This is a genomic window from Microbacterium sp. P2_F9 (genome assembly GCF_056403635.1).
Map to the genome: position 1 here is coordinate 1 of NZ_JBFUFC010000003.1, position 49,728 is coordinate 49,728.

Here is a 49,728-nt window from a genome sequence, read left to right on the forward strand (position 1 = left end):
CCTTTACTCAGTCGGTCATCGTCGACTACCGGAACAACGTCTGGAAATTCAACCCGACGACCCCGTACCTGGCCGGCGGCGGCCCGCCTGCCACCTTCGAAAACGACCGCGCCGCGGCCCCCGCCGAGATCGGCGGCGACCTGCGGGTCGCCTCGTTCAACGTGCTCAACTACTTCACGACGCTCGGCGCCGCCACGACCACCTGCGTGCCGTTCACGGACCGCACCGGCGACGGCGTGACGGTCGAGAAAGGCTGCGACCAGCGCGGGGCGTGGGATCCGGCGGACCTGCAGCGCCAGCAGGACAAGATCGTCGCCGCGATCAATGCACTCGACGCCGACGTGGTCGGACTGCTCGAGATCGAGAACTCGGCTCGGGTCGACGGGACCCCGGACGAGGCACTCGGCGCCCTCGTCGACGCACTCAACGCGGCAGCCGGTGCCGGTACCTGGGCATTCGTCCCGTCGTCCGCAGAGCTGCCCGCGGTTGCGCTGCAGGACACGATCACGAACGCCCTGATCTACCGGACCGCCACCGTGGAGCGGACCGGCGACGCGCGGGCGCTCGGCACAGCCAGCGCAGCGGGCCAGGCGTTCGAGAATGCCCGCGAACCCATCGGCCAGGTCTTCACGCCGGCCGGCGGTCGCGAGCCGATCCTCGTCGTCGTCAACCACTTCAAGTCGAAAGGCTCGGCGGGCCCATGGCCGGGCGACGTCGATGCGGGCGACGGGCAGGGCGCCTCGAACGAGTCCCGGGTCCGGCAGGCGACCGCACTGCGCGACTGGGTGCCCACGATCCAGGGTGACGTCGAATCGGTCGCGCTCGTCGGCGACTTCAACTCCTACACGCAGGAGGACCCGCTGCGGCTGCTCTACGCCGCGGGGTACACCGACGCTGCATCGCACCTCGCGCCGGGGCAGTATTCGTACTCGTTCAGCGGGCTGTCGGGGTCGCTCGACCACGTGCTGCTGAACGGCCCGGCGCTGGAGCGCACGACCGGCGCGGACATCTGGGAGATCAATGCCGAAGAGTCCCTCGCCCTCGAGTACAGCCGGTACAACTACCACGGCACGCTCTTCTACGCTGCGGACGCGTACCGGTCCTCCGACCACGACCCGGTCGTCGTCGGCCTCGAGGCCGGGCTGGCGACATCCACCACCACCCTGACCGCCTCACCGAGCAGCCAGGTGTTCGGCTCGTCTTCACGCGTGACGCTCACGGCGACCGTGGCCGCCGGCTTGGCCGCCTCGGGCTCGGTCGAGTTCGTCGCCGGTGACACCGTGCTCGGCACTGCCACACTGCAGGACGGAACGGCCACATTCCTCCTGCCGTCCACGACGCCCGCCGGCGCCTATGCGATCGTCGCCCGGTACGCGGGCGATGGAGCGGTGTCGAGCTCGCTGTCATCGCCGGTGAACGTCACAGTCAAGAAGGTCACGACCACGACAAGCCTGGCCGTGACACGAAACGCCCGCGGCCCGCTGTCGCTGGCGACCGTCACGGTCATGACGGACAACGGAGGTCTGCCCTCAGGGAAGATCGAGATTCGCGAGGGAACCACGGTAGTCCAGACGTTCGATGTGGTGACCGGCCTCGTCTCGGCGACCCTGCCGAAGGGCAAGCACACGTATACGGCGACGTTCGTCCCGAACGACCCCGCGAACGTATCGCCGAGCACGAGCGCCGCGGTCAGCACCCGCTGACAGGCCAAAGCAGTGTGCGGGCCCGGAAACGATCCCGGACGCGCACACTCGGGGTCAGCGCCCTGTGTCAGTGACGACGGATCGTCGCTTCACGGGTTTCCGCCGAACCCACAGACGATCGCGGGGACGCATCCAGAGTTTCCGGTGACCGTGACGGATGCAATGCCGTTCGGTGCCGCGTCTCCCCATGCCGGTCGAGGAAGAACTTGACCCAGGTGAAGTTGTTGTCCTCGTCCGACTCGCACCCACGTCTCCGATGGCTGCATGCTTCCACTGCACCGATAGCCGCACAAGGGCCGCCCCGAGGCAACCATAGGCTAACCCTATGGTTGGCATCGTGCATATCCGGGTTGTCCTCTACCTCGGGCGATACCTAGGCTCTCGGACATTGGCAACCCGAATGCTGTAGGAGACCACCGCATGACCACCACTGAGAGTGGCGCCCCGACAGCATGAAAGCCATCGTCTTCCGGGATGCCGGTGAGCCCGTCTCCCTCGAGGAGGTCCAGCTGAACCCCCCGCGGCGAGGTGAGGTCGAGGTCGCCATCGCGGCGGCCGGCGTCTGCCACAGCGACCTGCATGTCCGGCGCGGCGAGTGGGAGCTGCCGGTCCCGCTGGTGATGGGACACGAGGGCAGTGGAATCGTGACAGCTCTCGGTGAGGGGGTCTCTCATCTGCAGGTCGGCGATCATGTCGTCCTCTCCTGGGTAGCCCCCTGCGGCGAGTGCCGCAACTGCCTGCTCGGGCGTGAGGTGCGGTGCGAGGTGGCGGCGGGGATCGTCGCGCTCGGCGGCACCCTCAACGACGGTACGACCCGGCTCAGCATCGGTGACGAGCGCCTGCACCACTATCTCGGCACATCGGCCTTCGCCGAGCGGGCCGTGGTGCCGGCATCCGGAGCTATCAAGGTGCGCGATGACGCACCGCTAGAAGCGATCTCGATCATCGGCTGCGCCATCGCCACCGGTGTCGGTGCAGTGCGTAATACGGCCCAGGTGCCTGCCGGCGCCACGGTGGCGGTCGTCGGCTGCGGGGGCGTCGGGCTCTCGATCGTTCAGGGGGCCCGGCTCGCGGGGGCGGAGCGGATCATCGCCGTCGACGTGCGTGACGACAAGACGGAGCTCGCGGTTCGCCTCGGCGCGACCGACGTGATCGTCATCGAGCCTGGACAGGATGTCGCCGACCGTGTGCGTGAGCTCCTCCCGGAGGGGGTGGACTACGCGTTCGACGCGATCGGCAAGGCGCCGGTCACAGACCAGTGCATTCGGATGCTCGCAATCGGTGGAAGCGCCGTTGTCGTCGGCATTCCCGCCGCCGGAACCAAGGTCTCGTTCGAGCCCCAGACGCTCGTCGACCTGGATCAGCGGATCATCGGCTCCAACTACGGTGGCATCCGCCCCTCGCGGGACATTCCCTGGCTGGTCGACGAGTACATGGCCGGGCGGCTCTTCGTGGATGAGCTGATCAGCGCACGTCGGCCGCTCGCAGACGCCGAAGACAGCCTGGACCGGCTGGCATCCGGAGACGCGCTGCGCCAGCTCCTCATCCCCTCGATGCCGTCTTCCTGACTCGGCTCGCGGCTCGCCGCGTCGGTGGCATGGGGCAGGGTAGAGCGATGACCTCGACTACGCCCGTGCGGGCCCAGGCACTCGACATCCTGCGCACGCTCGTCGGCCGTGACGACGCGGACTTCCACGACGGCCAGTTCGAGGCGATCGAGGCGCTGGTCGACGGCCGCCGCCGGGCCCTCGTGGTGCAGCGCACCGGGTGGGGCAAGTCGGCGGTGTACTTCGTCGCGACGCTGCTGCTGCGCCGGCGTGGCGCCGGGCCCACCGTGCTGGTCTCGCCGCTGCTGGCGCTCATGCGCGACCAGATCGCCGCGGCGCAGCGTGCCGGTGTGCGGGCGGTCGCGATCAACTCGACGAACGCGCACGAGTGGAGCGACGTGCTCGCGCAGCTCGACCGCGACGAGGTCGACGTGCTGCTGGTGTCTCCGGAGCGGCTCAACAACCCGTCGTTCCGCGACCAGCAGCTGCCGCAGCTGGTGCCGAGGATCGGACTGCTCGTCGTCGACGAGGCGCACTGCATCAGCGACTGGGGCCACGACTTCCGCCCCGACTATCGCCGGCTGCGCGACCTCATCGCCCGGATCCCCGCCGGGGTTCCCGTGCTCGCGACGACGGCGACTGCCAACAGCCGGGTCGTGGCGGATGTCGCCGAGCAGCTCGGCGCGCTCGACGAGAGCGGCGCGTCACCCGAGGTCCTCGTCATCCGCGGCCCTCTCGCGCGCACCTCGCTGCGGCTGGGCGTGCTCCGGCTGCCCGACGCACCGAGCCGGCTGGCGTGGCTGATCAGCCACCTCGGCGACCTCCCCGGCTCGGGCATCATCTACACGCTCACCGTCGCGGCCGCGAACGACACCGCCCGGCTCCTCCGCGACCGCGGATACGAGGTGCGCGCGTACACGGGCCAGACCGACCCGGACGAGCGCGAGGAATCCGAGTCCCTCCTGAAGAACAACCGGGTCAAGGCGCTCGTCGCGACCAGCGCCCTGGGCATGGGATTCGACAAGCCCGACCTCGGCTTCGTCATCCATCTCGGCGCGCCCTCGTCGCCGGTGTCGTACTACCAGCAGGTCGGCCGCGCCGGCCGCGCCACCGCCTCCGCCGATGTGCTCCTGCTCCCCGGCGTCGAAGACCGCGACATCTGGCACTACTTCGCCACGGCGTCGATGCCCGACCGTGAGCGCGCCGAGCGCGTGCTCTCGGCCCTGTCCGCCTCGGGTGCCCCGGTGTCGACGCCGGCGCTCGAGGCCATGGTCGACATCCGTCGCACTCCGCTCGAACTGCTGCTCAAGGTGCTCGACGTCGACGGAGCGGTCGGCCGCGTGCAGGGCGGCTGGATCGCGACCGGGCGGCCGTGGACGTACGACGACGAGCGCTACGGCCGGATCGCCGCCGAGCGCATCGCCGAGCAGCAGCACATGATCGAGTACGAAGAGACCGGCGCGTGCCGCATGGAGTTCCTGCAGCGCTCCCTCGACGACGACACCGCGACGCCGTGCGGTCGCTGCGACAACTGCGCGGGCGCCTGGTTCGCGACCGCGATCGGCAAGAACGCGACGGATGCCGCATCCGCCGCCCTCGATCGCGTCGGCGTGCCGATCGAACCGCGCCGCCAGTGGCCGACGGGAGCCGACCGCCTCGGCGTGCCCGTGCGGGGCCGCATCGCCGCCGGCGAGCAGTCGGACGAGGGAAGGGCGCTCGCCCGCCTCACCGACCTCGGGTGGGGCGGAACGCTGCGCGAGCTGTTCGCGGCGAGCGCCGCGGACACCCCAGTGCCACCGAACGTGCTCGCCGCGTGCGTCCGGGTGCTGGCCGACTGGGGGTGGCCCGAGCGTCCGGTCGCCGTGGTCGCGATGCCGTCGCGCTCGAAGCCGCAGTTGGTGAGCACCCTGGCGCGCGGCATCGCCGATGTCGGACGCATGCCGCTGCTCGGTACCCTCGAGCTCGTGGATGGCGGCCCTGTGGGTGGGCCCGGCGGCAACAGCGCCTTCCGGCTCGCCGGAGTCTGGCAGCGGTTCAGTGCGGCGCCTCTCGACGTGCCGGCCGGTCCCGTGCTGCTCATCGACGACCTCGTCGACAGCAGGTGGACGATGACCGTGGCCGCGCGCGAGCTGCGAGCCGCCGGAGCGACCGCGGTGCTGCCCTTCGCCCTCGCGCTCCGCGGCTGAGTCGGGCAGACCGACGCTCAACTCGGGCAAAGAAAAAGCCCCGACCGTTACCACGCGGCCGGGGCGAGACGGATGAGAAATCCGCCTATCACCTGAAGGCTACCACGCGCGGTCCGGCGCTGACTGGGAGCTGCCCCCACGGGAGAACGGTCCGAGCGAGGCGTCCTGGTCTCACAAATGGCGCCCAGCAGCCGGCATCGGCCTCATTTCGCAGACCGGCGATCCAAGGGGGCGTCAGGGCGCGGCATCCGTCTTCGCCTCGATGAGCTGGATGAGGTTGCCGCAGGTGTCGTCGAAGACGGCGACTATCGCCATGCCGATGTCGGTCGGAGGCTGGGTGAACACCACGCCCCGCTCAGTCAGCCGGGCGTGCTCGGCGGCGAGATCGTCGACCGCGAATTGAGCGAGCGGGATGCCATCCGCCACGAGCGCGTCGCGATAGGGCCCCACCGCCGGGTGCTTCGACGGCTCGAGCAGCAGCTCCGCCCCGCCCTCGGGCGAGAGCACGGTGAGCCAGAAGTCCTCGCCGAGCGGGACGTCGTGGTGCTTCGTGAAGCCGAGCACCTCGGTGTAGAAGGCGAGCGCGGCTCGCTGATCGTCGACGAACACGCTCGTGAGTTCGATTCTCATGGTCCGGTCCTCTTTCTCTGGGGCCACCGCTCGGTGATCTCGGCGAGCGGTGCGGGGGTGAAGTAGTGGAACTTGGAGCGACCTCGTCGCTCCGTCACGACCAGGCCCGCTTCCTCGAGCACGCCGAGGTGCTGCGAGATGGCCTGCCGCGTGTGGCCGAGACCGTGCCGGGTCAGCAGCACGGTGCAGATCTCGAAGAGGGTCTGCCCGTCCCGCGCCGACAGCTCGTCGAGGATCAGCCGCCTCGTCTCATCGTCGAGCGCTCGGAAGACATCCACCACGAGTCCATGATAGGCAAGTGATTACTTGCATATCAAGGTGGACGCGGGGATTGCCCAGCGCGCCGACAGCGAGCATGGTGGATCGCATGCCTGACCTCCTCGCGGGTGACGTGATCACCGACGCCCTCCGCGAGCTCGTGCGGCAGTTCGACGAGACCGAGCGGGCGATGCTGGCCCGCGAGCCGGAGGGCGTGCACGAGCACCGCAACGTCGTCCGGCGGCTGCGCAGCACGCTCAAGGTGTTCCGCGACCTGTTCGACCCGTTCGCCGTCGACGAGCTGCGCCTCCAGCTCCGCGAGTGGGGCGCGGCCCTCGGCGTCGTCCGCGACCGCGAGGTGGCCGCCGCCCAGGCCGAGTCGCTGCTCGCCGACCTCCCGTCCGCGCGCGACGACCCCCGGCTGCACGAGCGACTCATCGCGACCGAGCGCGCAGCGGCCACGGCCGCGTACCAGCGCCTCCTCGAGATCCACGACCTCGAACGCCTGCGCGCCACTCGTGCCCGCCTGCACGACTTCGCCGCGAATCCGCCGATGACTCCGGATGCCGCGGCCCCGGCATCCTTCCTCAAAACAACCCTGGCCCGAGAAGGCGAGGACACGCTGCGCACGGCGGAGGACATGACCGGCTCGCTCGAGTCCCAGCACGAGTACCGCAAGAGCGCCCGCGGGCTGCGGTACGCCGTCGAGGCCGCGATGATCGACCCGCCGGGGCTGTTCGGGCGGCGCACCCGCCGCGTCGGCACGGCTGCCCATCGCATCCAGAAGCGCCTCGGCGATCACCGCGATGCCCTGCTTCTCGTGCGGCGCATCGAGCGGGCGCGCGTCCGGGCGGGGCGCGCGCAGGAGCAGACCTCGGGCTACGACGATCTGGCCGCGGCCGCACGCGCCCTCGCCGAGGCCGCGCTCGATGGGGTCGACCGCGCCACGCCGAAGCTTGCCCACGCCGTCGAGGCCATCGCCGCCTAGTTCAACTAGACGCCGTACGGCCCGACCTCCGGCGGGACCCTCCGCCGGCCGGAGTGGATGAGGCGAGGGGAGGACCGACTCGCGGCATCCGACCCTCCCCCCGGCCGATCCCCTCCGCTCACCGGAGGAAGGCCCCGGAACCTCGTGCAAAGTCGAGTCCGCGACCTGCTGAGCCACCTCCCGGTTCCACGCGCGAGCCGGGATATCCTCGCGCGGTGAGCCTGTCCGCGCGAGAACGTGCCGCGCGCCGCCGCATGTTCCGGCGCCGCCGCGCCGGCGTGCTGCTCGTCATCGTCCTGATCGTGCTCGCCGCCGTCGTCGTCCCCCGGATCGCGGGCGCCGCGGCCGCCGCGGAAGTGCGCCACACCCTCGCCGACCTCGTCGCCATCGCCGATGCCGCGACCGCCGTATCGTCCTCGGTCGCGCCGGCCGAGGCATCCGCTGCCCTCGCGTCCGCACGCGACGCGGCCGGCGCCGCACAGCCGACCGATGAGCAGACCGCCGCGGCTGCCGACGCCATGAGCACCGCCGTCGCAGCATTCCAGAAGGCGGCCGTCGCGGGCGCCGAGAACGTGCTCGCGGACTGGTCGGATGCCGAGCAGGGCGTCGAAGCCGCCCTCTACGCGCAGATCAAAAAGCTGCGCAAAGCGCAGCCGGAGAAGCTCGCCGCCGCCCTCGAGGCGGCGTCGACCGCCGCGGACGCGGTGCGTGCGGACGCTCAGGCCTACCGCGACACGATCATCGCCGCTGCGAAAGGCTCGAGCGCGCAACCGACCGGCGGCTCCGCAGCCGCCCAGGTGGACTACCTCCTCGCCCACGCGAACGACTACAACACGGCAGTGTGGGGCGACTACAACCCGGCGGGCGGCGACTGCGTCAACTTCGCGAGCCAGGGGCTGCTCGCGCGGGGCTGGGTGATGGATGCCGCATGGAACTCGGGCGGGCCGTGGAAGGCGTCGAAGGCGTGGCGCTCGACGCCCGACCTCGACGCCTACTTGGCCGCGCAGGGCTTCACCTACGCGACTGCCGACAACCTCGACCGCGTGCGCGTGGGCGACGTCGGCATCTTCAACTGGGGCGACACCGGCCCCGGGCTGGATCACACCATGACCGTCTCGCGGGTCGAGTACTCCCCCGACGGCCCGGTGATCTCGTTCGCGAGCCACAACACCGACGGCCAGTACCGCCCGTTCCCGGCGACGCTGCTCGACAAGTCGTCCGGGTCGACGGTGCGGATCTACTCGATCCCCTGAGCGGCGGCGAACTAAAGCAGGCCGCGCCGGCCGAGCTCGGGCCGCACGCCCTCGGCGAACCAGTACGCCTCCTCGAGATGCGGATACCCCGACATCACGAACTCGGTGAAGCCGTACGAGTGGTACTCCTCGATGAGGTCGGCGACCTCCCGGTAGCTGCCGACGAGCGCCGTGCCCGCGCCGCCGCGCACGAGCCCGACGCCTGCCCAGAGGCCGGGGTGGATCTCGAGGTCGGCGCGGGTCGTGCCACCGCCGCCGCTGAGGGCCGCCTGTCGCTGCTGGCCGACGGATCCCGAGGTGGCGAACGCCGTCCGCTTGCGCGCGATCAGCTCGGGGTCGAGGCCCGCGACGAGCGCGTCGGCGATGGCCCACGCCTGGTCGGACTCCGGCCGTGCGATCGCGTGAAGACGGATGCCGAAGCGCAGCGTGCGCCCGCGCGCGGCAGCGGCCTCCCGCACCCGCTCGATCTTCTCCCCCGCCTGCGCGGGCGGTTCGCCCCAAGTCAGATAGACATCGGCGTGCTCCGCCGCGACCTCGATCGCGGCATCCGATGATCCGCCGAGGTAGATCTCGGGAATGGATGCCGGCGAGTTGACGTAGGCGTCTTCCACATGGAAGAACTCGCCCTGGTGAGTCACGCGCTCGCCCGCCCAGAGCCGTTTCAGGATGCCGACATACTCCGCCGCCCGGCGGTATCGCTGGTCGTGGCCGAGGTGGTCGCCGAACCGCTTCTGCTCGAAGTCCTCGCCGCCCACGACGACGTTGATCCGCAGCCGCCCACCGCTGATGGTCTGGAAGGTGGACGCGATCTGCGCTTGCAGGGTCGGCGAGATCAGGCCGGGGCGCACGGCGATGAGGTATTCGAGGGTGCGGGTGTGCTGGGTCAGCGCCGTGGCGATCGTCCAGCTCTCCTCGTTGCCGCTGCCCACCGGCACGAGCACCGACTGAAAGTCGAGCTGCTCCGCGGCGCGGGCGATCTGCGAAAGATAGGCGATGCTCGGCTCGCGCTGCGCGCTCGCGATCCGCTCGTTGCTGGTCGCGCTGCCCATGCTCAGGTCGGTGCGCGAGTCACCCGTGAGCGGGAGGAACCAATCCAGCACGACCTTGTCGTCCGAGGGGGGCGAGGGGGCAGTCGAGGGCGTCACCTCAACAGGCTAGGGAGCACGCCGAGCACCGCGGAGTCGAACGTCACACTTCGACCCGCGGACGACCTGGATCAGACGCCGGCTTCGATCGCCTTGTGCACCGGCGCCCCGATCGCGGCGCGGTCGGCGACGAGCGGGCACGTGAAGACGTCGCGCTCCCCCATCCCCACGCGGTTGATGTAGCGGACCACGATGGCATACGACGTGAACAGTCCCGTCTCGGTGTACGGCACATCGTGCTCGCGGCAGTACTCCGAGATCATCGCGGCGGCCCGGCGCAGGTGCGGCCGGGGCATCGACGGGAACAGGTGGTGCTCGATCTGGTAATTGAGCCCGCCCATCACCACGTCGAGCAGACGAGGACCGCGGATGTCGCGGCTCATCATGACCTGACGGTGCAGGAAGTCGAGCACGACGCCGCGCGGCACGATCGGCATCCCCTTGTGGTTCGGCGCGAACGACATGCCCATATAGAGGCCGAACAGTCCGAGCTGGATGCCGAGGAAGACGAAGGCGATCCCGGGGGAGAGCACGAGGAACACCAGGACGAGGAATCCGCCGATTCGGAAGCTGAGGAAGCCGATCTCCACCCAGCGCCGATCGAGATGTCCGCGCGAGAACACCCGGCGCACGCCGGAGGCGTGCAGCGACAGGCCCTCCAGCATCAGGACGGGGAAGAAGAACAGCCCCTGATGCGCGCGCAACCAGGCGAACGGCGGCGAGCGGTGCACCGTGACCCGATCCGGGGCCACGGCGATCACCGGCACCTCGATGTCGGGGTCCGCCTCGATCTTGTTCGGGTTGGCGTGATGCCGGGTGTGCTTGTGCTGCCACCAGCCGTAGCTCAGACCCACGAGCAGGTCGGCCAGCACCAGGCTGACCCAGTCGTTCCACCGGCCCGACACGAAGATCTGCCGATGCGCGGCATCGTGGCCCAGGAACGCGATCTGCGTGAGCACGACCGCGAGCGCCGCGGCGGTGAACAGCTGCCACCAGGTGTCGCCGATCAAGACGAAGGCCACCAGGCACGCCACCAGCACCAGCGGCAGCGCGATCAGCTTGGTCCAGTAGTAGCCGTATCTGCGACGCAGCAGTCCGCTGTCGCGGACCCGTCGCGCGAGCTCGGAGAATTCGCTGGCCCCCCGGGGGGCTCCTGCGGTCCGCGCTGTCGTCGTGCGAACGAGGCTCATGATGACTCGTCCCTCGGCGGACGCCCGCTAGCGGCGGGTGGAGCCACCTGCCTTGCCGCGGGCGGGAACCAACCCGATCGCAGTCACTTTCGTGTCCATGAACGGGACGCTACGCCCCCTACCTGGACGGCTCACAGGTTGGAGGGAGCTGCTCAGCCGCGTTCGGCGCGGGCCGGATCAGGCCCCGACGTAGGTGGCCAGGTGCTGCCCGGTCAGGGTGGACCGATCCGCGACCACGTCGGCCGGTGTGCCCTCGAAGACGACCCGCCCGCCGTCGTGTCCAGCACCAGGGCCGAGGTCGATGATCCAGTCGGCGTGCGCCATCACGGCCTGGTGGTGCTCGATGACGATCACGGTCTTGCCGGAGTCCACGAGCCGGTCGAGCAGGCCGAGCAGCTGCTCGACATCGGCGAGGTGCAGGCCGGTGGTCGGCTCGTCGAGGACGTACACCCCGCCCTTCTCGCCCATGTGGGTGGCGAGCTTGAGTCGCTGCCGCTCCCCGCCCGACAGGGTGGTGAGCGGCTGGCCGATAGTGAGGTAGCCGAGCCCGACGTCCGCGAGCCGCTTGAGGATCGTGTGCGCGGCCGGCAGCTTGGCCTCGCCGGCCTTGAAGAACTCCTCCGCCTCGGTCACCGACATCCCGAGCACCTCGCTGATGTCGCGCCCGCCGAGGTGGTATTCCAGCACCGACTGGTCGAATCGCTTGCCCTCGCAGACCTCGCACACCGTCGAGACGCTGGCCATCACGCCCAGGTCGGTGTAGATCACCCCGGCGCCGTTGCAGTTCGGGCAGGCGCCCTCGGAGTTCGCGCTGAACAAGGCAGGCTTGACGCCATTCACCTTCGCGAACTGCTTGCGGATGGGCTCGAGCAGGCCCGTGTAGGTCGCCGGATTGCTGCGCCGCGAGCCGCGGATCGCGCCCTGGTCGATGGTCACCACCCCGTCCTGCGGTGCGACCGAGCCGTGGATGAGCGAGCTCTTGCCCGAGCCGGCGACCCCGGTGATGACGCAGAGCACGCCTCGGGGGATGTCGACATCGACGTTCTGCAGGTTGTGGCTGTCGGCGCCGCGCACCTCGAGCACTCCGGAGGGCGTGCGCACCGCCGCCTTCACCGAAGCGCGGTAGTCGAGGTGCCGACCGGTCAGCGTGCCGCTGGCCCGGAGCTCCGCGACCGTCCCCTCGAACACGACTTCGCCGCCGGCCGATCCGGCGCCCGGACCGAGGTCGACGACGTGGTCGGCGATCGCGATCGCCTCGGGCTTGTGCTCGACGACGAGGACGGTGTTGCCCTTGTCGCGCAGCTGGATCAGCAGCTGGTTCATCCGCTGGATATCGTGCGGGTGCAGGCCGATCGTCGGTTCGTCGAAGACATACGTGATGTCGGTGAGCGAGGATCCCAGGTGCCGGATCATCTTGGTGCGCTGCGCCTCGCCGCCCGAGAGCGTGCCCGAAGGCCGGTCGAGCGAGAGGTAGCCGAGGCCGATGTCGACGAAGGAGTCGAGGGCGTCGCGCAGGTTCGCCAGCAGCGGTGCGACCGAGGGCTCATCCAGTCCCCGCACCCACTCGGCGAGGTCGCTGATCTGCATCGCGCAGGCGTCGGCGATGCTGATGCCCTTGATCTTCGACGCCCGTGCGCCTTCGCTGAGGCGCGTGCCGCCGCATTCCGGACACGCGGTGAAGGCGACGGCCCGCTCCACGAACGCGCGGATGTGCGGCTGCATCGCGTTGACGTCCTTCGACAGCATCGACTTCTGCACCTTCGGGACGAGCCCTTCGTAGGTGATGTTGATGCCGTTGATCTTCACCTTGACCGGCTCCTTGTAGAGCAGGTCGTCGCGCTCGGTCTTGCTGTAGTCGCGGATCGGCTTGTCGGCATCGAAGAAGCCCGACTCGGTGAACATCCGCACCGACCAGCCGTCGGCGGTGTAGCCGGGCACCGTGATGGCGCCGCCGGCGAGCGACTTCGACTCATCGACGATCTGCGTGAGGTCGATGTCCGAAACCGACCCCATCCCCTCGCAACGAGGGCACATGCCGCCGGTCTGGGCGAAGCTGCGCCGGATCGTCCCCTTGCCCTCGATCGTGATCGCCCCGCCGCCCTTCACCGAGGGGACGTTGAACGAGAACGCCTGCGGCGACCCGATGTGCGGCATCCCGAGCCTGCTGAACAGGATCCGCAGCATGGCGTTCGCGTCGGTGACCGTGCCGACCGTCGAGCGGGAGTTCGCGCCCATCCGCTCCTGGTCGACGATGATCGCCGTGGTGAGACCGTCGAGCACATCGACGTCTGGGCGTGCGAGCGACGGCATGAACCCCTGCACGAACGAGCTGTAGGTCTCGTTGATCATCCGCTGCGACTCCGCGGCGATCGTCGAGAACACGAGCGAGCTCTTGCCCGATCCTGACACCCCGGTGAACACCGTCAGGCGCCGCTTGGGCAGCTCGACGCTGATGTCCTTGAGGTTGTTCTCGCGCGCGCCCTGCACCCGGATCAGGTCGTGGCTGTCCGCCGGCGCAGTCTTCGGGTCCGTGGTCATGCTCGTCTCCATCCGCGGCGACACCGCTTCGTTCGCCTGTCCGATTCAACCAGAGGGACGGATGCCGCTGCCCGCCGTCGACGGCGACTCAGGCGATGCGGGTACCGGGGGGAAGCCGACGCGCGGGGGTGCGCGTGCGTGCCCATGCCCACCAGAGGAGTCCCGCGGCGAGCACGAGCTGCAGCGCGAGGCCGACGAACCAACTCGGCACCGTGCTGTCGAGGAGCTCTCGCGGCGCCGGCTGGCTGCTCTGCTGGGTCACGCGATCGCAGTCGTCCCAGACGTACTCGAGGTCGGGCGGGAGCTGAGCCAACCGCATGCCTGTCTTGATCTGGCTGAACAGATCCACCGGGTACCCGGATCGGTCGAAGGTTGCGGGGGTGGCGTCGGCGAGGATCACGAAGGGGTTCGGCGTCAGCATCCACCACACGTAGTCGTAGCGTGGCATCTCGTAGGTGTCGGTCTGCCACGGTCCGCAGGTCTGCGGCTCGACGGGATTGCCCTGGCTGTCGAATTCGATGCTGCGGTACGAGCTGGTCGCTTCGGACCGGACGACGGCGCCGCTCAGGCCGAACGCGATGAGGGTGCCGACACAGAGCGCGGCGACGACCAGATAGGTCGATGCGACGGAGAAGAGCGGGCGGGCGAGGATGCCGCTCAGTGCGACGCCGATCGCCGCGACGATCGCGGTCTCGACGATCAGTACGAGCAGGGAGATCGCCATCGTCGCGATGCCCACCCCACCCGCGATGGTGCTCGCGACGATGAACGGCACTGCTACGGCAAGGAACGCGAGCCCCGTGACCCACGCAGCCAGGAACTTGCCCAAGACGATCTCGCCGGTCGTGGCGAGCGTGACCTGCACGGGAGCGAGCGTCGCGGCATCCCGATCCCCATTGATCGCGTTGCCGCTCAGCGTCGGCGAGACGAGCACGACGAGCAGGAGCACGAAATAGACGACGACCGCGTAGACGCTCCCGCCCCTCGTCTCCTGGGATGAGAAGGCGAGGAACGAGAGCACGGTCACCAGCAGGAGCAGGACGGCGAAGACTCCGAGCAGGACGTACCAGGCGACGCTTCGCACACGCTGCGTGAGCTCCAGCCGCACGATCGTGCCGATCCGATCGAGGTTCATGAGGCCTCCCCCTGCGACCCGTCGGCCGGCGCTTCGTCGGCGGGCTCCGCCGGCGGCGGCGGCGCTGCCCGCGAGTCGAGGTCGAGATAGGCGGTCTCGAGCGAGCCCAGCACCGGCCCGTACTCGATGACCGCAACTCCACCCGTCACCAGCGCGCGCAGCCCGGCAGCGGCTGCGTCTTCGGACTCGAACGCGACGAGGGCCGCGCCACGATCGGCTCGCACGTCCGCGGTGCTGATCCCCAGCGCGCGGACGACCGCGTCGAGGTCGAGCTCGCCCGCCACTCGGATCCGCCAGGCCCGCTGCGTTCCCGCTGCCGCCTGCACCGGGTCGACCGTGCGGCCCGCGACGAGGAATACGGCATCGTCGACGAGCTCCTCGAGCTCGATGAGGATGTGGCTCGAGATGAGGATCGTGCGTCCCTCGCCGGCCAGCTGCCGCAGCAGCTCGCGCAGCTGCACGCGCGCCTGCGGGTCGAGCCCCGACGCCGGCTCGTCGAGCAGCAGCACCTGGGGGTCGTGCACCAGGGCACGCGCGAGCCCGAGCTTCTGCTTCTGCCCGCGCGAGAGCACGCGCGCCGGGACGTCGGCGAGGTCGGCGAAAGTCAGCCGGTGCAGCAGCGCGTTGGCCCGCTGCTCGGCGGCGGCGCGCGGCATCCCGTACAGCCGTCCCGTCACCACGAGCGATTCGCGGGCCGTCAGTGAAGGCCATGCGCCCAGCGCGTCGGGCATCCAGCCGACGAGCCGCCTCGCATCCTGCGGATGCGTCACCGGGTCGACTCCGCCGACGCGCAGCTCGCCGTCGTCGGGCGCCAGCAGCGAGGCGAGCATGAGCAGCAGGGTCGTCTTGCCTGCGCCGTTCGGGCCGACCAGGCCGGTGATCCGGCCGGCTTGGGCCTCGAACCCGACGTCTCGGACGGCGTGGACGTCTCCGAAGGAGCGTCGCACACCTCTGGCGGCGATGCCGGGGGCAGTCATCGCCCCACTCTAGGGATGGTTGGACGGCGAACCGAAGAACGCCATGCCGAGGTCGGGGTGGTCGACGAAGACGCCGTCGACTCCGGAATCCCGGATCACCGCCCACTCCGCCTCCCAATCGCCGAATGCGGCGGATCCGCCACGGCCGCGGAACTGCCCCACCAGGAAGGTGTTCTCGGGTCGGCAGGTCCAGGTGAACACCTGGAGGCCACGGGCGTGCGCGTCGGCGACGAGGCTCGACGGCCCGGCGACGCGGCCCAGCCGGTCGGGGCCGAGGATCATCCGCTTGGCGACGCTGATCCCGTCGACCCGTCCGACCAGGCCATCCAGCCCGGCTGGGCTCGCGGTCTGCGCGTAGGTCGGGGCCTTGGCGCCTTGTGCCGCGACCAGGTCGACCGGCTTCCCGGTGGCGTCGAGCAGGTAGATGTAGGTGCCCCGGATGCCGCGTTCCTGCAGCTGCTGCAGCACCGTCGACTCGAACGACTCGAGGATCAGGGGCAGCTCGCCGTCCGCCCAGCCCGCCGCCCGCAGCTCCGCCTCGATCAGGGCGGCCATGTCCCAGCCGCACCCGGCGAAGTAGGTGGCGTGCTTGATCTCGAGGACGACGCCGATCTCGCGGCCCTGCTCCAGCGAACCCACACGCACGAGGTCGAGCACGTCACGGAGCAGCAGCACCGGCTGGCTGTCGTCGAAGGAGGCGCTCGTCGCCCGCACCTTGGGCAGGCGCTCGCGGCAGCGCAGCGAGGTGAGCTCGGCGGCCGTGAAGTCCTCGGTGAACCATCCGGTCAGCTCTACGCCGTCGACCGTCTTCGTCGTACGGCGGTCGGCGAACTCCGGGCGGGTGCCGACATCGGTCGTGGATCCGATCTCGTTCTCGTGCCGCACCACGAGCACGCCGTCGCGGCTGATGACGATGTCGGGCTCGACGGCATCCACTCCCATCGCCAGGGCGAGGTCGTACGAGGACCGGCTGTGCTCAGGCCGGTAACCCGGCGCACCTCGATGCCCGATGACGAGCGGACGGGTGCGCGGCATCCGTCCAGGCTATCCGCGGCGCGCGCGGCCCGCGCCGAGCCGTCGATCCTCATAGCCGTCTCCCAGAACCGCGCCGAACTCGCCCCTCCTCTATCAGTTATCGTTGATCCACACAGCACATCGCTGTGCACCGACTTTGGAGTGTGAACGGGCATGGCAACGTCAAACCCCGCATTCAACAACCCGGCGTTCCAGGATCCCCGCGCCGTCAAGAGCTACCCGGGCGGCCCGCAGGCTGCGAACCTGGGCGCGACCACCCAGTATGCGACGACGTCGCAGGCTGGTTTGGATGCCGCGACGCAGGCACGGCTCGAGGGCGCGTTCGTCGCACCCTCGGCCAACGCCATCGACACCGGCCGGATGACCGTCGAGGACACGGTCCTGAAGACCCTCGCCCTGTTCGTCGTGCTGCTGGCCACCGCGGCCGTCGGCTGGGTGTGGACGATGTCGCCGGTGACCGTGACCAACCCGGAGCCCACGTTCCTGCCGTGGACGATCGGCGCGCTCGGCGGCTTCGTCTTCGCAATGATCGTGGCCTTCGGCTCGCGCAAGGCGATCCGCCCGGCACTGATCTTCGGGTACGCCGCCTTCGAAGGCCTCTTCGTCGGTGGCATCTCGGCCTACTTCGAGTACCTGTGGCCCGGCATCGTCGTGCAGGCCACCGTCGCGACGCTCGCCGTCGTCGGCGTCACCCTCGCCCTGTTCGCCAGCGGCAAGGTGCGCGCCTCCAAGCGTGCGACCAAGGTCTTCATGATCGCGATGATCGGCTACCTGGTGTTCGGCCTGATCAACGTCGTGATGATGATGTTCGGCGCCTTCAGCGGCCCCGACAGCGCCGGCCCGTTCGGCATCTACAGCCAGCAGGTCTTCGGCATCCCGCTCGGCCTCATCATCGGCGTGCTCGTGGTCATCATGGCGGCGTACTCGCTGGTGCTGGACTTCGACTCGATCCAGCAGGGCGTCCGCAACGGCGCTCCCCGCAAGTACGGCTGGCTCGGCGGCTTCGGCATCATGGTGACCGTCGTCTGGCTGTACATCGAGATCCTGCGCATCCTCGCGATCCTCCGAGGCAGCAACTAGCTGCAGTTCTGCCGGAAGGGCCGTCCCATCTGGGACGGCCCTTCCGTCGTCTCCGGCGCCCCTCTCGTCGCTCCCAGAGCCCCTCCCTCCGCTGAGCGGAGGTGACCCGAGGAGCGGAGGACGGATGCCGCGAGTTGGGTCCTCCCCTCGCCCCATCCCCTCCGTCCAGCGGAGGAGAGGCGTACCGGGGCGGGGAGAGATGCCGCCGATCACCCGCATAGGCCTGGCCGCGGCATCCGTCCGCCCTTAGCGTGGAGGGGTGAGCGCGAAGTCGACCGAGACGTTCCTCGAGGTGAACGGCCATGAGGTGCGGGTGTCGAGCCCCGACAAGGTCGTCTTCCCGCAGGCGGGGGTGACCAAGCTCGACCTCGTGCAGTACTACATCGCCGTCGCGGACGGAGCGCTCCGGGGCGCGGGCGGCCGGCCGATGGTGCTCAAGCGCTTCGTCAAGGGGATCAGCGCCGAGCCCTTCTTCCAGAAGCGGGTGCCCGAGAACCACCCCGACTACATCGACACCGCGACGCTGCACTACGCCCGCGGCACCTCGGCCGAGGAGGCGGTGGTGCGGGACGCCGCAGGCCTCGCCTGGGTCGTGAATCTCGGATGCCTCGACCTCAACCCGCACCCGGTCCGCGCCGAAGATCTCGATCATCCCGACGAGCTGCGCGTCGACCTCGACCCGATGCCGGGGGTGCAGTGGCGGCAGATCGTCGATGTGGCCATGGTCGCGCGCGAGGTACTCGACGACTACGGGCTCGTGGGCTGGCCCAAGACGAGCGGATCCCGCGGCCTGCACATCCTGGTGCGGATCGCTCCGGAGTGGGACTTCACCGCGGTGCGGCTCGCCGCCGAGACCCTCGCCCGCGAGGTCGAGAACCGCGCACCCGGACTCGCGACGGCGCGCTGGTGGAAGGAGGAGCGCGGCGAGAGCGTGTTCGTCGACTTCAACCAGAACGCGAAGGATCGCACCGTGGCATCCGCGTATTCGGTGCGCGCGCTCCCCGACGCGCGCGTGTCGATGCCGCTGGACTGGGACGAGGTAGGCATCCGGCTCCCCGAGGAGTTCACGGTGCCGACGGTGCTCGAGCGGTTCGCCGAGCGCGGCGACGCGCACGCGGGCATCGACGACGCGGTCGGCTCGCTCGCGGGGCTGCTCCGGCTCGCCGACGAGCTGGGCCCGGCCGAGAAGCCCCCGCGCGGCACCTCGGCCGATGGCCGGCGCGCCTCGACGATGCCGCTCATCGAGGTCGCCCGCACCAAGACCAAGTCGGAAGCACTCGAAATGCTCCAGACCTGGATCGCGGCGAACGCCGAGGTGGCCGCGCAGCTGCATCCGGCCGATGTGCTGATCGACGGCATGCGCGGGTCGAGCTCGCTCTGGTATCGCGTGCGGATCAACCTGCAGCACGTGCCCGAGCCGGAGCGCCCGGCCCAAGGCGAACTGCTCGCCGACTACGACCCGTGGGCCGGAAAGACCTGGCCAGGACGGCCCTAGCCGCCGCCTGAAAGTGCCGGGCTGCTGAGGAGATCCGGCTGTCTGAGGATGCCGTGCGCCAATCCGCCCTCAGTTGCCGAGATCCCCTCAACTGTCCGACCGGCGAAGGGGTTCAGCGCCGGACGGGGTGCTCGAGGGCGGCGCGCACGGCCGCACCCAGCGCGTGCATCGAGGCAGCGGCATCCATCTCCGCCGCCGCGGCCAGCCCCTCCGCCGACAGCCGCGCGCGCAGGTCGCGGTCGCCGAGCACCGCGATCAGGTCGGCCGCGAGGGCGTCGATGTCGCCGTCGGGCACGAGCACGCCGCCGCCCTGGGCGAGGGTGTCGCGCGGGCCGTACGGCAGGTCGTAGCTCACCACCGGCACCCCGGCGCCGAGCGCCTCGAGCACCACGAGCGGCTGTCCTTCGTTCGTGCTCGCCAGCACGAACGCGTCAGCCTGCGCCCACGCCTGGGTCGTATCCGCCGTGTGACCCCGAAGTTCAATGGCATCGGAGAGACCCAGTTCATCCGCGAGCGCCTCGAGCTCGGCGCGCTGCGCGCCGTCGCCGTAAACGTGCAGCTGCGCGTGCGGCACCGCGGCCCGCACCGCGACCATCGCACGCACCGCGTGGTCGACGCGCTTGCGCGGGATCAGCGAGTTGAGCATCACGATCCGCCCGGCAACCGACGCGGGCTCGACGGCTGCCGGCGCCTGCGCGGGATGCGGGACCACGAACGAGCGGATGCCGCGTCCCACGCGCCGCTCGACATCCCGCTGCTGGCTCGGCGTGAGCCACAGCACGGCGTCGAACCGATCCGCGACGGCGAACCACCGTTCCCAGGCCGGCTCGATGGGCGAATCCCAGGCGAACGGCGCGAGCACGTGACAGGCGTGGGTCGTGTGCAGGATCCGCACGGCGGGGTCGAGGGCGGGCTCGCCCGGGGCCACGAGGGCCTCGCCGACCTGACGCGCCTCGCACAGCAGCACCACGGGCTTGTTCGCCCGCGCCGCGACGGCATTGACCCACGCTCGGTACAGCCCGGCGTAGCCGGGCAGCCACCCCACGATGTCGCCGTCACGCCACACCCGCACCGGCGCGTCGGTGAGGTGCCAGGCCGGGTCGCCGCTGACCACGGGCAGCTCGAGCACGACGGCACCGACCGCATCGGCGATCGGCCGGTACGGCCACTCCGACTCGGGCACCGGCCCGGGCAGCGCCGCCGCGCGCAGCCAGGAGGGGTCGGCCCGGGCGTCATCGAAGAGGTTCCGCAGTGCGGCCGGCTCGGCCAGGAGTCCGCGCCTGACCCACTCGGCGCGGTCGGCGTCGTGGTCGGCGGTCTCGCCCGGATCGATGGTGAGCAGCGTAGGGGCCGCCCCGGCCCCGGCCATGTCGAGGGCGCGGCGCAGCACCGAGATCGTGAACCCGCCGTCGCGGTCGGGCACGAGCCGGCTCGCCAAGACGAGATACTCGGCGTCGGGCAGAGGTCCCGCGGTCGCGAAACCGCTCACGTCGCTCATGCCGACCTCACCGTCTCGATGCGGAACACGGGGAAGTCGGGCGCGAGCTCCGCGAGCTTGGCGTCGGAGGCCGAGGCATCGACACCCTCGAAAAACCTGCCCACCTCCCAGGCCCAGACCCGCAGGTACTCCCGCAGGATGGCCGGCTTGTCGGCATCCGTCACTTCCTCAGCGCGGAACACCTCGACACGGCGCCCGTGCCGCAGTTCACCCTCGCCCGAGACGCGCAGGTTGCGCACCCACTGCGTGTGCCCCCGGGGGGCGATGAGGAATCGCTCGCCGCCGAGGTGCAGCGGGTTGACCGGCGTTGTGCGCCATTCACCGCTGGTGCGGCCGCGCACCGCGAGCACGCGGCTGCCCGCCAACGAAACTCCCATGCGACCGAGCCCGCCCATCATCCCGTTGAAGGCGACATCGATCCGGGAGGGCTTCACGTAGCGCGCCATCACGCCTTACATCTTGCCGTACTCCTCGACGCAGTCGTGGTTCAAAATCAACACTCATTGGTGATTCTTACGCGACTCATGACGCCAGCACAGCCGAGCACCGCCGTAATTCAACAACATTGTTGATATTTGCCCTAGAAATCACCAGAATGAATCAACCGGCGATTGCTGGCTGTTGATTCACGTAAGGAGTCGCCTTCGTGGCGGAACGCCCGCTCTCGATAAAGGACGCCGCCCAACTGGTCGGCCTCTCGGTGAGCCGCGTTCGACAGCTGACAGATCTGGGTGTGCTGAGCGCAGAGATGACCCCCGGGGGGCATCGCAGATTCGATCGCGCGACGCTCATGCGCGAGTGGCAGGCGCATCGAGGCGCCACGTCGACGGCACTGGCCGGGGTGACACGACCCGAGTGGAGCTGGCGCGACGACTTCGTCCTCGAGAACCTGAGCGAGGATGACGTCTGGAGGCGCCTGCGGGACGAGCTCGAGGGCCACATCGGCGCGCTGCCCGTCCGGGCTCGGGCGATCCTCAACTACGCGGTGACGGAGATGGTGAACAACGCCATCGATCACTCCAGAGGCTCCACAGTCGTTGTCGATGCTGCGCTCGCCGACCGCACCGCGCGCATCGCGATCGGCGATGACGGCGTCGGGGTGTTTGAAAACCTCGCGACCCTGGCCGGCCTGTCAGGCCCGGCAGATGCCGTCGTCGAGATCACCAAGGGCAAGAGGACGACCGCGCCGGCACACCACTCCGGCGAAGGGATCTTCTTCACTTCCAAGGCTGTGGACAGCTTCGACATCTCGGCCAACGGCTTTCGGGTCGTCTTCGACAACCTGATCGAAGACGTCGCCTTCGGCGTCTCGAGCGGTGCAGGGACGACCGTGGTACTCATACTCGACCTCGACACGCAGCGCGACTTGGTCGCGGTCTTCGACGCGTACGCCGACGAGGAGTCGGGCTTTCACCGAACGACTCCGCGCATTCAGCTCGTCCCGGTGGCCGGCGACTTCATCAGTCGCAGCGAGGCCAAGCGGTTCGCTGCGGGGCTCGAGCAGTTCACGCGCGTCGAACTCGACTTCACGGGCGTCGAACTGATCGGGCAGGGCTTCGCCGACGAGCTCTTCCGCGTGTGGCGAACTGAGCACCCGGGTACCGCGCTCGAGGTGTTCGGAGCGAATCAGGGAGTGCAGCTCATGATCGACAGGGTGCGCCGCACGGTCGGCTGACCCGTCGGATCACTCCCACTCGATGGTCCCCGGCGGCTTCGACGTGACGTCGAGCACCACGCGGTTGACCTCGCGCACCTCATTGGTGATGCGGTTGGAGATCCGGGCGAGCACGTCGTAGGGCAGGCGCGTCCAGTCCGCGGTCATCGCGTCTTCGGATGAGACCGGCCGCAGCACGATCGGGTGGCCGTAGGTGCGGCCGTCGCCCTGGACTCCTACTGACCGCACGTCGGCGAGCAGCACGACCGGGCACTGCCAGATCTCGTTGTCGAGACCGGCGCGGGTCAGCTCCTCGCGGGCGATCGCGTCGGCATCGCGCAGAATCTCGAGACGGTCAGCGGTGATCTCGCCGACGATCCGGATGCCGAGCCCGGGGCCCGGAAAGGGCTGTCGGCCGACGATCACCTCGGGAAGACCGAGCTCGCGGCCGATCGCGCGCACCTCGTCCTTGAAGAGGGTGCGCAGCGGCTCGACGAGCTCGAACTGCAGGTCCTCAGGGAGCCCGCCGACGTTGTGGTGCGACTTGATGTTCGCGGTCCCCGAGCCCCCGCCGGACTCGACGACGTCGGGGTAGAGGGTGCCCTGCACGAGGAAGCGGATCGGCTCACCGTCGGCCGCGGCCTCGGCGACGAGGTCGGCCTCGGCCTGCTCGAAGCTGCGGATGAACTCGCGCCCGATGATCTTGCGCTTGGTCTCCGGGTCGGAGACCCCGGCGAGCGCGGTGAGGAACTGCTCGCGAGCGTCGATGGTGACCAGCCGAACACCGGTGGAGGCGACATAGTCGTTCTCGACCTGCTCGCGCTCGTCCTTTCGGAGGAGACCGTGGTCGACGAAGATGCAGACCAACTGGTCTCCGACGGCCTTGTGCACGATGGCTGCCGCAACGGCGGAGTCGACGCCGCCGGAGAGTCCGCAGATCACGCGACCCGAGCCGACCTGGGCGCGGATCTTGTCGACCTGCTCGGCGATGACGTTGCCGCTGTTCCAGTCGGCGGGGAGACCGGCGGCCTTGTGCAGGAAGTTCTCCAGCACCTGCTGGCCGTGGTCGGAATGCTTGACCTCCGGATGCCACTGCACGCCGTAGAAACGACGCTCGTCGCTGCCGAACGCGGCCACGGGGGTGGCCGACGTCGAGGCGAGCACGTCGAAGCCTTCGGGTGCGCGGGAGACCTGGTCGCCGTGGCTCATCCACACGTTCTGCTCGATGGGCTGGCCGCCCAGCAGCACGCCGCCGCCACCCGTGACCGCGGCATCCGTCGCTCCGTATTCGCGGAGTCCGGTGTTGGCGACTTCGCCGCCGAGTGCCTGCGCCATGACCTGGAAGCCGTAGCAGATGCCGAGCGTGGGGACCCCGAGGTCGAAGACGCCGGGGTCGAGCGCCGGAGCGCCCGGCTCATACACCGATGACGGTCCGCCGGAGAGGATGATGCCCACCGGGTTCTTGGCCGCGATCTCGGCCGCGGAAGACGTGTGCGGGACGATCTCGCTGTACACGCCGGCCTCGCGGACGCGGCGGGCGATCAGCTGCGCGTACTGCGCGCCGAAGTCGACGACGAGGACGGGTCGCTGGGAAGTCTCGGTCTGCTCGGTCAACGGGTGCTTTCTGTCGCTGGAGCGGGGTGGGCCTCGAGTTCGGCAGCCTCGCGCTGTGCGAGATACTGCCGCACCTCGCGGGCGACGCGCCCCTCGAGGATGAAGGAGAGGAAGGGGATGATGCCGCCGAGGGCGAGCAGCAGGAAGCGCGGGAGCTGCCAGCGCATCAGGCTCCACATGCGGAAGCACGCGAAGAGGTAGACGACGTAGAACCAGCCGTGCGCGACCAGGATGCCGAGCGACAGGTTCACCCCGTCGCCGGTCGACTCGTGACCGGTCGGACCCTCGACGACGGGGGCGAACCAGAGGAAGCCACCCGACCCGCCGAGGAACAGCTCGTACCCGAAGAAGTACTTGACGATCATCTCGGCGCAGAGCAGCAGCAGCATCGTGCCGGTGATGATCGAGGCGACCTGGTAGAACTTCAGCGCACCCCGGATGGCCGGGAAAGTGGCGAGCTTGGGGGCGGCGGGCATGGGTTCAAGTCTAGACGCGGGATGCCGGGGGCCCGGCCCGCGCGAGGCTCCATAGGCACTCCTCGGCCGGAATGCAATCCGGTGACATCGCGAGGTGACACGCATAGCTTCGAGTCATGACGCCCGACTCCGAAGAACCCCCGACCACGGGCGGCGCCGCGCCGCGGCATCCGAGCCCGATTGAGGACTATGCGCTGGTCGGCGACCTGCACACGGCGGCGCTCATCTCGCGGTCGGGGGCGATCGACTGGCTGTGCATGCCCCGTTTCGACTCCGCCAGCATGTTCGGCGCGCTGCTGGATTCGCCTGAGGCCGGGCAGTGGGCGCTCGCGCCGATCGACGAGGTGCTGCAGGTGGAGCGCGAGTACCTGCCCGGAACCTTCGTGCTGCGCACCGTCTGGCGCACCGCCGAGGGCGAAGCGGAGGTGATCGAGTTCATGCCGCTGCACGACCGCCGGGCCAACCTCGTGCGCCGGGTGCGGGGCCTCAAGGGCACCGTGCGCTTCCGCGAACTCGTCCGGTTCCGCTTCGACTACGGCGCGGCGACGCCGTGGGTGCGGCAGGTGCCGTTCGACGGCGGCACCGCTCTCCTCGCGACCGCGGGTCCGGATGCCGTCCTGCTCCGCGGGCCGCGGCGCCAGGCCGAGGACCTGGCGCACTTCTCGGAGTTCGCCGTCGCCGACGGAGACACAGTCGACCTCGCCCTCACCTGGTACCCGTCGTACCGCGAACCGCCGGAGCCGTTCGACATCGACGACGCGCTCGCACAGACCATCGCCTGGTGGAAGGACTGGGCCGCGCGCAGCAAGCCGCCGGCCCCGTTCGACGAGCACGTGCAGCGCTCACTGCTCGTGCTCCGTGCGCTCACCCATGAGGACACCGGGGGCATCGTCGCGGCCGCGACGACCAGTCTTCCCGAGGATGAGGGCGGAGTCCGCAACTGGGACTACCGGTATGTCTGGCTGCGCGATGCCGCTCTCACGATCGAGGTGCTGATCACGCACGGCTACCGTGCCGAGGCGGAGGAGTGGCGCGGGTGGCTCCTTCGTGCGATCGCCGGCGACCCGGCGGACGTGCAGATCATGTACGGCATCGGGGGTGAACGCCGACTGCCGGAGTCCGAGCTCCCGGAGCTGTCGGGCTATGGCGGAGCAGCGCCAGTGCGCATCGGCAATGCCGCCTACCTGCAGCGGCAGTGGGACATCTTCGGCGAGGTGATGATCGCGCTCCACGGCGGGCGCACTGCGGGACTCGAGGAGACCCGGGGGTCGTGGCCGCTGCAGCGTGCGCTGCTCGGCTTCCTCGAGCAGAACTGGGAGATGGCCGACCGAGGGATCTGGGAGATCCGCGGCGACGAGCAGCATTTCACGCACTCGCGCGCGATGGTGTGGGCCGCGTTCGACCGCGGCGTCCGGGGGATCGAGGAGTTCGGCCTTCCCGGCGATCCCTCTCGATGGGCCGCCATCCGGGACAAGGTGCGCGACGAGATCCTCGCCCACGGCTATGACCCGCAGCGCAACACGTTCGTGCAGCACTACGGCACCACGGAGGTGGACGCGGCACTCCTCCAGCTTTCGCAGATCGGCTTCGTCGAGGCGGATGATCCGCGGATGCTCGGCACCGTCGCCGCCATCGAGGAAGACCTCATGCAGGACGGCCTGCTCCTCAGGTACCGGTCCGAGACCGGTGTGGACGGCCTGGCGGGGACGGAGCATCCGTTCCTGGCCTGCTCGTTCTGGCTGGTGGAGCAGTATGCGGCGTCGGGTCTGGTGGCCGAGGCCCGCGAGCTGATGGGACGACTTGTCGCGCTCGTCAATGACGTGGGTCTGCTCAGCGAGGAGTACGACACGCAGCGCGGTCGGCAGATGGGCAATCTCCCGCAGGCGCTGTCGCACCTCACCCTCGTCCGCGCGGCGGATGCGATCGCGGCCGCCGAACGAGGGATGCAGGACCGGCTGCCCTACGTGCGCGGCGAGTCCGAAGGCGAGCAGGCCGCGGTGACGGAGCAGGAGCCGGGAGCGTCACCGTCCTCACCGCAGAAGCCCGACAAGGGCGGCGACGAAGATCTCGGGGCGAAGCCGCGCCAAGCCCGCGAGGATGCCGCCGGCAGCGCTCCGCCTGGAGGTTCCGGCGACTGACCTACCACCCCTCCGGTCCGAGAGACCCCGCGGGGTAATCCTCGAGCGGCACCTTGCCCTCGCGCCACGCCCGAATCACGGGGCGCATGATGCGCCAGCACTCCTCCGCCATGTCCGCGCGCACCGAAAGGAGGGGATCGCCGTCCAGGATGCCGCGCAGCACCTGGCCGTAGGGCAAGAGGTCGCCCGGCTCCTTCTTCGCGACGAGCGTGCTGCGTTCCAGGACGAACGGGTCGCCACTGCCGTTCATCGTCACGCCCAACTCGACCTCGCCGGACTTGAGGTCGAAGACGAGCGAGTCCGCTGCCGGAGACCCCCCGAACCCGGGGATTTCCGGCACCGGGCGCAGGTGCACGCGCACCTGGGTGGTGTACTTTCCGATCGCCTTCCCGGAGCGCAGCACGAACGGAACGCCCCGCCATCTGGCGGTGTCGATCTCGAACGTCACCTGGGCGAGCGTCTCGGTCTCGAGTGCGGGATCGACTCCCGGCTCGTCGGCGTACGACGGCAGCGCGCGATCGCCGACCCGCCCCGCGGTGTAGCGCGCGCGGTGGCTCGAGGCGACCGGATCGTCGTCCCAGACGTGTGTCGCGCGCAGCACCTGAGCCGCGTTGGAGCGGAGCTCCACTTCGTTGAGCCGGGGCGGCTGCTCCATCGCGACGAGCGCGAGCACCTCGAGGAGGTGGCTCTGGATCATGTCCTTCAGGGCGCCGGCGTGGTCGTAGTAGCCGCCGCGCCCCTCGAGTCCGATGAGCTCGTCGTACACGATCTCGACGCGCTCGATCGACTCGCCGTTCCAGACCGACTCGAAGAACCGGTTGGCGAAGCGCAGGCCGAGGATGTTCAGCACCATCGACATTCCGAGGAAGTGATCGATGCGGAACACCTGCTCCTCGGGCACGAGCTGGGCGATCAGGCGATTGAGCGCGCGCGCCGAGGCCAGGTCCGTGCCGAACGGCTTTTCGAGCGCGAGCCGGGCGCCCTCGGGCAGGTCGACCTGCCGGAGGGCCGCGCACACCTTCGCCGTGATCGCCGGCGGCAGCGCGAAGAAGAGGACGGGCGTGTGGTCGCACGCGGCGACCAGCTGTCGAAGCTCGTCGACGTCCGTGATATCCGATGTCACGTACCGAGCCGACTCCAGGTAGCGGTCTGCGTCGTGCGGGTCGCCGATCTGCCCGAAGCTGTCGCGGATCAGCTGCCGCCACTGCTCGTCGGTGCGATCCTCCCGCGCGGCCCCGAGGATCTGCACCTCGTAGTCGTGCTCCGACAGGAGGCTCGCGAGGCCGGGAAGGAGCAGCCGCTTCGTCAGGTCTCCCCCCGCGCCGAGGATCAGGATGCTCACGCTCTGGGTCACAGCACGAGAGTAGGCGTGGCGGTTCGGGCGCGGCGCGCCCTGGCGCGTGGCGACCTTCGGTGCTAGGCGGTCGGTTCGACGCCGGCCGCGGCTTCGCCGAACTCCTCGACCTCGCGCTCCCACGCGTCGCGCGCAAGGCGATACCAGAGGTAGAACGCGAACCCGGCGAACACTGCCCACTCGATCGCGTAGAAGATGTTGAGCCAGTTGACCGCGGATCCTTCGGCAGGCGCCGGGGAGTGGATCGCCACCAGACCGGCAGTCGGCTCCCCCGCCGTCAGGTAGGGGCGATACACGTCGAGGCCCTCGATGTCATGCCACTGCGCGAGCAGCGCGGCCGGCGACATGCGGGTCATGGTCTGCGGGTCCGCGCCGCGCGGGGGCAGATCCGGACCCTCGTCCGAGATGATGCGCCCGGTGAGGTCGATCGCCTGCGGCGAGTCTCCGGATGCCGCGGCCTCGAGCTTCTCGGCGGCTGCGGCTGCGGCATCCGCCGTCCGCGCCCAGCCGATCGCGACCGCGAGCGAGGTGGGCGCGTCGGTGCCGGTCAGGCGAAGCTGGCCGGTGACCCAGTACCCCTCCACCCCGTCGTTGAGCCGCGACTCGACGAGGAGGAAGTCGCCGGGGATCCAGCTGCCCGAGACGGAGACCTGCTGGCCGACGACCGACTCGGGGAGGTACGCCCCCGGGGCGACGACGTCGGCGAGGGGCTGCACCTGCTCGGTCGCGCCTGGTTCGGTCGGACCCTGCTGGACCGCTCGGCCGAGCTGCCACTGGCCGAGCCACGCGAACACGCCCGCGACCACGAGGCAGAGGGCGAGCATGGCCAGCCAGCGCGGCCGCACCATGACCTCGCGCAGGGTCGGCGGGAAGACCTCGGTCCCTGCGCCTGTCGAAGGGCCGGTCCCTGAGCCGCCCACGCCGGTCCCTGAGCTTGTCGAAGGGTCGGTCATCCGCCGCTGTACGGCGCGACGACGACCTCGACGCGCTGGAACTCCTTGAGGTCGGAGTACCCGGTCGTGGCCATCGACTTGCGCAGGGCCCCGATGAGGTTCGCGGTGCCGTCGGCAACCGGGGCGGGGCCGTACAGCACCGACTCGAGGTTCACGAGCTGGTCGATCTTCATGCGCTTGCCGCGCGGGAGCTTGGCGTGGTGCGCCTCCGGACCCCAGTGGAAGCCCAGGCCGGGAGCGTCGGTGGCGCGCGCGAGCGCCACACCGAGCATGACGGCATCCGCCCCCATCGCCAGTGCCTTCACGATGTCGCCGGAGGTTCCGACCCCACCGTCCGCGATGACGTGGACGTAGCGGCCGCCCGACTCGTCGAGGTAGTCGCGGCGCGCGCCGGCGACATCGGCGACCGCGGTCGCCATGGGTGCGTGGACGCCGAGAGTGGCGCGCGTGGTGGACGCGGCTCCCCCGCCGAACCCGACGAGCACGCCGGCCGCACCGGTGCGCATCGGGTGCAGCGCGGCCGTGTAGGTCGAGGCGCCGCCGACGATGACCGGCACATCCAGGTCGTAGATGAACTTCTTGAGGTTCAGCGGCTGCTCGACGGACGAGACGTGCTCGGCCGAGACTGTCGTGCCGCGGATGACGAAGAGGTCGACGCCGGCGGCGACGACGGTCTCGTACAGCTCCTGGGTGCGCTGCGGGGTGAGGGCACCGGCGACGGTGACTCCGCCGGCGCGGATCTCGGCGAGCCGCGCACGGACGAGCTCGGGCTGGATCGGGGCGGCGTAGAGCTCCTGCATGCGCGCGGTCGCCGCCGCATCGGGCAGGCTCGCGATCTCGGCGAGGAGCGGCTCCGGGTCGTCGTAGCGCGTCCACAGCCCCTCGAGGTCGAGCACGCCCACCCCGCCGAGCTGGCCCAGCATGATCGCCGTGCGAGGGCTCATGACCGAGTCCATCGGGGCGCCCAGCACCGGGATGTCGAATTGGAACGCATCGATCGTCCAGGCCGTCGAGACGTCCTCCGGGTTGCGGGTGCGCCGAGAGGGCACGACCGCGATGTCGTCGAACGCATAGGCCCGGCGGGCGCGCTTGGCGCGGCCGAGCTCGATCTCCATGCTCACCCCCTCAGCCTACTCGCGCGCGTTCTCGCGCCCCGCTACGGGCCCTGAGCCTGTCGAAGGGTGCGTTGCAGTGGGCGGATGCCGCGGCCCGGCCGCTTCGACAGGCTCAGCGACCGGGCGCTAGCGCGGCCGGACCACCCGGGCTTCGTCCCATACGGGCTCGCCCGACTCGAAGACACGGCCGTCGGAGCCGAACACGAGGAAGCGGTCGAACGAGCGCGCGAACCAGCGGTCGTGCGTCACCGCGAGCACCGTGCCCTGGAACCGCGTGAGCGCGTCCTCGAGCGCCTCGGCCGAGACGAGGTCGAGGTTGTCGGTCGGCTCGTCGAGCAGCAGCAGCGTCGCGCCGGACAGCTCGAGCATCAGGATCTGGAACCGCGCCTGCTGGCCGCCCGACAGCGTGTCGAACGTCTGCTCGGCCTGGCGGACGAGCCCGTAGCGGTCCAGTGCCGAGCTCGCGGCATCCCTCGGCAATCCGGTGCGACGGTCGTCGCCGCGATGGAGGATGTCGAGCAGTGTCCTACCCCGGAACTCGGGGTGCTGGTGAGTCTGCGCGAACCAGCCGGGCACGACGCGGGCGCCGAGGACGGCGCGACCCGCGTGCTCGACGGGATCCAGGGCCGTGCCGACCGCGGTGACGTGACCCAGGAGCGCGTCCGGGTCGGTGCCGCCACCGGCGAGGAGCCGCAGAAAGTGCGACTTTCCAGAGCCGTTCGACCCGAGCACCGCCACCCGGTCGCCGTACCAGACCTCCAGATCGAAGGCGTCCATGAGCCCGGTCAGCACCAGGCGCTCGGCGACGACCGCGCGGCGGCCGGTGCGCTCGCCGCGCAGCCGCACGTCGAGGTCCTGCGCGGGCGGGCGCTCCTCGGGCGGACCCGCCTCTTCGAACCAGCGCAGCCGGGTCTGGGCTGCGCGATACCTCGACGCGAACCCGTCGTTCGCCGAGGCCTTCACCTTGAGGTCGGCGACCAGGGCCTTGAGCTTGGCGTGCTGCTCGTCCCAGCGGCGGCGCAGCTCGTCGAGGCGCGCCATCCGCTCCTCCCTCGCACGGTGGTAGGTGGCGAAGCCGCCGCCGTGCACCCAGGCGGATGACCCGGCACCGCCGACCTCGAGGGTCACGATGCGGTCGGCGCCGCGTGCGAGCAGCTCCCGGTCGTGCGACACCAGCAGCACCGTCTTGGGCGTCTCGCGCAGGCGCTCCTCGAGCCAGCGCTTGCCGGGCACGTCGAGGTAGTTGTCCGGCTCGTCGAGCAGGAGCACCTCGTCGGGGCCGCGCAGCAGCGCCTCGAGCGCGAGCCGCTTCTGCTCGCCGCCGGAGAGGGTGGAGAGCTCGCGGAATCGGGCCCGGGAGAACGGGATGCCGAGCGCCGCGATCGTGCAGGAGTCCCAGAGCGTCTCCTGCTCGTAGCCGCCGGCTTCGGCGTAGTCGCCGAGCGCCCCGGCGTACTCCATCTGCGTGTCGAGCTCGTCGCGGTCGATGATCGCCGCTTCGGCGTCCTCGAGCCTTCGGGCTGCTCTGCGCACGCGGTCGGGAGCGACCGAGACGAGCAGGTCGTGGACCGTCCGGCCGGGCGCGCCATGCCCGACGAACTGATCCATGACCCCCAGCCCGCCGCCGATCGTCACAGCTCCGGCGTGGGCGGCCTCCTCGCCGCGGATGATACGAAGCAGCGTCGTCTTGCCCGCGCCGTTCGCGCCGATGAGCGCGGTCGTCGATCCCTCGCCGACGCGGAACGCGATGTCGTCGAGCAGCGGCCGCCCGTCGGGCAGCGCGTACGAGACGCCGTTGACGTCGATGTATCCCACGATGTGGCCCCGTCCGCCCCGCGGATGCAGAGCCGATCAGCCTATCGCGACTCGCGGCCGCGGCATCCGGTCGCTCACACGACGCGTGCCCAACGGCGGGGATGCCGGGCGAAACGCCGGGCGCGGGCCCACCGGACCGGCGTGTCGGCCACGATCCCCGCAGTTGGGTACAGGAGCGACGCCGCGCCCGGTCAGGCCGCGGCGTACCGTCCGGAGGCGATCGCGCGGGCGCGCTTCTTCTCGGCCTCTTCCTCGCGGTTCTTCGGCGGTGTCGTCGAGACCAGGTCCTCGAGCAGGTGCCCGGTGATGTGGGCGATCTCGTGCACGGCGCGGTCGAAGGCCTCCTGGTTGGCCTTCGAGGGCTTCGTCGTGCCCGCGATCTTGCGGACGTACTGCAGAGCGGCGGCGTGCACCTCGTCGTTGGTGGCAGCCGGCTCGAAATTGTGGAGGTTATGGATGCTGCGGCACATGGCCTCGACGATACGCCGGGCCGCCGCATCCGTCACCGTCTACCAGGGCTCGTCGCCCCGCGGTGCGATGTCGAGGATGTGCGGCAGCTCGGTCGGGAAGCAGGTGCGGAAGAGCTCGGTGATCCGCGGGTCGGAGCCGTAGTCGTCGACGAGCCGCATGCCGATCATGACGTTGATGAGCATGCCTTCGGCGAGGAACATCCGCGCCTCGTCGGCCTCGAAGCCGGCCTCGTCCCGGAAGAACTCCCACACCTGGGCGAATCCCTTGCGCGCGGCGGGGCCGATCACCGGATGCCCGCCGAGCAGCCATGCGTGCGAGAGCGTCTGGTGCAGTCCGCGCGTGCTCAGCAGTTCGACGTAGGCGTCGCCGATGCGCTTGGCGACCGGGCGCTCAGACGTCGTATCGGCGAGTTCGACGCGGAACACGCGCATCAGCGCGTCGAACGCCGACTGCATGGCCGCGAGGAAGAGGTTCTCCTTCGTGCCGAACAGGCGCACGACGTACGGCTGGCTGATGCCGGCCGTGCGCGCGACGTCGTCGGTCGTTGTGCCCTCGTACCCTTTCGCGCCGAACACCGCGAGCGCCGCGGCGATGATCTGCTCGCGTCGGTCCTCCGAGCTCATCCGGACGGCCGGCACAGGCTTCGACGTCGTCGTCGGTCCCTCATTCGCATTCACGCTTGACATGTTATCAGTCGATTACTACAGTCGACTCAGCCAAGTAATCATTCGATTACAACAACCATGAAGGAGCCTCGCATGAGCGACATCCTCACCTCCGCGCCGGTGCGCAGACGACCCTTCGGGCTCGTCGTAGCCGCGGCATCCGTCCCCATGTTTATGGCGACGCTCGACAACCTCGTCATGACCAACGCCCTCCCCGTGCTGCACCAGGAACTCGGCGCCAGCGTCGAGGAGCTGCAGTGGTTCATGAACGCGTACACGCTGGCGTTCGCAAGTGCGATCCTCGTCGCCTCCGCACTCGGCGACCGGTTCGGCCGCCGCACGGTGTTCGCCATCGGCATCGCGGTCTTCGGCATCGGCTCGGCCCTCGCCGCGCTCAGCACCGATCCGGGTCAGCTCATCGCCGCCCGGGCACTGCAGGGCTTCGGCGGTGCGGGGGTGCTTCCGCTCTCGCTGGCGCTGCTGGCCGGCGGGGTCGCCCCGAATCGCCGTCCGCTCGCGATCGGCATCTGGGGCGGGATCTCGGGCCTCGGGGTCGCGGTCGGCCCGCTCGTGGGCGGAGCGGTCATGGAGGGCTGGAACTGGCAGGCGATCTTCTGGATCAACATCCCGGTCGCGATCGTCGCCATCCCCTTCGCCCTGCTGGCCCTGAACAACGACTTCGGCGCCCGCTCGCGCATCGACGTCGTCGGCGCGCTGCTCGCCGCCGGCGGGGTGCTGGCTCTGGTGCACGCGATCGTCCGAGGCAACGATGACGGCTGGTCGTCGTTCAGCGTCATCGCCGAGATCACCGTGGGGGTCGTGCTGCTGCTCGCCTTCGTCGGCTGGCAGACCCGCGCGAAGGCGCCGCTCGTGCCGTTGCGGCTCTTCCGCGACCGCTCGTTCTCGCTGACCAACATCGTCGGGTTCGCGTTCACCTTCGGCACGTTCGGCGCGGTGTTCATCCTCATCCAGTACATGCAGGTGGTGCAGGGATCGACCCCGCTCGAGGCGGCCGTGCAGACCACGCCGTGGACGCTCGCCCCCATGTTCGTCGCTCCGATCGCCGGCATCATCGCACCGCGGGTCGGCACCCGTGCGCTCATGCTCACGGGCCTGCTGCTGCAGGGCGTCGCCCTCACCTGGATCGGCCTGATGCTCTCGACCGACCTCGACTATCCCGCGCTCATCGCACCCTTCATCATGGCCGGCGTCGGCATGGGGCTCGTCTTCGCCCCGTCCGCGACGGCCCTGCTCGCGACCCTCGGCGTGATCGACCACGCCAAGGCGTCCGGAGTGAACTCGACGGTCCGCGAGATCGGCATCGCCCTCGGCACGGCCGTGATGACCGCGATCTTCGTGAGCGCGGGCGGCGAGCTGCAGCCCGACCTCTACGTCGACGCCGCGCGCCCGGCCGTGCTCACCGGCGCCGCGGTGCTTTTCGCCGCGGCCGTCGCCGCGTTCTGGCTCCCCGCCGGTCGCTCCACGGCTGCGGAGACGGATGCCGCGGCCGAGGCATCCGCCACTCCCGAGCCGGAGCTCGCCGAGGTCTGACCCAGCCACCAACGCCGAAACCACCCATCTCGCGCGAACCCACCGACTCCGGGTCGCCGGGATGGGTGGTTTCGCGCGAACCAGGTGGTTTCGGCGAAAGGCGGGTGCTACCGCTTGTAGTTCGGGGCCTCGACCACGATCTGCACGTCGTGCGGGTGCGACTCCTTGAGCCCGGCGGCCGTGATGCGCACGAACCTGCCCTTGGCCTTGAGCTCGTCGACAGTCCGGGCGCCGACGTAGAACATCGACTGCCGCAGCCCGCCGACCAGCTGGTACGCGACCGCCGAGACGGGGCCGCGGTACGCGACCTGGCCCTCGATGCCCTCGGGGATGAGCTTGTCGTCGCTCGGCACGTCCGCCTGGAAGTAGCGGTCCTTCGAGTACGAGGTCTTCTTGCCGCGGGTCTGCAGGGCGCCGAGCGATCCCATGCCGCGGTACTGCTTGAACTGCTTGCCGCCCTGGAAGACGATCTCGCCCGGCGACTCGTCGGTGCCGGCCAGGAGCGAGCCGAGCATGACGGTGTCCGCTCCGGCCACGAGCGCCTTGGCGATGTCGCCGGAGTACTGCAGCCCACCGTCGGCGATGACCGGAATGCCCGCTTCGCGCGCGGCGAGGGATGCCTCGTACACGGCCGTGACCTGGGGCACGCCTACGCCCGCGACGATGCGCGTCGTGCAGATCGAGCCTGGTCCGACGCCGACCTTGACGGCATCCACGCCCGCGTCGATGAGCGCCTGTGCGCCCTCGCGCGTGGCGACGTTGCCGCCGATGATGTCGATGTGCTCGAAGGAGGAGTCGGCCTTCAGCCGTCGCACGATGTCGATCACGCCGGCGGACTGGCCGTTGGCCGTGTCGACCACGAGGACATCGACGCCGACATCGCGCAGCGCTTCGGCGCGCTCCCAGGCGTCGCCGAAGAAGCCGATGGCGGCGCCGACGCGCAGGCGGCCCTGCTCGTCCTTGGTGGCGAGCGGGTACTTCTCGCTCTTGTCGAAGTCCTTGATGGTGATGAGGCCGGCCAGCTTCCCGTCCTCGTCGATGAGCGGCAGCTTCTCGATGCGGTGCTTCGCGAAGGTGGCGATGACCTCATTGGCGCCGATGCCGACGGGAGCGGTGACGAGCTTCTCGGTGGTCATGACGTCGCGCACGAGGGTCGTCTGACGCTCGAAGCCCGAGACGAACCGCATATCGCGGTTGGTCACGATGCCGACCAGGCGGCCCTCGTCGTCGATCACCGGCAGCCCGGAGATGCGGTAGGTCGCGCACAGGTTGTCGACCTCTTCGATGGTCGCGTCAGGCGTGGTCGTGATCGGGTCGGAGATCATGCCAGACTCGCTGCGCTTCACGCGGTCGACCATCGACGCCTGCTCTTCGATCGACAGATTGCGATGGAGGATGCCGAGGCCACCCTCGCGCGCGATCGAGATCGCCATCCGTGCTTCGGTGACGGTGTCCATCGCGCTCGAGATGAGCGGTGTCGCCACCGTGATGCGCCGCGTCACCCGCGACGACGTGTCGGCTTCACTGGGGATGACGTCGGTGTGCCCTGGCAGCAGCAGCACGTCGTCATAGGTGAGTCCGACGAAGCCGAACGGGTCGTGGCTGTCCATAGATTCTCCTGCGCACACGGCGCGTTGCTCGAGGTAGACGACGCTGGCCGGTGCGCTCGAAGCGCGCCGTACTCGATTCTAAGCGACCGGCACGCGAATTCATTCCCCGCGCGTATACCCCGCACGCGGGCCGGGCGGCGATTCGATCACGTATCAATCGGCGCGTGTCTGAAACACGATCGACACACTACGCTCGTACCGTCGTGATCACGGCCGATGCGACCCGAACCATCGGTGTGCGCTGTGCTGACTGGAGGTTCTGTGGGTCCTACAACTGCTCCCGCGCGGCGAACGATGCCGTGGCTGGCCGCGCTGTTGGGCGTGCTGCTGGCTGCCGCGATGATCTTCCTCGGATCCGGTGCGGCGCATGCCGCGCCCGGTGACGACCAGGAGAAGACCGATTTCTACTTCGCCGGCATCATCACCTTCGAAGACAAGCCCGTGGCCGATGTGACGGTCTCCGTCGAAGGCAACGGCTTCGAGGCCGAGACGGTGACGGATGCCGAGGGCAAGTGGCGCCTGTACGTGCCTGAGAAGGGCGAGTACACCATCACGGTCGACGAGTCGACGCTGCCCGACGGCGTCATCGTCGAGGGCGAGAGCGCTTCGCAGGACGTCGAGTTCGGCCAGACCAACACGAAGATCATCAACCTCTTCCTCGGTGAGGGCGAGCGGGTGACGATTCCGTTCATCGATCAGCTCCTCGATCGCCTGATGAACGGCCTCAACTTCGGCCTGCTGCTCGCGCTCGCCTCGATCGGCGTCTCGCTGATCTACGGCACGACCGGGCTGAGCAACTTCGCCCACGGCGAGATGCTCACCTTCGGCGCCATCGTCGCGCTCGTCTTCGGCGTCTGGCTCGCCTGGCCGATGTGGCTCGTGCTTCCCCTCGTCGTGGTCTTCGGCGCCGGCCTGGGCTGGTCCCTCGACGCCGGACTGTGGAAACCTCTGCGAAGACGGGGCCTCGGCATCGTCCAGGTGATGATCGTGAGCATCGGCCTCTCCCTGGCGCTGCGCTACGTGTACCAGTTCTTCATCGGCGGCGCGACGTACCAGCTGCCCGGCGCCGGCGCCGGTCGCGACATCCACCTCGGCCCGATCTCGCTCTCCTGGATCGACATCATCTCGATGGTGACGAGCATCGTGCTGCTGATCGGCGTCGCGTACTGGCTGCTGCGCACGCGCATCGGCAAGGCGACCCGCGCCATCAGCGACAATCCAGGCCTGGCCGCGGCATCCGGCATCAACGTCGACCGCGTCATCCGGATCGTCTGGATCCTCGCGGCGGTGCTGGCGGCGGTCGCCGGCGTGCTGTGGGCGTACTTCCGCCCCGGCGTGAAGTGGGACATGGGCGGACAGGTGCTGCTGCTGATCTTCGCCGCCGTCACCCTGGGTGGCCTCGGCACCGCGTTCGGCGCCCTGATCGGTTCGCTGATCGTCGGGATGCTGGTCGAGATCTCGACCCTGTGGATCCCGTCGGACATGAAGTACGTCGGCGCCCTCGCCGTGTTGATCATCATTCTGCTCGTCAGACCCCAGGGCATTCTGGGCCGCAAGGAGAGGCTGGGATAGGGCCATGGATTGGGGTCAGATACTCAACAACACGGCCTACTGGGTCTTCAGCCCGGAGACGATCGCCTACGCATTGGCGGCGACGGGTCTCGCGGTGCAGTTCGGTTACGGCGGCCTGCTCAACTTCGGCATGGCGGGCTTCATGGCCCTCGGCGCGTACGGCTACGCCATCTCCATCCTCAGCTTCGGCTGGCCGTGGTGGGTGGGCATCATCGTCGGCTGTCTCGCCGCGACCGTCTTCGCCATCATTCTCGGCATACCGACGCTGCGATTGCGGGCGGACTATCTCGCCATCGTGACGATCGCGGCGGCGGAGATCGTCCGATTGCTGCTCACCACTCAGCTGTTCGACGAGTTCACCAACTCCGCAGACGGGCTCGGCGGGTACCACGCCGGCTTCCGCGGGGCCAATCCCTTCCCTGCCGAGACCGCTGACGGCACGAAGATGATCTATGGCTTCGGTCCGTGGCAATGGACCGCCGACCAGCTGTGGGTGCGCGTCTTCGGCATCATCCTGCTCGCCATCGCGGTGTACCTGGTCTGGGCGCTCATGCGCAGCCCGTGGGGACGCGTGCTCAAGGGCATCCGCGAGGATGAGGACGCCGTCCGGTCGCTGGGCAAGAACGTCTTCTCGTACAAGATGCAGGCGCTCATCATCGGTGGTGTCTTCGGTGCCCTGGGCGGGGTCGTGTTCGCCCTTCCCTCGGCCGTGGTCCCGGCGACCTATACGACGTCGCTGACGTTCTTCATCTGGACGATCCTCCTGCTGGGTGGCGCGGCGACGGTCTTCGGGCCGGTCGTCGGGTCGGTGATCTTCTGGGTCATCATGGGGTTCCTCGACAACGTGCTGCCTGCGCTCGCCCAGTCGGACGTGCTGAATATCTCCAGCCAGCAGGCCGGAACGCTCCGGTTCATCCTGGTGGGCGTCGCGCTGATGCTCATCGTGATCTTCCGCCCGCAGGGCATCTTCGGAAACAAGAGGGAGCTGACCTTTGTCAAATAGCGCCTCAGACGACACGACGTCACAGCCCGTCAACGGGACGGATGCGGCGCCCGCCGCAGCACCCGCCACCGGGTCGGTCCCGACCACGACCGGCAGCCTCCGGCGCCCCAAGAAGACCGGCCTCGCCACGGGCGAGTTCGTGCCCGGGGTGCCCAAGGTCGACCCGATCATGGCGATGGACAACGTCACCCGGCGATTCGGCGGTCTCACCGCGGTCGACGTCGAGCACCTGGAGATTCCCCGCAACGCCATCACGGCGCTGATCGGACCGAACGGCGCCGGCAAGACCACCCTGTTCAACCTGCTCTGCGGATTCGACAAGCCCAATTCGGGCACCTGGTCGTTCGACGGCAAGCAGCTGTCCGGCATCCCGTCGTTCAAGGTGGCGCGGATGGGGCAGGTGCGCACGTTCCAGCTCACCAAGGCCCTCTCGCTGCTGACCGTGCTCGAGAACATGAAGCTCGGCTCGACGGGCCAGAAGGGCGAGAACCTTCTGGCGAGCATCGTCCCGGCGATCTGGCGCAAGCAGGACAGCGACATCGAAGACAAGGCGATGGAGCTGCTCAAGCGGTTCAAGCTCGACGCGAAGGCGGACGACTACGCCGCGTCGCTGTCCGGCGGCCAGCGCAAGCTCCTCGAGATGGCGCGGGCGCTCATGAGCGACCCGCAGCTCGTCATGCTCGACGAGCCGATGGCCGGCGTGAACCCGGCGCTCACCGAGTCGCTGCTCGATCACATCCTCGATCTCAAGGATCTCGGCATGACCGTGCTGTTCGTCGAGCACGACATGCACATGGTGCGCCACATCGCGGACTGGGTCGTCGTCATGGCCGAAGGACGCGTCGTGGCCGAAGGCCCGCCCGAGTCCGTCATGCAGGACAAGGCCGTCATCGACGCCTACCTGGGCAGTCACCAGGACGTCGACCTGGGAGTCGTCACCGGCCGCGTGGCCGGCGAACTCGACACCTCGGCGATCGATCTGCTCGAGGAGATCAAGGTGGCCGAAGAGGCCTCGATCGCTGACGCAGAAGAGGGGAACCGATGACCTACGCGGATGGAGCGCCGCTCACCGAGGATGCCAAGACCGAGCGGGTCGTGGTGCAGATCACCGATCTGTACGCGGGCTACCTGCCCGGCATCAACATCATCAACGGCGCGAACCTGGTCGCCCGCAAGGGCGAGCTGATCGGCATCATCGGCCCGAACGGTGCCGGCAAGTCGACGCTGCTCAAGGCCATCTTCGGCATGGTGAAGATCCGCGGCGGCGAAGTCCTGGTCGACGGCGAGAGTGTCGCGGGCCTGAAGTCCGACAAGCTCGTCTCCAAGGGCGTCGGCTTCGTGCCGCAGACCAACAACGTGTTCCCCTCGCTCACAATCGAAGAGAACCTCCAGATGGGGCTGTACCAGGCCCCGAAGACCTACAACGAGCGCCTCGAGTTCGTGACGGGGATCTTCGCGGAACTGGGCAAGCGCCTCAAGCAGCGGGCCGGCTCGCTCTCCGGTGGCGAGCGCCAGATGGTCGCGATGTCGCGCGCGCTCATGATGAACCCGTCGGTGCTGCTGCTGGACGAGCCGTCCGCGGGTCTCTCACCGGTGCGTCAGGACGACGCGTTCATCCGCGTCTCCGACATCAACAAGGCCGGTGTCACCACGATCATGGTCGAGCAGAACGCGCGGCGCTGCCTGCAGATCTGCGACCGCGGCTACGTCCTCGACCAGGGCCGCGACGCCTACGAGGGCACCGGTCGCGAGCTCCTGAACGACCCCAAGGTCATCGGGCTCTACCTCGGCACCCTCGGGACCGAATAGCGCCATCCGCCCCGTTGCGGGGCGGTGAGACGAGAAGAGCGGAGGCCGAGGCCTACGCTCTTCTCGTCTGTCCGGGGGTGCGCCCGCCTTCGCTGTGCCGCCCGGGACAGCGAAGGGGCCCCGGATTGCTCCGGGGCCCCTGGGCTTGCGTTACGACTTAGAGGTCGATGCGCGTGTAGAGGTTGTCAGCGCCGTACTGGAAGACACCGATGGTGGCCTCGGTCGGGTCGCCGTTCTCGTCGAACGTGATCGGTCCGGAGTAGCCGTCGTAGTCCGCGACGCCGCCGCCGAGGATGATGTCGGCGCACTCCTTGAACTCGGTGCACTTCTCACCGTCGCCCGAACCACCAGAGACCTCCTGGAGCTTGCCGGCGATGTCGGCGGGGTCGGACGAGTTCGCCGCGAGCGCAGCGAGCGCGAGCAGGATCGTCGCGTCGTACGACTCGTTGCCGTACGAGAAGTCGGTCAGCTCGGCGTTGCCTTCGCCGACCCACCACTCGTTGAGGCGACCCTGGAACTCGGTGTCGGGGGCAGGACCGGCAGGCGTGGTGCCCTTGGCGCCCTCGAGGCTGAGACCCGCAGGCCACTTGGCGTCGGAACCGTAGTTCTTCAGGTTGCCGTCGACGAGGTACAGCTGGTCGGCCGGGTAGCCGGCAGCCAGCAGAGCCGGACCGATCGTGTAGAACTCGTCGAACGTGATCAGGGCGATCGCGTCGGGGTTCGACGCGAGTGTCGCGCTGATCTGCGCGTCGAACGTGGTGTCACCCGTGTTGTACGACTGCTCGGAGACGATCTCGCCGCCGCTGGCGGTGAAGTTCGACTTGAACTCCTTGTTCAGGCCGGTGCCGTACGAGTCGTTCTGGTAGATGACCGCGACGCTCTTCTTGCCGTCTTCGGCGACCAGGTTGCCGAGGACCTCGCCCTGCAGGGTGTCCGCGGGCGCGGTGCGCCAGTAGAGGCCGTTGTCGTCCCAGGCCGTGAAGTCGACCGAGGTGTTCGCCGGCGAGAAGGTGATGATGCCCGCGGCGACAGCGTCGTCGAGGAACAGCTTCGTCACACCGGACGATGCGGCGCCGATGGCGGCGGTCACACCCTCGGAGATGAGCTTCTGGATCGTCGTGCTGTAGGCCTTGTTGTCGGTGTCGCCCGAGTCGCCCCAGACGATGTCCGGGATCGTGATCCCGACGTCGGCTGCGTTGATGTCCTCGACGGCGAGTCCGACGCCGGCCTCTTCGGGCGGGCCGAGGTAGGCCAGGCTTCCGGTCTGGGGGAGGATCGTGCCGATCTTGATCGTCAGATCGACATTCTCGGCCGGGGCTTCGCTTGTCGCCTCTCCGCCGCCGCCGGAGCAGCCGGCGAGGACGAGGGCGCTTGCGCCGGCGATCGCGATGCCGCCGAGAATGCTGGCGGTACGCGAGCGGGTGAAGACGCTCATGTTGCTCCTTGCTGTGGGTGAACGCGGGCGCGGCGCAGGAGCCGTCCCAGTTCCCTAAACCTAATCGCGCTTGGGTACCCGGGGTGTTGCCTTTCGTTAACGGTTTGTAACGCAACCCGAATCGTTATGAAGCCGTTTTCGACGGCCACTGCCCCCGTCTGGAATACCTCCAGTGGGTATACGCTTGAAGCAGGTACCCCTCTGGGGTATAAAGAACGCGACGATGAGGGTGAATCCGATGACGACGAATGAGTTCCAGGTGACCGGGATGAACTGCGGCCACTGCGAGTCGGCCGTGCGCGACGAGGTGGCGAAGGTCGCCGGCGTCGAGCAGATCGACGTGAGCGCGGCGAGCGGGCGATTGATCGTCTCCGCGAGCGCCCCGCTCGACGATGCCGCGGTCCTCGCCGCGGTCGCCGAGGCCGGATACGAGGCAGCGCGCGTCTGATGGACACCCACGGCGGCCACGCCCTCTCGCCGTCCATCGGCGGGAAGGTCGTCGGCGCGCACGGCGTCGGCGCCGCGCGGATCGAACTCGAGATCGGCGGGATGACCTGCGCCTCCTGCGCCGCGCGCATCGAGAAGCGGCTGAACCGGCTCGACGGGGTCGAGGCATCCGTCAACTACGCGACGGAGAAGGCGCACGTGCTCGCGCCTGCAGGCTTCGACCCGCACGCGCTGATCGCCGAGGTGGAGAGCACCGGCTACACGGCCGCGCTCCCCCGGCCCCACGAGCACCACGCCGAGCTCGAGCTGGCGCCGCTGCGGCGTCGGCTGATCGGCGCGATCGTGCTCGCAGTGCCGGTGATCCTGCTCGCGATGATCCCTGCGCTGCAGTTCCCGGGGTGGCAGTGGGTGTCGCTCGCGCTGGCGACGCCGGTCGTGACGTGGGCGGCGTGGCCGTTCCACCGCGCGACCTGGCTGAATCTCCGCCACGGCGCGACGACGATGGACACGCTCATCTCGATCGGCATCGGGGCGGCCTATCTCTGGTCGCTGTACGCGCTGTTCTTCGGCGGCGCCGGCATGATCGGCATGACCCACGGCTGGTCGTTCGCGCCGATCGACGGGGCGGGTGCCCTGTACTTCGAGGTCGCCGCGGGCGTGACGATGTTCGTGCTGGCCGGCCGGTACATCGAGGTGCGGTCCAAGCGCGACGCCGGGGCCGCGATGCGGGCGCTGCTCGAGCTCGGGGCGAAGGACGTGGCACTGCTTACGGTGGGCGCGGAGGGCGCGACCGTCGAGACCCGCGTGCCGATCGAGCGGCTGCGCGTCGGTGATCGCTTTGCGGTGCGCCCCGGCGAGAAGATCGCGACCGACGGCATCGTCGTGTCCGGCTCGTCCGCCGTGGACGCCTCCATGGTCACGGGCGAATCCGTGCCGGTCGAGGTCGGCGCAGGCGACGCCGTCGTCGGCGCGACGCTCAACGCGGGCGGCAGCCTGATCGTGCGGGCCACCCGGGTCGGGGGCGACACGCACCTCGCACGCATCGCCGAGCTCGTCGAGCAGGCGCAGGCCGGCAAGGCGCCGGTGCAGCGGCTCGCGGACCGGATCTCCGCGGTCTTCGTGCCGGCCGTGCTGGTGATCGCCGTGCTGACGCTGGTGGTGTGGCTGCTGCTCGGTGCGGCGCCGGAGGCCGCGTTCAGCGCCGCCGTCGCGGTGCTCATCATCGCCTGCCCGTGTGCCCTCGGCCTGGCGACCCCCACCGCCTTGCTCGTCGGAACCGGCCGCGGCGCGCAGCTCGGCATCCTGATCCGCGGGCCGGAGGTGCTCGAATCCACCCGCGCCGTCGACACGGTCGTGTTGGACAAGACCGGCACCGTCACGACGGGACGGATGACGCTGCACGACGTCGTGGCGTTGCCCGGGGGCGAGCGGGCCGAGCTGCTGCGGCTGGCGGGAGCGCTCGAGCACGCCTCCGAGCACCCCATCGCGCAGGCGATCGCACGGGCCGCCGCCCTTGATGTGGGCGCCTTGCCTGCGGTGGAGTCGTTCCAGAGCCTCGCCGGGCTCGGCGTCTCCGGGATCGTCGACGGGCACCTGGTGGTGGCCGGGCGCGCGGCCCTGCTGGCCGAGTGGGGCGTGACTCTGGGTGCTGAGCTGGCGGCCGCGGCCGCTGAGGGCGAGGCATCCGGTCGCACGAGCGTGCTCGTCGCGTGGGACGGCGAGGCCCGCGGGGTGCTCACCGTCGCCGACGCCGTCAAGCCGACCAGCCGCGAGGCGGTCGCCGCGCTGCGCGCGCTCGGGTTGGAGCCCGTGCTGCTCACCGGCGACAACGAGGTGGTCGCGCGGCGCGTGGCGGCCGAGGTCGGGATCGACCGGGTCATCGCCGAAGTGCTGCCCGCCGGCAAGGTCGAGGTCATCCGGACCCTCCAGGCCGAGGGCCGCATCGTCGCGATGGTCGGCGACGGCGTGAACGACGCTGCCGCGCTCGCGCAGGCAGACCTGGGGCTGGCGATGGGAACGGGAACGGATGCCGCGATCGAGGCATCCGACATCACTCTGGTGCGTGGCGACCTGCGGGCCGCCGCCGATGCGATCCGGCTGTCGCGGGCGACGCTGGGCACCATCCGGGGCAACCTCTTCTGGGCGTTCGCGTACAACATCGCCGCGATCCCGCTCGCGGCGCTCGGGCTGCTCGGCCCGATGATCGCCGGCGCGGCGATGGCGTTCTCGAGCGTCTTCGTCGTCGGCAACAGCCTGCGGCTGCGCGGGTTCCGGAGCGCCTCGTCCATTGATTCCGTGAAGGAGCAGCGATGACCACCACCGACGTCCACGAGGCGCACCAGGCCGGCCAGGCCGAGGCTGCTGCCGGGCACATCCACCACGGGTACATCACCGACAAGGACAAGTACCTCAACCGCCTCAGGCGCATCGAGGGTCAGGCCCGCGGCATCCACAAGATGGTGGAGGACGAGAAGTACTGCATCGACATCCTCACCCAGATCAGCGCGCTGACCAGCGCCCTGGAGGCCGTCGCGATCGGGTTGCTCGACGACCACCTGCGCCACTGCGTCGTCGACGCGGCGCGCCTGGGCGGCCCCGAGGCCGACGCGAAGATCACCGAGGCGACCCAGGCGATCGCCCGCCTCGTCCGGTAGCGCGGTTCCAGCGGTCGCTGAGCTTGTCGAAGCGCCGCGGTCGCGGCATCTGTCCCCACTCCCGCGCCAGCCGCGAAACATCACTTCCGCGTCGAGACGCACCGCCCCGCACGGTTTCTCGATGCCGAAGTGGTGTCTCGGCGCCGATGTGGTTTCTCAGCGGTCGACGGGCGGTCCGCAACGCCGGGCACCGGCATCCGTCCCCCGCCGCCGCCGGCCGCGAGACATCACATTCCGGGCGAGACCCACCGCGACGCATGATGTCTCTGCGGCGAAGTGGTTTCTCGGCGCGGAAGTGATGTCTCGGATGCCGCGGCTCGAGCGCGCGGCGCCGGGCTCAGGTGAGTTCGGCGACGTCCGAGACGCCGGCCGGGGCCGACGAAGAGCGGGAGCGGCGGGCTGCGGCAAGCGAGTCCACCGTCAGGAAGATCAGCGCCACCCACACCAGGATGAAGCCGATCCAGCGCTCCGTCGACATCTCCTCGTTCAGGAACCACACCCCGATCACGAACTGCAGGATCGGCGCGACGAACTGCAGCATCCCCATGACGGTGAGCGGCACGCGACGCGAGCCCGCCGCGAAGAGCAGGAGGGGCGTCGCGGTGATGACTCCAGCGAGGCCGAGCATCGCCGCGTGCCACGGACCGTCAGCACCCATGGTCAGGCCGCTCGTGCTGCCCACGACGACCAGCAGCACGAGGGCGACCGGCACGAGCCAGAGGGACTCGAGGGTGAGCCCGCTCACGGCGTCGACCGAGGGTCCGAGCTTCTTCTTCACGAGGCCGTAGAGGCCGAACGAGATCGCGAGGGTGAGCGCGATCCACGGGAACGCGCCGTACCCGACGACGATGACGAGCACCGCGAGCGCGGCCAGTCCCAGCGCGATCCATTGCGTGAGCCGCAGGCGCTCGCGCAGCACGAGCACGCCGAGCAGCACCGTGACGATCGGGTTGATGAAGTAGCCGAGGCTCGCCTCGAGCACGTGACCCGTGAGCGCGGCCAGGATGTACACCTGCCAGTTGACGTAGATCAGCGCGCCGGCGAGCGCCGTGAGCGCCAGCAGCCGGCGCTGCCGCATGATCCCGCCGAGCCGGCGCCACGTGCGCGTGACGGTCAGCAGGATCGCGCAGAACGCGAGCGACAGCAGGATCCGCCAGGCGACGAGCTCCCACGCGCCGGTCGGCGCGAGCGCGATGAAGTACAGGGGCAGAAACCCCCAGAGCAGGTAGGCGCTGAACGCGTAGACCCCGCCGAGCGCGCGCTCGCGCGCGGGCGACCTCCCCGTCCCGAAGGCGACGGCGGACTCGGACACGGCAGGCAGATCGCGACTCACTCCTCCAGCGTAAGGTCGCCCAGACGGGGCCCGTCGCGGTCGCGGGGCTCAGCAGAGCATCGGTCCCTGAGCTTCCGGGCACGCGCCGAGCGACCCGGGCACGCAGAAGGACCCGGATGCCGAGGCATCCGGGTCCTTCGAAAACGCTGGTGCGCGAGCTTAGCGAACAACCACCGCGAGCACGTCGCGAGCCGACAGGACGAGGAGGTCGTCGCCGCCGAACTTGACCTCGGTGCCGCCGTACTTGCTGTAGATCACGCGGTCGCCGACGGACACGTCGATCGGGATGCGGTTGCCGTTGTCGTCGACGCGACCGGGACCCACGGCGATGACCTCGCCCTCCTGGGGCTTCTCCTTGGCGGTGTCGGGGATGACCAGACCGCTGGAAGTGGTCTGCTCGGCCTCGACCTGCTTGATGACAATGCGGTCCTCGAGCGGCTTGATGGAAACCGACACGGTCTACCTCTGCTTTCCTTGAACTTCAAGACTGGTTAGCACCCTCCTAGTGAGAGTGCTAACTCAGTTTAGGCAAGCGCTGGCACTCTCGCAACGTGAGTGCCAAGTCTGTGTCATCTTCGGACGCGGTCGGATGCCGCGGCAGGCGTTTCGCGCGGGCCTGTCGTGCCCCTCCGCCGCCGCGCCGAACCCACATGTCATCGCCTGAACCCCCACTTCGAGGCCGCCCGAACCTGTGGGCTCGGGGCGGAGTGCGCGGGTTGACCCGGCTCCGGCAGTGGTCGGGGCGGGGTCGGTACGGGGGATCGCACACGGGGGCCCCGGGCCGGCGGGCCCAACTGCGGGGCATCTTGACGACACGCCGGGGACGCGGCATCCGTCCCCCGCGTGTCGGTCACGAGGCCCGCAGCTGGGTACAGGAGGTCGCGGCGGCGCGAGCAAGAGGCCGCCGTAGGCTGACCGGATGGACATCGCCGAGCTGACCGCCCTGCTCACGCCCGATGGGCTGCGCCTGCTCGACGCCCTGCCCCCGGTGGAATCGGCCGAGGACGTCACCCGCGCGGTGTCGCGGCTGCGCGCCGCCGGCCACTCCCCCGACCTCGTGTCGGCGGTCGTCACCCAGGCGCGGCTGCGCGTGCGCGCTCGTCCGAAGTTCGGCGAATTCGCCGAGCGGATGCTCTTCACCACGGCCGGGCTCGAGCAGTCGACCCGCCTGTCGATCGCGGCGCGGCACGCGGGCCGGTTCCGCGACGCCGGCATGACCTCGGTCGCCGACCTCGGCTGCGGGATCGGCGGCGACGCGCTCGGCTTCGCGGGACTCGGGCTGCGGGTCGTGGCCGTCGACGCCGACGAGGTCACCGCGGCGATCGCCGCTTACAACCTCGCGCCCTTCTCGGATGCCGTCACCGTGCGCCACGCGACAGCCGAGCAGGTCGCGCCCGCGGCGGGGGGCGGCCGGGTATCGGGTGACGAAGGGGGCGCGGCATCCGACTTTCCGACCGTCGATGCGTATTGGCTCGATCCGGCGCGGCGGACGGCCGGGCACAGCGAGACGTCGCGGACGCGCCCGGAGGACTGGTCGCCGGCGCTGGACTGGGTATTCGACCTCGCGCGGCGCGTGCCGGCCGGGGTGAAGCTGGGGCCGGGCCTGGATCGCGACCTGATTCCCGACGACGTCGAGGCGCAGTGGGTCAGCGCGGACGGCTCGACCATCGAGCTCGTGCTCTGGTCGGGTGCGCTCGCGCGTGCGGGCGTGCGCCGCGCGGCGCTGGTCGTGCGCGGCGACACCGCGGCCGAGCTGACGGCGGAAGCCGATGCCGAGGACGAGCCGGTCCGCGGGCTGGGCGCCTTTGTGCACGAGCCGGATGGTGCAGTCATTCGCGCGCGGCTGATCGGCGACGTCGCCCGGTCGCTGGAGGCGGGCATGCTCGACGAGCGCATCGCCTATCTGACCTCGGATGCCGCGCTCACGAGCCCGTTCGTGCAGTCGTTCCGCGTGCGCGAGGAGCTGCCCGCCGACACCCGCGGGCTCGCCAAGGCGCTGCGCGAGCGCGGCATCGGCCGGCTCGAGATCAAGAAGCGGGGAGTGGATGTCGATCCCGCCGTCCTGCGCAAGGAGCTGAAGCTGCGCGGCGACGGGTCGGCGACGCTCATCGTGACGCGGGTCGGCGCGAAGCGCCTGGCGGTGCTCGCCGACCGGGTCTGAATCGGGCCAGGCGGGTCCCAGCCTGCAGGGTCGCGGCGAAGGTGGCGCGAATGGTGGGATCCACCACATCGATGCGACCACCTGCGCCACCTTCACAGAGAGGCCCCACACAAGGGTGGCGCGAATGGTGGGATCCACCGCATGGATCCGACCACCTGCGCCACCTTCTTGGGCGCGGTCGAAGCGAGGCTTCTGCGCGGCCGAGGCGAGGCGGGGACGCGACATCCGTCCCGCCTTGAGAAATCACATTCGGGCCGAGACATCACTCCGGGGCCCAGACATCACGGGCTGCGTGATGTCTCAGTCGCCGCGTGGTTTCTCGACGACCTGGCGAGCCCGTCGGCCCGCATTTCTCGGCGGGAGGCCGTGTGAGCACGAAGTTCAATGAGGTTTGAGCAGAGGCATCCGTCTTCGAGATCGACGATCGCGCGAGCCGCGCCGCGGCGCACGGATGCCGCTGCTCGCGGTCGCGGCCCGCGCGGGCCTGCTCGTCACGGGTGCTGCGACACGTACCAGGTCGCGGGGTGGGGGTGGAGCGGGGCGGCGGTGGGGACGGCGGAGCCAGCGCGGGGTTCAGCTGAAGAGCGCGGCCTGGGACGCGGCGTAAAGCAGCCAGCCGGCGCTGTAGAGGATCGAGACGGCGCCGAGCACCAAGGCCCACACGGCGACGGCGCGGCTCTCGAGCGGGCGGCGCAGCGCGAGGATCGCGGCCACAATGCCGACCACCCCGATTGGGAACCCCCAGCCGACGAACAGCGAGAAGACCAGCCCGACGATCGAGAACCCAAGCGCCCACGCTCCGAGACCGCGGCGGGGCGGGGGCTGGGCCATGTCCCACTGCTCGCTCGCGAGTCCGTCCTCACCGGGAAGGGCGGGCGCCCGCTCGGTGGTGATCGCGACCGGCGCCGTGGGGAGGCGCAGGAAGCCCCCGCGGTGCGCGCCCGGCAGGGCCGACTCGGCGTCCGGCCTCACGACGTCGGCCGAGGGCTCCTCGACGGCAGGCACGGGGACACGCGGGGCCACGGGTTCAGCCGCGGCCGGATGTCCCGCACCGGCACCGGGTCCAACCGCACCCAGAGCCGAAGCTGAAGCGCCGGGCCGAGCCGCAGCCGAAGCCGCCGCCGGCTCAGCCGCAGCCGAAGCCGCAGCCGAAGCGCCGGGCTGAGCCGCCGCCGGCGAAGCCGCCGCGGCGGCCGACGCAGAAGCCGCCGACGCGGCACCGGGCTCAGCCGAGCCGGCC

41 protein-coding genes are annotated in these 49,728 nt (G+C 69.8%); 18 read left to right on the forward strand and 23 right to left on the reverse strand.

Features of this window, described 5'->3' with window-relative positions:
- From AC1DVT_RS00550 to AC1DVT_RS00560, 3 genes are all read left to right on the forward strand, one after another.
- Positions 1-1,703: ExeM/NucH family extracellular endonuclease (locus AC1DVT_RS00550; RefSeq protein WP_477385611.1), on the forward strand; the 1,703-nt coding region annotated here is incomplete at its 5' end.
- Between the two features lie 452 nt (positions 1,704-2,155).
- On the forward strand, positions 2,156-3,271 hold the full coding sequence (locus tag AC1DVT_RS00555; RefSeq protein ID WP_477385613.1) for a Zn-dependent alcohol dehydrogenase: 1,116 nt from the start codon (positions 2,156-2,158) through the stop codon (positions 3,269-3,271).
- A gap of 47 nt (positions 3,272-3,318) precedes the next feature.
- Positions 3,319-5,436, forward strand: coding sequence for a RecQ family ATP-dependent DNA helicase (locus AC1DVT_RS00560; protein WP_477385615.1), 2,118 nt, complete (start codon positions 3,319-3,321; stop codon positions 5,434-5,436).
- Positions 5,437-5,670: 234 nt separating this feature from the next.
- Here AC1DVT_RS00560 and AC1DVT_RS00565 read toward each other — a convergent pair whose 3' ends face one another.
- Together AC1DVT_RS00565 and AC1DVT_RS00570 are read right to left on the reverse strand one after the other, a co-directional pair.
- Positions 5,671-6,066, reverse strand: a complete 396-nt coding sequence (locus tag AC1DVT_RS00565) for a VOC family protein (protein ID WP_477385617.1) — start codon at positions 6,064-6,066, stop codon at positions 5,671-5,673.
- Positions 6,063-6,347 (reverse strand): ArsR/SmtB family transcription factor, encoded by a 285-nt coding sequence (locus tag AC1DVT_RS00570; RefSeq protein ID WP_457100116.1) that lies wholly within the window; start codon positions 6,345-6,347, stop codon positions 6,063-6,065. The genes AC1DVT_RS00565 and AC1DVT_RS00570 overlap by 4 nt, the downstream gene beginning before the upstream one ends.
- 86 nt (positions 6,348-6,433) lie before the next feature.
- Here AC1DVT_RS00570 and AC1DVT_RS00575 point away from each other — a divergent pair, with 86 nt between their 5' ends.
- Positions 6,434-7,312: a CHAD domain-containing protein gene (locus AC1DVT_RS00575; protein ID WP_477385619.1), complete on the forward strand. Its 879-nt coding sequence runs from the start codon at positions 6,434-6,436 to the stop codon at positions 7,310-7,312.
- A gap of 215 nt (positions 7,313-7,527) precedes the next feature.
- Positions 7,528-8,565 carry an amidase domain-containing protein gene (locus tag AC1DVT_RS00580; RefSeq protein WP_477385620.1) on the forward strand — a complete coding sequence of 346 codons (1,038 nt, stop codon included), beginning with the start codon at positions 7,528-7,530 and terminating at the stop codon, positions 8,563-8,565.
- An 11-nt stretch (positions 8,566-8,576) separates the two neighbouring features.
- On the opposite strand, the gene AC1DVT_RS00585 is transcribed toward AC1DVT_RS00580, so the two are convergent.
- The 6 genes from AC1DVT_RS00585 to AC1DVT_RS00610 form a co-directional block, all read right to left on the reverse strand.
- Positions 8,577-9,710 carry an LLM class flavin-dependent oxidoreductase gene (locus AC1DVT_RS00585; RefSeq protein WP_477385622.1) on the reverse strand — a complete coding sequence of 378 codons (1,134 nt, stop codon included), beginning with the start codon at positions 9,708-9,710 and terminating at the stop codon, positions 8,577-8,579.
- Between the two features lie 71 nt (positions 9,711-9,781).
- The gene (locus AC1DVT_RS00590; RefSeq protein WP_477385624.1) at positions 9,782-10,900 is read right to left on the reverse strand and encodes a fatty acid desaturase family protein; all 1,119 of its coding nucleotides are present in this window, start codon (positions 10,898-10,900) and stop codon (positions 9,782-9,784) included.
- Positions 10,901-11,077: 177 nt separating this feature from the next.
- Entirely contained in the window at positions 11,078-13,438 is a 2,361-nt protein-coding gene (locus AC1DVT_RS00595; RefSeq protein ID WP_477385626.1) for an ATP-binding cassette domain-containing protein, read from the reverse strand.
- An 88-nt stretch (positions 13,439-13,526) separates the two neighbouring features.
- Positions 13,527-14,573 carry an ABC transporter permease gene (locus tag AC1DVT_RS00600; RefSeq protein ID WP_477385628.1) on the reverse strand — a complete coding sequence of 349 codons (1,047 nt, stop codon included), beginning with the start codon at positions 14,571-14,573 and terminating at the stop codon, positions 13,527-13,529.
- On the reverse strand, positions 14,570-15,550 hold the full coding sequence (locus AC1DVT_RS00605; RefSeq protein WP_477385630.1) for an ABC transporter ATP-binding protein: 981 nt from the start codon (positions 15,548-15,550) through the stop codon (positions 14,570-14,572). The genes AC1DVT_RS00600 and AC1DVT_RS00605 overlap by 4 nt, the downstream gene beginning before the upstream one ends.
- A gap of 9 nt (positions 15,551-15,559) precedes the next feature.
- Positions 15,560-16,585 carry a glycerophosphodiester phosphodiesterase family protein gene (locus AC1DVT_RS00610; protein WP_477385632.1) on the reverse strand — a complete coding sequence of 342 codons (1,026 nt, stop codon included), beginning with the start codon at positions 16,583-16,585 and terminating at the stop codon, positions 15,560-15,562.
- A gap of 153 nt (positions 16,586-16,738) precedes the next feature.
- Here AC1DVT_RS00610 and AC1DVT_RS00615 point away from each other — a divergent pair, with 153 nt between their 5' ends.
- Together AC1DVT_RS00615 and ligD are read left to right on the forward strand one after the other, a co-directional pair.
- Positions 16,739-17,665 carry a Bax inhibitor-1/YccA family protein gene (locus AC1DVT_RS00615; RefSeq protein WP_457100125.1) on the forward strand — a complete coding sequence of 309 codons (927 nt, stop codon included), beginning with the start codon at positions 16,739-16,741 and terminating at the stop codon, positions 17,663-17,665.
- Positions 17,666-17,924: 259 nt separating this feature from the next.
- Positions 17,925-19,160: a non-homologous end-joining DNA ligase gene (gene ligD / locus AC1DVT_RS00620; RefSeq protein WP_477385634.1), complete on the forward strand. Its 1,236-nt coding sequence runs from the start codon at positions 17,925-17,927 to the stop codon at positions 19,158-19,160.
- Positions 19,161-19,272: 112 nt separating this feature from the next.
- Here the strand turns inward: ligD and AC1DVT_RS00625 are convergent, their stop codons facing one another.
- Both AC1DVT_RS00625 and AC1DVT_RS00630 read right to left on the reverse strand, forming a co-directional pair.
- On the reverse strand, positions 19,273-20,658 hold the full coding sequence (locus AC1DVT_RS00625; RefSeq protein WP_477385636.1) for a glycosyltransferase: 1,386 nt from the start codon (positions 20,656-20,658) through the stop codon (positions 19,273-19,275).
- Positions 20,655-21,104, reverse strand: coding sequence for a nitroreductase/quinone reductase family protein (locus AC1DVT_RS00630; protein ID WP_477385638.1), 450 nt, complete (start codon positions 21,102-21,104; stop codon positions 20,655-20,657). Before AC1DVT_RS00630 ends, AC1DVT_RS00625 begins: the two co-directional genes overlap by 4 nt.
- A 200-nt stretch (positions 21,105-21,304) precedes the next feature.
- Here AC1DVT_RS00630 and AC1DVT_RS00635 point away from each other — a divergent pair, with 200 nt between their 5' ends.
- Positions 21,305-22,333 carry an STAS-like domain-containing protein gene (locus tag AC1DVT_RS00635; RefSeq protein ID WP_477385640.1) on the forward strand — a complete coding sequence of 343 codons (1,029 nt, stop codon included), beginning with the start codon at positions 21,305-21,307 and terminating at the stop codon, positions 22,331-22,333.
- 9 nt (positions 22,334-22,342) lie between these two features.
- Here AC1DVT_RS00635 and guaA read toward each other — a convergent pair whose 3' ends face one another.
- Together guaA and AC1DVT_RS00645 are read right to left on the reverse strand one after the other, a co-directional pair.
- A complete protein-coding gene (gene guaA / locus AC1DVT_RS00640) occupies positions 22,343-23,926 on the reverse strand; it encodes a glutamine-hydrolyzing GMP synthase (protein ID WP_477385642.1) in 1,584 nt (527 codons plus the stop codon).
- Positions 23,923-24,402 carry a DUF3817 domain-containing protein gene (locus AC1DVT_RS00645; RefSeq protein ID WP_457100131.1) on the reverse strand — a complete coding sequence of 160 codons (480 nt, stop codon included), beginning with the start codon at positions 24,400-24,402 and terminating at the stop codon, positions 23,923-23,925. The genes guaA and AC1DVT_RS00645 overlap by 4 nt, the downstream gene beginning before the upstream one ends.
- Positions 24,403-24,518: 116 nt before the next feature.
- Between AC1DVT_RS00645 and AC1DVT_RS00650 the strand changes: the two genes are divergently transcribed.
- Positions 24,519-26,540: a glycoside hydrolase family 15 protein gene (locus AC1DVT_RS00650; protein WP_477385644.1), complete on the forward strand. Its 2,022-nt coding sequence runs from the start codon at positions 24,519-24,521 to the stop codon at positions 26,538-26,540.
- A gap of 1 nt (position 26,541) precedes the next feature.
- Here the strand turns inward: AC1DVT_RS00650 and AC1DVT_RS00655 are convergent, their stop codons facing one another.
- From AC1DVT_RS00655 to AC1DVT_RS00680, 6 genes are all read right to left on the reverse strand, one after another.
- Positions 26,542-27,894, reverse strand: a complete 1,353-nt coding sequence (locus tag AC1DVT_RS00655) for a glucose-6-phosphate dehydrogenase (RefSeq protein ID WP_477385646.1) — start codon at positions 27,892-27,894, stop codon at positions 26,542-26,544.
- Between the two features lie 62 nt (positions 27,895-27,956).
- On the reverse strand, positions 27,957-28,742 hold the full coding sequence (locus AC1DVT_RS00660; protein WP_477385666.1) for an SURF1 family protein: 786 nt from the start codon (positions 28,740-28,742) through the stop codon (positions 27,957-27,959).
- Positions 28,743-28,843: 101 nt separating this feature from the next.
- Positions 28,844-29,962 carry a GuaB3 family IMP dehydrogenase-related protein gene (locus AC1DVT_RS00665; RefSeq protein ID WP_477385668.1) on the reverse strand — a complete coding sequence of 373 codons (1,119 nt, stop codon included), beginning with the start codon at positions 29,960-29,962 and terminating at the stop codon, positions 28,844-28,846.
- Between the two features lie 126 nt (positions 29,963-30,088).
- Entirely contained in the window at positions 30,089-31,777 is a 1,689-nt protein-coding gene (locus AC1DVT_RS00670; protein WP_477385648.1) for an ABC-F family ATP-binding cassette domain-containing protein, read from the reverse strand.
- Positions 31,778-31,968: 191 nt separating this feature from the next.
- Complete coding sequence (locus AC1DVT_RS00675; protein ID WP_457100135.1) at positions 31,969-32,247, reverse strand: DUF2277 domain-containing protein; 279 nt, start codon at positions 32,245-32,247, stop codon at positions 31,969-31,971.
- A 39-nt stretch (positions 32,248-32,286) separates the two neighbouring features.
- On the reverse strand, positions 32,287-32,925 hold the full coding sequence (locus AC1DVT_RS00680) for a TetR/AcrR family transcriptional regulator (RefSeq protein ID WP_457100136.1): 639 nt from the start codon (positions 32,923-32,925) through the stop codon (positions 32,287-32,289).
- 81 nt (positions 32,926-33,006) lie between these two features.
- Between AC1DVT_RS00680 and AC1DVT_RS00685 the strand changes: the two genes are divergently transcribed.
- Positions 33,007-34,464: a DHA2 family efflux MFS transporter permease subunit gene (locus AC1DVT_RS00685; RefSeq protein WP_477385650.1), complete on the forward strand. Its 1,458-nt coding sequence runs from the start codon at positions 33,007-33,009 to the stop codon at positions 34,462-34,464.
- A 107-nt stretch (positions 34,465-34,571) separates the two neighbouring features.
- Here the strand turns inward: AC1DVT_RS00685 and guaB are convergent, their stop codons facing one another.
- Complete coding sequence (guaB, locus tag AC1DVT_RS00690) at positions 34,572-36,074, reverse strand: IMP dehydrogenase (RefSeq protein ID WP_457100138.1); 1,503 nt, start codon at positions 36,072-36,074, stop codon at positions 34,572-34,574.
- 294 nt (positions 36,075-36,368) lie between these two features.
- Here guaB and AC1DVT_RS00695 point away from each other — a divergent pair, with 294 nt between their 5' ends.
- The 4 genes from AC1DVT_RS00695 to AC1DVT_RS00710 are packed head-to-tail and all read left to right on the forward strand — an operon-like array spanning position 36,369 to position 40,458.
- Complete coding sequence (locus AC1DVT_RS00695) at positions 36,369-37,646, forward strand: ABC transporter permease subunit (protein ID WP_477385652.1); 1,278 nt, start codon at positions 36,369-36,371, stop codon at positions 37,644-37,646.
- Between the two features lie 4 nt (positions 37,647-37,650).
- Positions 37,651-38,649, forward strand: a complete 999-nt coding sequence (locus AC1DVT_RS00700; RefSeq protein ID WP_457100140.1) for a branched-chain amino acid ABC transporter permease — start codon at positions 37,651-37,653, stop codon at positions 38,647-38,649.
- Positions 38,639-39,694: an ABC transporter ATP-binding protein gene (locus AC1DVT_RS00705; protein WP_457100141.1), complete on the forward strand. Its 1,056-nt coding sequence runs from the start codon at positions 38,639-38,641 to the stop codon at positions 39,692-39,694. Before AC1DVT_RS00700 ends, AC1DVT_RS00705 begins: the two co-directional genes overlap by 11 nt.
- Entirely contained in the window at positions 39,691-40,458 is a 768-nt protein-coding gene (locus AC1DVT_RS00710; protein ID WP_457100142.1) for an ABC transporter ATP-binding protein, read from the forward strand. The genes AC1DVT_RS00705 and AC1DVT_RS00710 overlap by 4 nt, the downstream gene beginning before the upstream one ends.
- A 157-nt stretch (positions 40,459-40,615) precedes the next feature.
- Here the strand turns inward: AC1DVT_RS00710 and AC1DVT_RS00715 are convergent, their stop codons facing one another.
- Positions 40,616-41,893: an ABC transporter substrate-binding protein gene (locus AC1DVT_RS00715; protein ID WP_477385654.1), complete on the reverse strand. Its 1,278-nt coding sequence runs from the start codon at positions 41,891-41,893 to the stop codon at positions 40,616-40,618.
- Positions 41,894-42,131: 238 nt separating this feature from the next.
- On the opposite strand from AC1DVT_RS00715, the gene AC1DVT_RS00720 reads away from it, so the two are divergent.
- Genes AC1DVT_RS00720 through AC1DVT_RS00730 form a run of 3 tightly spaced genes read left to right on the forward strand, consistent with a single transcriptional unit; the run spans position 42,132 to position 44,994 of the window.
- Entirely contained in the window at positions 42,132-42,341 is a 210-nt protein-coding gene (locus AC1DVT_RS00720) for a heavy-metal-associated domain-containing protein (RefSeq protein ID WP_457100144.1), read from the forward strand.
- Positions 42,341-44,653, forward strand: a complete 2,313-nt coding sequence (locus AC1DVT_RS00725; RefSeq protein ID WP_477385656.1) for a heavy metal translocating P-type ATPase — start codon at positions 42,341-42,343, stop codon at positions 44,651-44,653. The genes AC1DVT_RS00720 and AC1DVT_RS00725 overlap by 1 nt, the downstream gene beginning before the upstream one ends.
- Complete coding sequence (locus AC1DVT_RS00730; protein ID WP_477385658.1) at positions 44,650-44,994, forward strand: metal-sensitive transcriptional regulator; 345 nt, start codon at positions 44,650-44,652, stop codon at positions 44,992-44,994. Before AC1DVT_RS00725 ends, AC1DVT_RS00730 begins: the two co-directional genes overlap by 4 nt.
- A gap of 337 nt (positions 44,995-45,331) precedes the next feature.
- Here the strand turns inward: AC1DVT_RS00730 and rarD are convergent, their stop codons facing one another.
- Positions 45,332-46,327: an EamA family transporter RarD gene (rarD, locus tag AC1DVT_RS00735; protein ID WP_477385660.1), complete on the reverse strand. Its 996-nt coding sequence runs from the start codon at positions 46,325-46,327 to the stop codon at positions 45,332-45,334.
- Between the two features lie 159 nt (positions 46,328-46,486).
- Entirely contained in the window at positions 46,487-46,783 is a 297-nt protein-coding gene (groES, locus tag AC1DVT_RS00740; RefSeq protein WP_457100147.1) for a co-chaperone GroES, read from the reverse strand.
- 463 nt (positions 46,784-47,246) lie between these two features.
- Between groES and AC1DVT_RS00745 the strand changes: the two genes are divergently transcribed.
- The gene (locus AC1DVT_RS00745; protein ID WP_477385662.1) at positions 47,247-48,488 is read left to right on the forward strand and encodes a class I SAM-dependent methyltransferase; all 1,242 of its coding nucleotides are present in this window, start codon (positions 47,247-47,249) and stop codon (positions 48,486-48,488) included.
- 573 nt (positions 48,489-49,061) lie between these two features.
- Here the strand turns inward: AC1DVT_RS00745 and AC1DVT_RS00750 are convergent.
- Positions 49,062-49,493 carry a hypothetical protein gene (locus AC1DVT_RS00750; protein ID WP_477385664.1) on the reverse strand — a complete coding sequence of 144 codons (432 nt, stop codon included), beginning with the start codon at positions 49,491-49,493 and terminating at the stop codon, positions 49,062-49,064.
- Positions 49,494-49,728: the final 235 nt, after the last annotated feature.

Coding starts and splice junctions, on each gene's coding strand:
- AC1DVT_RS00745 (WP_477385662.1), top strand. CDS start 47,247: ATGGACATCGCCGAGCTGACCGCCCTGCTCACGCCCGATGGGCTGCGC.
- AC1DVT_RS00700 (WP_457100140.1), top strand. CDS start 37,651: ATGGATTGGGGTCAGATACTCAACAACACGGCCTACTGGGTCTTCAGC.
- AC1DVT_RS00695 (WP_477385652.1), top strand. CDS start 36,369: ATGCCGTGGCTGGCCGCGCTGTTGGGCGTGCTGCTGGCTGCCGCGATG.
- AC1DVT_RS00720 (WP_457100144.1), top strand. CDS start 42,132: ATGACGACGAATGAGTTCCAGGTGACCGGGATGAACTGCGGCCACTGC.
- AC1DVT_RS00615 (WP_457100125.1), top strand. CDS start 16,739: ATGGCAACGTCAAACCCCGCATTCAACAACCCGGCGTTCCAGGATCCC.
- AC1DVT_RS00645 (WP_457100131.1), bottom strand. CDS start 24,402: ATGCCCGCCGCCCCCAAGCTCGCCACTTTCCCGGCCATCCGGGGTGCG.
- AC1DVT_RS00730 (WP_477385658.1), top strand. CDS start 44,650: ATGACCACCACCGACGTCCACGAGGCGCACCAGGCCGGCCAGGCCGAG.
- AC1DVT_RS00710 (WP_457100142.1), top strand. CDS start 39,691: ATGACCTACGCGGATGGAGCGCCGCTCACCGAGGATGCCAAGACCGAG.
- AC1DVT_RS00610 (WP_477385632.1), bottom strand. CDS start 16,585: ATGCCGCGCACCCGTCCGCTCGTCATCGGGCATCGAGGTGCGCCGGGT.
- AC1DVT_RS00600 (WP_477385628.1), bottom strand. CDS start 14,573: ATGAACCTCGATCGGATCGGCACGATCGTGCGGCTGGAGCTCACGCAG.
- AC1DVT_RS00555 (WP_477385613.1), top strand. CDS start 2,156: ATGAAAGCCATCGTCTTCCGGGATGCCGGTGAGCCCGTCTCCCTCGAG.
- AC1DVT_RS00605 (WP_477385630.1), bottom strand. CDS start 15,550: ATGACTGCCCCCGGCATCGCCGCCAGAGGTGTGCGACGCTCCTTCGGA.
- AC1DVT_RS00660 (WP_477385666.1), bottom strand. CDS start 28,742: ATGGTGCGGCCGCGCTGGCTGGCCATGCTCGCCCTCTGCCTCGTGGTC.
- guaB (WP_457100138.1), bottom strand. CDS start 36,074: ATGGACAGCCACGACCCGTTCGGCTTCGTCGGACTCACCTATGACGAC.
- AC1DVT_RS00675 (WP_457100135.1), bottom strand. CDS start 32,247: ATGTGCCGCAGCATCCATAACCTCCACAATTTCGAGCCGGCTGCCACC.
- AC1DVT_RS00665 (WP_477385668.1), bottom strand. CDS start 29,962: ATGGAGATCGAGCTCGGCCGCGCCAAGCGCGCCCGCCGGGCCTATGCG.
- AC1DVT_RS00625 (WP_477385636.1), bottom strand. CDS start 20,658: ATGAGCGACGTGAGCGGTTTCGCGACCGCGGGACCTCTGCCCGACGCC.
- AC1DVT_RS00725 (WP_477385656.1), top strand. CDS start 42,341: ATGGACACCCACGGCGGCCACGCCCTCTCGCCGTCCATCGGCGGGAAG.
- AC1DVT_RS00575 (WP_477385619.1), top strand. CDS start 6,434: ATGCCTGACCTCCTCGCGGGTGACGTGATCACCGACGCCCTCCGCGAG.
- AC1DVT_RS00650 (WP_477385644.1), top strand. CDS start 24,519: ATGACGCCCGACTCCGAAGAACCCCCGACCACGGGCGGCGCCGCGCCG.
- AC1DVT_RS00715 (WP_477385654.1), bottom strand. CDS start 41,893: ATGAGCGTCTTCACCCGCTCGCGTACCGCCAGCATTCTCGGCGGCATC.
- AC1DVT_RS00595 (WP_477385626.1), bottom strand. CDS start 13,438: ATGACCACGGACCCGAAGACTGCGCCGGCGGACAGCCACGACCTGATC.
- AC1DVT_RS00685 (WP_477385650.1), top strand. CDS start 33,007: ATGAGCGACATCCTCACCTCCGCGCCGGTGCGCAGACGACCCTTCGGG.
- AC1DVT_RS00560 (WP_477385615.1), top strand. CDS start 3,319: ATGACCTCGACTACGCCCGTGCGGGCCCAGGCACTCGACATCCTGCGC.
- AC1DVT_RS00630 (WP_477385638.1), bottom strand. CDS start 21,104: ATGGCGCGCTACGTGAAGCCCTCCCGGATCGATGTCGCCTTCAACGGG.
- AC1DVT_RS00590 (WP_477385624.1), bottom strand. CDS start 10,900: ATGAGCCTCGTTCGCACGACGACAGCGCGGACCGCAGGAGCCCCCCGG.
- AC1DVT_RS00565 (WP_477385617.1), bottom strand. CDS start 6,066: ATGAGAATCGAACTCACGAGCGTGTTCGTCGACGATCAGCGAGCCGCG.